This window comes from Roseateles sp. GW821-FHT09G03 (assembly GCF_059416045.1).
In genome coordinates, this window is record NZ_JBWKOK010000011.1 from 54,871 (window position 1) to 108,688 (window position 53,818).

Genomic DNA, 53,818 nt, shown 5'->3' on the forward strand with positions numbered 1-53,818 from the left:
ACCGGCGACCTCGATTTCGCCGGCGCGCAGCGGCGCGCCGACGAGTTGAACGGGGGCTGACCGGTGCTGGCCAAGCGGATCATCCCGTGCCTGGACGTGACCGGCGGTCGCGTCGTCAAGGGCGTCAATTTCCTCGAGCTGCGCGATGCCGGCGACCCGGTCGAGATCGCGGCCCGCTACAACGAGCAGGGCGCCGACGAACTGACCTTCCTCGACATCACGGCGACCAGCGACGGCCGCGACCTGATCCTGCCGATCATCGAACAGGTGGCTTCGCAGGTCTTCATTCCACTGACGGTCGGCGGGGGCGTTCGCGCGGTCGCCGACGTGCGGCGGCTCCTGAATGCGGGGGCTGACAAGGTCAGCTTCAACTCCGCGGCGGTGGCCGATCCGGAACTGATCCGCGCGGCTTCCGACAAGTACGGCGCGCAGTGCATCGTGGTCGCCATCGACGCGAAGCGGCGCCAGAACGACGATGGCAGCGTGGGCTGGGACGTGTACACGCACGGCGGCCGCAAGAACACGGGCCTGGACGTCGTCGAATGGGCGACGCGCATGGCGGCGTTCGGCGCGGGCGAGATCCTGCTGACCAGCATGGACCGTGACGGCACGAAGAGCGGTTTCGACCTGGCGCTGACGCGCGCGGTGTCGGACGCCGTGGGCGTGCCGGTGATCGCGTCGGGCGGCGTGGGGTCGCTGCAGGACCTGGCCGACGGCATCACGAAGGGCGGCGCCGATGCGGTGCTCGCCGCGAGCATCTTCCATTACGGCGAACACACCGTCGGCGAGGCCAAGGCGCTGATGGCGTCGCAGGGCATCCCGGTCCGCCAATGAGTGCTTCCAGTGGGCGGGGCAAGGGCCGGGAAGGCCGTGAGGGCCGAGGCGGTCGTGAACGCGATCAGTCCCCGGAGGTCGACGGCCTGCGTCGCTCTGGCAGGCCCGGTCCGCGGGTGACGGTGGGCGAGGGCGCGGTCAAGCCGCGTCCGCGCGACGCGGGGCCCGGCGAGGTCCGCATCGTCGGGGGTGTCTGGAAGCGATCGAAGCTGCCGGTGCCGTACGTGGCCGGGCTCCGTCCGACGCCCGACCGGGTGCGGGAGACGCTGTTCAACTGGCTCGGCCAGGATCTGGGCGGCTGGCGCGTGCTCGATGCATTCGCCGGGAGCGGCGCGCTTGGCTTCGAAGCCGCGTCGCGCGGCGCGGCCGGCGTGACCTTGCTGGAACGCGATGCGACGCTCGCGAACGCGCTGCGCGCCAACCTCAAGCGGCTCGACAAGGACGGCACCGTGCCGATGACGATCGCGAATGCCGACGCGCTCGCCTGGATGCGGCGCGGGGCGCCGGGCTCGTTCGACCTGGTGTTCCTGGATCCGCCGTTCGCGGAGGGCCTGTTCCTCGACGCGCTCGCCGCGGCCGCCCCGCTGCTGGCCGACAATGGCCTGATCTACCTGGAGTCGCCGGAGGCCATCGAAGCGCCGGCGGCGCTGGGCTTGTCCGTATGGAAGGAAGGGCGTGCCGGGGCGGTGCATTACCGCCTGCTGCGCCGCGGCGGATAATCCGCCCCATGACCTCCCAGATCCTGCTGACGGCCGTCTACCCCGGCACCTTCGACCCGATGACCCTCGGCCACGAGGATCTGGTGCGTCGCGCCAGCCGTCTGTTCGAGCGCCTGGTGCTGGCGGTCGCGGCGGGACATCACAAGAAGACGATGTTCAGCATCGACGAGCGCCTGGACATGGCGCGCCAGCTGGTCGCGCCCTATCCGAACGTCGAGGTGGTCGCCCTCGAGGGCTTGCTGAGCCATTTCGTGTTGGCGAACGGCGGCAAGGTCGTGGTGCGCGGCCTGCGCGCCGTCTCGGACTTCGAATACGAGTTCCAGATGGCCGGCATGAACCGGCAACTGATGCCCGAAGTCGAGACCGTGTTCCTGCCGCCGTCGGACAACTACCAGTTCGTCTCCTCGACCTTCGTGCGGGAGATTGCCAGCCTCGGCGGCGAGGTGGCCAAGTTCGTCTCGCCGCTGGTGCGCGAGCGGCTGGCGGACCGCGTCGCCAAGAATCGCATGGAGCAGTAAGCCATGGCCTTGATGATCACCGACGAATGCATCAACTGCGATGTGTGCGAGCCGGAGTGCCCCAACCACGCCATCTCAATGGGCGAGGAGTACTACCAGATCGAGCCCGGCAAGTGCACCGAGTGCGTCGGCCACTTCGACGAGCCGCAGTGCGCGATGTTGTGCCCGGTGGCCTGCATTCCGGTCAATCCGGAGCACGTCGAATCGCGCGAGACGCTGATGCAGAAGTACGTGCGGCTGACCCAGCAGACGGCTTGAGTCATCCGCCTACTTGAATGGGCAATTGAAGCGCCGGACGCCACGGCGCAAGATCACCGCCTTCTGATTCCGGAACTCGACAGAGCGTCGTGAGACGTGCCGGGATCGCTTCTAAGGAAGGACGGTGGTGATGGCGGATATCAATGACGTCGCAGACTATCTGATCGTGCAGTTGAGCGAAGCGGGCGAGATGCCCAGCGTTCACCGGCTTCACAAGCTGCTCTATTTCATCCAGGGCGGGCATTTGGCGGTGCATGACAGGCCGCTCTTCCCGGAGCCTTTCCAGGCTTGGGTCCATGGTCCGATCTGCCGGCAGCTCTTCGACCGCTTTGCGGCGAGCCGTTCGCTCTATGCGGGCGTTGGCCTGGAGGATGTACGCGACTGCTTCGCGGCCGACGCACTCACGGCTGAGGAGCGCAATCACATCGACAAGGTGATCGATGGATATGGCATCTATCCGACCTTCCAGCTCATGCGCATGTCGAGGGAAGACTCTCCCTGGCTGAAGGCCCGAGGGCGACTGCCCATTGAGGCCCGCTACGAGGCGGAGCTGGACGACGACGAGATGCGCAAGTGCTTCCGGGCACAGATGGAGGAGACCGATGAAGTTCAAGCCCGTCTGTCGGCCGCTTGAACGCGGCTACCGGCCGCCGGATGGTCGCGGGGAAGATGCCGAGACGACGCATCCGTCCATGCGGCGCACGCGCACGTCGAAGAATCCTCCTTGGTCCTTCGGCTTTCGGCTCTTCCGGGAGATTAAGTACTTCGGTTTCGAGTCTGCCGAGATCGACCGGCGTTGGCTCGTCTCGGTACTTCATCGACTGAGCGAGCTCTCCGGTCTCCGTGTCCTCGATGTGATGAACGATCGATCGCTGCGCGAAGGCACCCTGCGGATCCATGACATCGATTGGGCAGCCAAGAGTATCCCGATCCGTCCCGAGGATCTCGATTGGATCGATCAGGATCAACATCGACCAGGCAGCGAGTTCGTCCTATTGCAGATCGCGATATCCAAGGCGGTGGGACGCTTGATCGGCTTCTTCGACGCCGACGAGATATTCCAGATCGTGCTCTTCGATCCCCTGCACAACGCGCAGCCCAGCAAGTACAACGACTACAAGGTCCGCCTGTCCAAGCCGCTCGGCTGCGAGGTGACCGCGCTGCGGCATGAGGTCGCGCAGGTGATGGCGAAGAGCCGGGATCGTGCCTGTGGATGCGAGTCAGACCTCGCCGCGGCGCTGCAATGGCGCCGCGATCAGCGCGGCAGCGCGATCGTGATGCCGGTCGTCGACGGCACGGAGATCGAGGATGCCGACCAACTCATCGCCGAAGGCCGTGTCGGCAGCTACCGAGACATCTTTGCAGCCGGCCTCGTGGCCGTGTTGGAGAGACGTCTCGATAGCTGAGGATGAGGCTGTGGATGGACCCGCCGCGGACGTCGAAACTCAGAGTTCCCAGCGCTCCGAGTAGTCGGGCGGTCGTGGCCATTGATCGGCTCGAGGCGGTCGGTCGGGATGCTGCCGCGTCCACCGCCTCGCCAGCATCCAACCGCCGTGGCTGACGACCAGCGTGCCGCCCGACCACGCCGAGGCGCGTTCGAGCAGGGCCGTCAGCGACTCGCCGCCCTCCGGCGCGTAGCGCGCGAAGTCCGCCACCCAGGCGTCGATCTCGGGCTTCGGAATCTCCGTCCATGGCCGGCCATCCCAGGCACCGAAGTCGATCTCCGCGAGCGACGCATCGATGCGATGCCGCCAGCCCCATCGCTTCAGCCATCGTCCGACATCCGCGCAACGCCGCAGCGGCGAGGTCCACACCTCATGCGGCAGTCGATGTCGTTGCGCGTGAGCCTGGATGCGCCGCGCGAGCCGCTTGGCGCGGCGGCGCTCCACCGGCAGGTCGCAGCGCGCGCCGACGCACAAGCCCTTCGCGCCCTCGGGTCGCGGATGTCTCCAGACAGTGACCTGGATGCTGGCATTGATGCCAGCGCTGGCACCGGCACTGACGTGCATGCTCAATCCACCGGGAACAGCGGCGCCATCGCCAGGAACGCCAGCAGCGCGCCCAGCTCGACCACCTGCTGCGTCGCGCCCAGCGTGTCGCCGGTGTAGCCGTGCAGCCGACGCTCCAGCATCGATTGCATGTAGAAGGTCAGCCCGGCGGAGACCACGACCGCCGCCAGCATCTCCGGCACGTTCTCCGGTGTGATCCACGCGCCGGCGATCGTCGCGAGCACCACCAACGCCAGCGCGATGGCAAGACCTGGCCCGCTGATCTGCGTCGCCAGCGGCTTGGCTTTCGCGTGCTCGGCGTCGCCGGCGTAGGGCAGCGCGTGCAGCAGCCACACGGGCGCCGCGCGCGAGGCCACATGTGCCCACACGAGCGCGAGCATCGCCAGCGCTGGGTCGATGTCCGCAAGTCCCAGCAGCACCGTCGCCTTCAGTCCGAGCACGAGGATCAGTCCCAGCGCGCCGTAGCTGCCGATGCGCGAGTCCTTCATGATGGTCAGCGCCTTCTCGCGCGAGACTGCGCCTCCCAGCGCGTCGCAGCTGTCGGCCAGTCCGTCCTCATGGAACCCGCCGGTCAGCCACACGCTGGCCGCCATCGCGAGGCCCACGGCGACCGTGGCCGGGAACAGCTGCAGCGCGCCCCACAGCACCAGCGCCGAGACGCCGCCCACCACCGCGCCGACGAGCGGGAAGTAGCGCGCGCACTGCTGCAGCCACGCGGGCTCGAACCCGACCCAGCGCGGCACGGGCACGCGCGTGAAGAACTGCAGGGCGACGAAGAAGAGGCGGACTTGATGCATGGACGCGGAAGGGAAAACCGGCCGCGATGATACGAGCCGCCTGACACGGATCGCTGGGTCCGGAGTCAGCGAGCGCTGGTGGGGCCGGAATGGGGCTTGGGGTCCCTGGAGGGGCGCCCCATGCCCCATGGAGAGCCCGCGCCAGGCCTCACGCCGTCGGACGCTTCCGATCCCGCTCCAGCAGCCCCTCATACGCGATCGCGACATTGGCGCAGAAGATGTCGAGCATCTCGCGCCCTTCGTCGTCGAGCGGATCCGACAACACCATGTACAGAAGGCTCTCGTTGCCCGAATGCGTCCGGTAGTAGCCGATGAACCGCCCGTCCTCGAAGCTGCTCTGCCGCGACGACAGCGCGCGTTCCAGGGCGTCCCGCACGTCGGCGGGCAGGTCCGTGACCTGGGCGTCGGCGAGCAGCCCCTGGTATTCCGAGGTCGCGGCCAGCACCTGCAGCCGGCCCTCCGCGTGCGATGCGGCGTACATGCGGCTCGCGCACAGCCCTTGCGCCTGGTAGCCGAGCATGTGCCCGACCTGCTCCAGCAGCGCCGAGGCGAAGTGGCGCAGGTTGCTCGAGTCGTGGATCTGCGTGATCGCGTCGATCGAGCGCCGCAGCGCCGCGCGCGACTGCGACAGGATGACGATGTCGCGGTACGAGCGCAGCGCCGAGTAGAAGACCGTGATCAGCTTGCGCTTGGTCAGCTCGGTCTTCTCCTTGTAATCGTTGATGTCGTAGGTCTTGATGACGTGTTCTTCGGGCGCCTGGCCCGGCTGCCCGGTGCGCAGCACGATGCGCACCTGGGTGTTGCGCAGTTCCTCGCGGATGAAGCGCGCGACGTCCAGCCCCGCGTGCTCCGACTCCATCACCACGTCGAGCAGGATCAGCGCGATGTCCTGGCGGTCGCGCAGCAGGTCGCGCGCTTCGGCGCCGTTGTAGGCGTTGAGGAACTGCAGCTTGCGCCCTGCGAACTCGAAGTCCGCCATGACCAGCTGGGTCACCTGATGCACCGCCGGATCGTCGTCGACGATCATCACCAGCCACGGAGCGAGCGTGCGGGTCCGGGCATCCTCTCCGGGATCCGGCAGCTCGTCGGCGAACACCATGTCGGTCATCGGTTCCTCCCTGGCTGATTTTTGTCGCGGGCCATTATCAACAGCCGAGGTGACATGGGAAGCCCGACAGGGGGGCCGTGGCGGCCGCAGGTGTGACCCTCGCACGACAAGGGCGGGGAACCGGCGGGATCTCAGCAGGAAGGCTCCAGCGGCATGGGCCCCGTGCGGTCCCTGCCTTGCCGCGTACGCTTGGCCTCGTACATCCGCATGTCGGCGCATTCCATCAGCGCCGTCGCATCGCGCCAGTCCTCCGGACAGCGCGAGGCCCCCATGCTGGCCCGCAGTTGCAGCACGCGGTCCAGGTAGGCGAACGGTCCCTCGATCGCCGCGTGGATGCGTTGCAGCGTGGCCTCCAGCGTCGCCGGCGATCCCGCGTGGGTCAGCAGGATGGCGAACTCGTCGCCGCCCAGGCGGGCGACGGTGTCCGACTCCCGCGTGGTGCCCGCGAGCCGGCGGCTGAACTCGATCAGCGCCGCGTCGCCGGCCGCGTGGCCGAGCGTGTCGTTGATGTGCTTGAGCCCGTCCATGTCCAGCAGCACGATGGCGATGGGCGGATCGCCGCGTTCCACCTCCGCGGTGGCGTGGCGCAGCCGATCCATGAACAGCGAGCGGTTGGCCAGCCCGGTCATGTCGTCGTGGGTGGCGCGGTGGAACAGGTCGTCGCGGCCGTAGCGCGTGGCCCAGTACATCGCGGCGCCCAGCACCTTGGACATCAGGGTCAGCACCTCCACCTCGCGATTGCCGAAGTTGCGCACGCGGGACGAGAAGGCCTTGAGCACGCCGACCGGCGTGCCCTGGTGCGACAGCGGCAGCACGACCATCGAGCGCAGGCCCACGCGCCGGCAGGCCAGGAGGTCGACGCGGCTGTCGGTGTCGACGTCGTCGCAGATCAGCGGGATGCCCTGGCGCAGGCAGGTGCCGGAGAGGCTGCCGTCGCGTCGCACGCGCACGCCGAGCTGATGGCTGGCGGCGCCGGCGACGGCGCGGTAGACGAGGTCGTCGCCCTCGGCCAGCTCGATGGCGGCGCCGTCGGCGTCGACGAGCTCCAGCGTGCCGTGGACCGACAGCGACATCACGCCGGCCAGGTCCAGCCCGAGCTGGGCGACCTGGCTGTGGATCTCGATGATGCGGAGTAGTGCTTCCCGGCTCGGCATCGACCGCCCCGAAAGAACCGCTCCCTGGCCCGCGCCGGCTCCGCGCGCGCACTGGGTGCGTCGATGCGCGGGATGACCTGCCGTCGTGCCGCCAGTCTAGACCTGGCGCCCGGGCGATTCATCCCCTGTTTCCGGTGACGTTGCGGCGCGGCACCGATGGCCTCGGGGAATCTCCCGATGGGGGCCATGTCTTTACGCTGTGGATACCAGGCATGCGCAGAATCGCGACCCATGCCAGAAAACAATCCGACCCCGGCTGCCGACGCAGCCTCCGCAGGCGCCCAGCCCGCGAACCAAGCGACGGGCGCGCCGGCCGTGCCCGCGGCGATGGTGCCGTTCACCCCCTACCAGAAGCTCGCCGCGGGCCTGATGGCGCTGCTGCAGTTCTCCGTCGTCCTGGACTTCATGATCATGTCGCCGCTGGGCGTGATGATCATGCCGGCGCTGAAGATGAGCTCCGGCGAGTTCGGCCTGGCCGTCTCCGCCTATGCGTTCAGCGCCGGCATCGCCGGGCTGCTGACGGCGGGCTTCGCCGACCGCTTCGACCGCAAGCGGCTGCTGCTGTTCTTCTTCTGCGGCTTCCTGCTGGGCACGCTGTGGTGCGGGCTGGCGACGAGCTTCCCCTCGCTGCTGGCCGCGCGCATCGTCACCGGCCTGTTCGGCGGCGTCATCGGCTCCATCGTCATGGCGATCACCGCGGACCTCTTCCCGCCGGCGCAGCGCGGCCGCGTGATGGGCCTGCTGCAGGGCGGATTCGCGGCCAGCCAGGTGCTGGGGCTGCCGTTCTCGATCTTCCTGGCCTCGCGTTTCGACTGGCATGCGCCGTTCATCGCGATCGTGCTGTTCGGGCTGCTCGCGGCGCTGGTGATCGCCTTCAAGCTGCAGCCGGTGAACGCGCACCTGGGCGCGGCCGGCACCGGCCAGCACAGCGCGGCGCGGCACCTGCTGCAGACGGTGCGCATCCCTCGCCAGCAGCTGGCCTTCGCGCTGACCGCGCTGCTGACCACCGGCGGCTTCATGCTGATGCCCTTCGCCAGCGCCTTCGTCGTGCACAACGTCGGCATCCCGCTGGACCACCTGCCGATCATCTACCTGATCACCGGCATCTGCACGCTGGTGTTCTCGCCGCTGATCGGCCGCCTGTCCGACCGCATCGGCGCGATGCCCGTGTTCTACGCGGGCTGCGCGATCACCATCGCGACGGTCGCGTTCTACACGCACCTCGGCGCGTCGCCGCTGTGGGTGCTGATCGTGGTCAACGTCGTGATGTTCGTGGGCATCTTCTCGCGGATGATCCCGGCCCAGGTCACGCTCGCCGGGGTGCCCGCGCCGGAGCAGCGCGGTTCGTTCAACGCGATCAACTCGGCGCTGCAGCAGCTCGCCGGCGGACTGGCCTCGCTGGTGGCCGGGCACATCGTGCACATCGGGCCGGACGGCCACGTGAACGACTTCCCCTACGTGGGGTATGTCGTCATCGCGTCGACGCTGGTCGCGGCGCTGCTGATGCGCCAGCTCGTGCGGGGCCGGCCGGCAGGCGGCGTTCCCGCCGCGGTCAAGGCGGGCTGAGGCGGTTCGTCGATCCGTGAGGAAAGTCACGGACTGGCCCGCCTTCTTGCGGAACCGTCTAGAGTCGGCCCTCGAGCGGGGGGCATTGGTTACAAGTGTGGAACATCCGCTCCCTAGAATTCAGGGTTTTCACCGACCCGGAATTCGACCATGTCCTTCGCGATCCGGCGCCTGAGCGGCGCTCTCGTCCTGTCCGCCGTGGTGTTGACCGCGCTGTCGGCCCGCGCCGCCGGCCCCGCCGTCGACACGATGGCCCGCATCAAGGATTCCAAGACGATCACGCTGGGCGTGCGCGAGGCGTCGCGGCCGTTCTCGTTCGTCAACGAGCAGAAGCAGGGCCAGGGCTACTCGGTGGACCTGTGCCTGCAGGCCGTCGAAGAGATCAAGAAGGAACTGAAGCTCCCCGAGCTGAAGGTCAACTACGTGGTCGTGTCCGGCGCGGACCGGATCCCGAAGCTGCAGAAGGGCGACATCGACCTGGAGTGCGGCTCGACGACCAACACCAAGGCGCGCCAGGAGCAGGTCGACTTCAGCTACACGATCTTCGTCGCGGGCATGCGCGTGCTGATCCCGAGCGGTTCCAAGGTCGACACGATCAAGGACCTGGACGGCATGACGATCGCGCTGGCCAAGGGCACGACGTCGGAGAAGCTGTTCACGCAGCTGAACACGTCGGGCGAGGCCAAGATGCAGCTGGTCCAGTACCCCAACAACACCGATGCCTTCAAGGCGCTGCGCGAGGGCAAGGCCCGCGCGTTCGCGCAGGACGATGCGCTGCTGCTGGGCCTGGCGTCCAAGGACAAGGCGCTGGACAGCCTGAGCCTGGGCCAGATGGCGTTCTCGGTGGAACCCTACGGGATCATGATGCGCAAGGGCGACGCCAAGCTGGCGGCGGCCGTCGACCGCGCGCTGAGCCGCGTCTACAGCAGCGGCGAGATCGAGCAGCTCTACAACAAGTGGTTCCAGACCGCCGCGCTGTCGATCCCGATGAACCGCCTGACGCGCGACGGCTTCAAGCGTCCGAACCGCGAAGCCGGCGTGGCGATGCTGCTGGGCTACTCGATCTGATCGATCCCTCCGGATCCTGGTGAGCAAGCGGACCTTCGGGTCCGCTTTGCATTGGCGGGTCGGAAACGTGGGCCGGGGGCAAGACCTGGACCCGCGTGGCCCGGTCGGACTCCCTAGCCCTTGGGGGACGCATCGGAGCGCATCGCCGGGACACTGCGCGCTTCCCGTTTCTGCAGGAAGTCCATGCGCTCTCCCGACATCGTCCGACGTTGCTCATCATCCCTGGGTCGCGCGGCCATCGCCGCCGTGTTGTCGGCGCCGTTCGTGCCCGCGCTTGCGCTCGACGTCCCGTCCGGCTGGACGCAACGCGTGCATGAGGACGGTCTGCTGCTCCAGCCCGCCGATCTTCCGCCGGGCAAGGTGATGCAGCTCTGGGTCGCGCCGCCGGCGGACGCCGGGCGCGACGAGGGGCTCGCCGCGCTCGCGCGCATCAAGGATCCGATGCGCGGACTGGGCGCCGCGGGTCAGCCCGCGTGCAAGCCGCCGCAGCTGCTGCAGGCCGGCGTGGTGCTCCAGAACTGCGTGGCGACCGTGAACGGCGCGCCCATCGAGACGCAGGTCTACATGCGCCCGGCGCGCAACGGCCAGGTCGAATGGCTGCGCATCGCGTTCTCGCAGGACGAGGCGCTGCTGCAGCGCTACGGCGGCGGATTGAAGACGCTGTCGTCGAAGTCGAACGAGCTGTGGCCCGCATTGAAGGCCCTGGCCGGGGATGAACGTCGCCAACGGGAAGCCGCCGAGCGCGCGGCCACGCTGGAACGCCGCGCGGCCGCCGATCGCGCGATCCATGTCGCGCCGGGCAAGGGCGTCGCGGAGCGCGACATCGCCGTCATGCTCTGGACCTGGTACCAGCCCAGCGGCGAGAGCCTGGTGGAGAACCTGCACCTGCTGCTGAAGGATGGCACGGGCTATCGCAACCTCGACCTGCCGCCGGACGAGTTCGACATGGCGGCTGCGCGTCGCTTCCAGCCGGAGCGTGTGATCCAGTGGCGCCGCAACGGCGGCGACTGGCAGATCAAGGATCACGACGACAAGGACTGGCGCACGATCAGCGGCACACCGGCGACGCCGGCCTCGGCGGGCCAGAAGATCCAGGGCACGTTCACGCACTCCTGGTACTCGATCCTGGGCGGCGGCAGCTCGCAGAACCGCTTCCATTTCGAGTCGGACGGCAGCTTCGAGCAGACCGGCAAGTCTGTCTTCGGCACCGGCGCCATGGCCGCGGCCAACGGCGTTGCGGGGATGGCGACCAACACCTACTCGCGGGGCGGCAGCACGACGACCTCGTCGGTCAGCGCCGTCGGTGCCGGGGCGGGCGGCGCGCAGCGGCAACGTCGCAACGGCGGCGACTTCGTCGGCCGCTACCGGCTCGACCGCTGGGCCATGGTCGTCGAGCGCGAGAACGGCGAGCAGGAGCGGGTGCTCTTCGCATTCAATGGGGACAAGCAGCGGGCCGTGTTCATCAAGGACCAGGGCTACTCGAGATAGACCGCCGATGAGCGACGACGTCTTCGCGGGACTGCCGCCGACCGAGCCGGATCGGTGTCTGCGGTCGATGGGCCCGTTCGAGGACGAGCGGGGGAAACATTTCCGGCTCGCCGTCGACTGCACCTTGGCCCGATCGAGCTGGCGGGGGCGAAAGAAGCGCCTGTTGGCGGCGGTGGGAATGCGTCGCGCCGCGGAGCGGATCTCGCTGCACGCGCGCGTTGACATCGAGCTGTTCGCGATTCAGCCCATTCACGGCGACCTCCTCGATCGCGACGGCGTTCCTCGCGAGGGTCTCTTCGTCGCGAGGTCGCCACGCGTGCTCGATCTCCAACTGAACGTCACGCTCGGTCAGGGCATTCAGTACTACCTCCTCACGCTGGTCACCGATGTGGGGCGTGCGGAGTTTCCGTCGTTCGATGCCATCGTGCGGTGGCGCTACGGTCTGGCGAATAGCGACGAGAAGTCGCGCCCGCAACACCTGGCCCCGTGACAACAAGTTGATACTCGGTCGATGCCTTCACCCCTCGAATCTGCGGCGATCGTCGCCTTCTTTCTCCTCTACTTCGTCTGTCTGGTATTCGCGGTGGCAACACGAAAGCGTCTCTGGCGGATAGGGCTCTACGGATTGGGCATGATGCCGGCGGTCGTCTCTGTCATCCGCATCGGACTTGGAATGGACACGTTGTTGACGGCGGGCATCTTCGTCGCGCTGACCGCGCTCCTGCTCTATGCAGGGGCAAAGGAATGGGGTGACGGGTAACCCATGCTGGCGAAAAGGACCATGAAGCGATTTTTCGGTAGCAGATCTCTCCAGTTGGTAGTCCTGGCGACTGCGCTTTTTGCGGGGGGCGCTTGCACGCCGATGCAATCCATTGACTACGAGCAGGTCCTCGTCGGATTCAACGGCCCGCCCAGCGCAAGAAGCTACGTCTATCGAGACCGGGCGTCGTTGGAGCAGTCCTGGGTCAAGCGTTCAATTTCCAGCCAGGAATTCGATCGACCGATCTCGAAGGTGGACTTCCGAAATCAATCGGTGCTGGCCTTCGCGGTAGGTGAGAGGACCAGGATCAGCGGGGTCGTCACCATTGATCGCGTCAGTCTATACATGGGCGGAACGACGCCGCCGCCGATGAATGTCTCGGTCAGTGTGGGCATCGTGGAGAGTGGATGCGGCCAAGCTGACGCTGTGTCGTATCCGTTCGCGGTGGCAGTGTTCAAGACCCCCGAGGACTTTGCGGCGAATGCCGGGATGGACCTGGGGAACTTCCTCGACGGTTGCAAGGTGCAGAAAACGGGAAAGCCAGCGGCTGAAACGTGATGGATCAGCCGATCGGTCATGCAACTGAGATGTGGATGGATCTTCTGCTGTTCTGCTTGGCGATATTGACGGCGTTGGTGGAGGGCGCGGTTCAGCATTTCTGGCTGCCTGCCTACTTCAAGTTCGGCGTGCCGATCTTCATCGCGCGCATCCCGGAGGGTCTGGACGATGCGAGCGGGCATTCCAGGCCCTTGACTCACCAGTCGGAGAGCGGCGGCAAGGTGCTGATCAGGCAGCGCCGGTATGGGATTTCCAGAGATGCCTGGTTCCACGGTGTTGCGACCCCCGTGGATGCCGCTGCAGGTGCTCCGCCGACATGCACCTTGTTTGTCGACTGGTACGTGCTCTTCTTTGGCGCCTTTCTTTCGTCTGTGTTCATCGGCGCCAGCGTCGCTTCCGTGATCGCGGGCGCGGTACTCGCCACGTTGATCTGCGCGATGGTGCTCAATGGGAGGCGCGACCAGATCCTCAAGGAGTGTGCAAGTGCGCTCACGTTCCCTTCGCGCAATCCCTGATCAACAGATCCACCAGCAGTTTCGCTTGCGTCGCATAGGTTCACTTGTCCGTCTTGAGTAGCGTCGCGATGGGCTGCGTGGCATCGATCGAGCGGTCGATCAACGCGATGTCATGGGTCTTCGTCGCGTTGTCGAAGACGACCTCCACGTCCATCGACCGCTTCAGTGTCACCGCCACGCGCCGCTTGTCCTTCCCGCTCCCTTGCTCGATCTCCAGCGCCACCCGTCGCTTAGCGCATAGCGCCAGCGCGGACCAGGCGAGTCGTGGCCGACGACGTTGAGCTCGGCGACGCGTTCCGCGTTGTTCATATCGAAGGGACTGACCTGCGGTCGGTCCTCGCCTTTGCATGTTCACTGGCCGACGCATTGCAGCGACAGCCGTCGGCACTCTGACTGGCGCGGTCAGCGCGCTCGTTCCAGGTGGCGGATACTCTGGTGAGCGCGGCGGCTTTGCAAACCGGAGGATTGGCTGGAGCCGGAGTCGGCCTGGGCCTCAATCTGGTGCTACCGGGTTCGAGGGGGGCTTGAAAGGCGCCGAGATCGTCGACCCTTCGTCTTGCGGGTGCAAACCGAATTGATCGAGTTCACTTTCCTGATCTTGAGTGTCCTTGTCGGTTGGCTAATGGGCCGCGCGATGAGGGCGCTGAGCCGCGCGCGATCCACCGGGCAGTCCGGCTTGAAGGAATGGATGGTCTACATCGGATCGCTCGCGTTCCTGATCTTGCTCGCCAATGTGTTGGGACGCGGATCCTTGCTAGACGAACTTCCGGAAGCCGTCGTGGCGATTGCCGGTGTCCTGGTGTTGGCCGTGGCGCTCCGGACCTCCAGAATCTTCCAGCGTCACGACTAGAGAATCCTGGTCAATTCATGGTTCAGGGATGCAAATTGATCAAGTGCAGCAGGCCTTTGCGCATCGAACAAGGCCGACGAAACTCTTCCATTCGACAGAACTGACTGAGGATGAGGCGGTCGGCATCGCCGCTGTTGGCGGATACAGGTGGCAAGACCTGACGCTCGATATGCTGGAACGGCATCCGGACGCGATCAATCTGATGTCGCCGGAGGCATTTCTCTACTACCTGCCTGGCGTCATCCTGGCCACTGTTGCGGAGGGTTCCGGAAATGCTGTTGCAGCAATGTCGGTGGTTTTCATGCTGGATCGAACGCCAGACCGGGAACTGTGGGACTCGCATTTCCTTGCGCGCTGGCCTCTCCTGACTTCGAACGAGGTGTCGGTCGTCGCGGACTGGATCGTCTGGCTGGAGAAATCAGGGGACTTCTCCTTGGATGAGACAAGCCTGATCAGAGCTTTTGAAAACCTCGACCTGCTCAAGGAACGTGCGGAGGCCCGGTAGGGTGCGGTATGGCATTGCCCGAATGGCAGTCTCGAATCAACAAATCCACCAGCAGGCTCCCCTGCGTCGCATAGGTCCACTTGTCCGTCTTGAGCAGCGTGGCGACGGGCTGCGTGGCATCGACCGACCGATCGATCAACGCCACGTCATAGGTCTTCGTCGCATCGTCGAAGACCACCTCCGCATCCATCGAGCGCTTGAGCGTCACCGCCACGCGCTGCTTGTCCTTTCCGCTCCCTTGCTCGACCTCCAGCGCGCACCCGTCGCGCAGCGCATAGCGCCAGCGCGGGCCGGGTGAGTCGCGGCCGACGACGTTGAGCTCGGCGACGCGTTCGGCGTTGTTCATATCGAAGGGACTGACCAGCGGTCGGTCCTCGCCGGGGTAGCCCTCCGAGCACGACACGAGCAGCGCCGCGAACGCGAGCACGAGCAACACGCGCGCGCCGTCAAGCCACGACATCGCCGACCTCCACGACCCGCGACGCCAGCACCTTGTCGATCGTCTTGCCGTCCATGTCGACGATCTCGAAGCGCCAGCCTTCCCACTCCACCGTGTCCGCCTCGCGCGGCAACCGGCCGGTGAGCAGCATCATCATCCCGCTCAGCGTGTGATACCGGCCGCGCTCCTCTTCCGGCACTTCATCGAGGCCCAGGCTGTCCTTCAGCTCCGGCACCGGGATGTGGCCGTCGAGCAGCCACGAGCCGTCCTCGCGCTTCACCGCCCACGCGGACGCCGGATCGCGCGGCTGGAACTCGCCGGTGATCGCCTCGACCAGGTCGTGCAGCGTGACCAGACCCTGCACTTCGCCGTATTCATCGATGACAAAGGCCATGTGCACCGCCGACAGGCGGAAGTTGGCCAGCAGCTCCATGCCGGTCAGCGTCTCCGGCACGTACAGCGCCGGCGCGAGGCGCTCATCCAGTCGCGGCTGGCGCTGTCGCAGCATCTCCGACAGCAGCTGGCGCGCGTTCACGACGCCGACGATGTCGTGCAGCCCGCCGCGCACGACCGGGAACAGCGCGTGGTCCGAGGCCTCGATGCGCGCGAGCGTCGTTTCCATCGGATCGTTCAGGTCCAGGCAGACCACGTCGCGGCGCGACACCATCAACGAGCCGATCTGGCGGTCGTCCAGGCGGAAGACGTTGCGCACCATCGCGTGCTCGTGCGACTCGATGACGCCGGCGCTGGTGCCTTCGGCGAGCACCGCGTGGATCTCCTCCTCGGTCACGTTGAACGTCGCCGACTGCTTCACCCCGAGCAGGCGCAGCAGCGCGTTCGTCGATCCCGACAGCAGGCGCACGAAGGGCTTGGTCGCCACGGCCAGCGCGGCGATCGGGCGCGCGACCAGGCGCGCGACGGCCTCGGGATTGGACTGGCCCAGGCGCTTGGGCACCAGCTCGCCCAGGACGATCGAGAAGTAGGTGATCAGCACGACGACCAGGCCGGTCGCGGCGCCGCTGGCGTATTCCGCCGGCACGCCGTGCGAGGTGATCCAGAGCGCCAGCGGCCCGGCGAGCGCGGCCTCGCCGACGATGCCGTTGAGCACGCCGATCGAGGTGATGCCGATCTGGATGGTCGACAGAAAGCGGGTGGGATCCTCGCCCAGCTTGACGGCCGCGGCAGCGGCGCTGTCGCCGTCGTCGATGAGCTTCTGCAGGCGCGCGCGGCGCGCGGTGACCAGTCCGATCTCGGACATGGCGAACAGGCCGTTGAGCAGGATGAGGAAGAAAAGTAAGGCGATTTCCATGATGGATGAGGAAAGAGCGGCGGCCCGCCGGACCTCGACGACGAGGCACGCGGCGGGGACGACGCCAGCGCACGCGAGCGCGGAATGCGCGGCGCGTGCCGGATGGGAGGGGCAGGGTGGTGGAGGCGGCGAAGCGCCTCGGCGCGGGCTACACGGGTGGCGTCAGGCGCGCGGCGGCCGCAACAGCGGCTGCGTGCAGCGCTGAGGCTCGTGCAGCTGGGGCGTGGGAAGCGGACCCGCCTGCGGCGGCGCGACGCGCATCGGGCGCGCGTCGGGCTTGCAGTGGTCGGACATGTCGTCCGAGGTGTCGCCGAGTTCGAAGAGCAGGGCGGCGATGTCGGCGGCCTGGTCGTCGTCGGCACTCGCCTGCGATGCGGCGATCACCGCGACAGCCGGATCGGCCGGTTGCCCGTCGACCAGCAGATGTTGCGCATGCGCGACACCCGCGGCGAACATCGTCACGCCGGCGGCGGCGATGCCGTACGCGGGAACGAGGATCGTCAGGACAAGGATGCGGAGCCAGCGGGTCACGGGCGGGATTCTATCGATCCGCCTCGTGACGCGCGGCGGCGCGGTCTCAGTTGTCCGGTCCCTGGACGAAGTAGACCGAAGGGACGAAGCCCCAGAAGGGCAGGCTGCCGCAGGTGTAGCCGTTCTCGTCGTAGTAGATCATCGCGTTCTTGCCCGTCAGCTTGGCGCTCAGCAAGGTCGCATAGACGGACTTGCAGGTGGCCGCGGAGGCCCGGCCTGCGCCACCGTTGAGGTTGCAGATCTTGTGGATGGGCGTGCTGGACAGGCTGACCGTGACATCGCCGCCCAGGTCGATGCCGAGGTAGGTGACCGCGCCGGTGCACGAATAGTTGGCGTGCGCGGTCGAGGCGACCAACGCCAGGGACGCGACGGCAGCCGTCGCGACGCGTTTCAGTTTCATCATGGGTTCCTCCCTCTGAACGCCGTTGGGCGACCGCAGCAACCCCATGTCCCTGGGTACGACTGCAACGGCGGGTCGGATGTTAGAGGCTCACGGCACGGACATCACTGTCAGATAGGCGGGCGGCACGGCATCGGTCAACCAGACCCCGTTCTCCGTCCTGAAGAACTGATGACCGTCCCGGTGCATCCGGCCGGCATCGACTTCCAGCAGCGCGACCTTGCCGTAGCGCGAGCCGACCTGCCGCGCCGTGTCGGGGTTCTCGCTGAGGTGCACATGGTGGCGTTGCCGCTTGTCGAGCCCCTCGGCGAGGATGGCATCGAGGAAACGCGTCGCGGTGCCGTGCAGCAGCGTATCGGGCGGAGTCGCGGGCGGCAGGTCGAGCACCACGTCAACGGAGTGCCCCTGGTTCGCGCGGATGTGCAGCCCGTCCTCGCTGAAGGCGAAGCGCTGCTTGTTGTTGGTCGCGACGATCTCGCGGAGCAGCGCCATGTCCAGCCGCTTGCCCGCGGCCTGCGCACCGGCGAGCAACGCGTCGACCGTCACCCAGCCGTTCTCGTCGAGCGTGAGACCCAGCGTCTCCGGCTTGTGCCGCAGCGTCAGGCTGAGCAGCTTGCTCAGCGAGGTCAGTGTCTTGTCGTTGTGCAAGTCGCTCATGGTTCGGTCGTCTCCTTGGCCGCCTTCAGCCGCGCGCGGACTTCCATCAACGCGAAGCCGAGCAGGTTCAGCCCATTCCACTGCGCAGGGTTGCGGGCGTCGGCATCGTTCGCCGCGAGCCCGATGCCCCAGACGGGATCGACGGGGCTGGCCTCGACCAGCACCTGGTCGCCGGTACCCAGCAGAAACCGTCGCAGCGGACCGTTGCCTCCGAACTTGCCCATGTTGGCGGCCACCACGATGTCGAAGCGGTGCTCGGCCCATCGACGTTCGTCGAAGCCAGCGACCTGGCGACCGAGTTGTTTCGCCAAGTCGGGGGTCTTGGCTTCCAGGATCTGCTGACGCAGCACGTGGTCGCCGAAGAGCATGGCCTTGGCCGCCATCATGAAGTGCTCCGCCGTACGGAAGGTCTCCGTGCCGACCTGGAACGACGCGTCGTACCACTGGCTGAAGCAGGAAGCGTTCACGCCGCGATCCTTCGGCGGGCGATGTCCCCAGAAAAGGATGTACTCGGCCGTATGGCCGGCCTGCAGGGATTCCACCAGGCTGCGGACGTCCCGAGCTGCGCTGGTTTGATTCATTCTTGTTCTCCCAAGGTCTGTCGAGTTGTATAGTGCAACTCATCGAAGGTTGCACAATACAACTCTCCGACTATCCAATCAAGCGACAACGACGATGACCACCGATGCTTCGCGCCGGAAACCACAGGCCGCGCCGGCGATGCCGCCCGCTCCGCCGCCTTTCCCGCTGCCGTTCACGACCGTCGACGTGGTGATCTTCTCTGTCGTCGAGGACCAGCTGCGGGTGTTGCTGGTGCAGCGGCCGTCGAAGGACGAGGAGCCTTTCCCCGGCCGTTGGGCGCTGCCGGGCGGCTTCGTGGATGTCGACCGCGACCGCGATCTGGAAGCCTGCGCGCGGCGCAAGCTGTCCGAGAAGACGGGCGTCGCCAGCCCGTATCTGGAACAGCTCGGCAGCTGGGGTGGCCGGGACCGCGACCCGCGCGGCTGGTCGGCGACCCACGTGTACTTCGCGCTGATGCCCGCCGACGGCGTGACGCTCGCCAAGGGAGCGAACGCCGCCGACGTCGGCTGGTTCGAGGTGGAGACGCTGCTCAAGCGCCCGCGCCTGGCCTTCGACCACGCGGCGATCCTGAAGACCGCCGTCGAGCGCCTGCGCGGCAAGGTGGAGTACACGTCGCTGCCCGCGTTCCTGTTGCCCGTGGCCTTCACGCTGCCGCAGCTGCAGCGGATGTACGAGGTCGTGCTGGGTCGGCCGGTCGACAAGAGCGGCTTCCGGACCCGGATGCTCGCCGCCGGATTCCTAGAAGAAGCGGGACCGATGGCCGGCGATGCCAATCGCGCGGCGATGGGCTATCGCCTGCGGGACCGCAAGAGCGCGGTGGTGTTCCCGCGGACCTTCAGCCCGCGACAGGGAGAGTGACGTGACGACATCGGAAGCCGCGCTCCGGCGCGATCGTGCACTCGGCGCCTTGCTGGGGCTGGCCTGCGGCGACGCCGTCGGCACCACGGTGGAGTTCGAGGCGCGTGGCAGCTTCGAGCCGGTCACCGACATGGTGGGCGGCGGCCCCTTCTCGCTGGCGCCCGGGCAATGGACTGACGACACGTCGATGGCGCTGTGCCTCGCGACCAGCCTGGTCCATCGCGACGGATTCGATCCGGTCGATCAGATGAACCGCTACGTCAACTGGTGGCAATGGGGCTATCTGAGCAGCACCGGCGAATGCTTCGACATCGGGATCACCACGGCGAAGGCCTTGCAGCGCTATCAGGTCTCGGGCGACCCGTACGCCGGCGATACCGATCCGCGCAGCGCCGGCAACGGCTCGTTGATGCGGCTCGCGCCGGTGGCGCTGCATTTCCTCTCGGATCGCGCGGCGCTGCGGCAGAACGCGCGCTTGAGCTCGATGACCACGCACGCCGCCGTCGAGGCGGTCGACGCGTGCGAGCTGTTCGCGGATCTGCTGGCCCGCGCCATCGACGGTGACGCGAAGGACTCGCTGTGGGCCACGTCGCGCGACGCGCACCTGAGCATGACCGTCCGCAACGCCGCCGACCCGTCGCTGCGCGACAAGGCCGTCGACCAGATCAGAAGTTCCGGCTACTGCATCGACTCGCTCGAAGCGGCGATGTGGTGCTTCGCGCGATCGTCTTCCTTCGAGGCAACGATCCTGACTGCCGCCAATCTCGGGGGCGATGCCGACACGGTCGCTGCGATCGCGGGGCAACTGGCAGGCGCACATTACGGCGCATCGGCGATTCCCCCGCAATGGCTGGAACGGCTCGCGATGCGAGGCGAGATCGAGCGCCTGGCCGATGCCTTGCTGACGACGGTTCCGGGCTGAACACAGACCGCCGCGCGCGGCCTCATCCTTGCAGGAACGGCTGGAGCCACCGTTCGAAGTCGTCCTGCCACTCCTGCTGCGCCGCCTCGAGGATCGCTTCCGGATCGTCGACCGGCGCGATCTGCAGCCGCTCCCGCAGCCACTCGAGGTAGGCGTCGAGTCCCTCGCTCTTCCGGTAGTGGTGCTCGCTGCGGAAGTAGTGGACACGATCGAAGTCGATGCGCGGCTCCGCGTCGCAGCTGCTGACGCGCAGCAACTCGCGCACGTCGCGCGCGACGATCCATTCGCCGCCTTCGTCGCCGAAGGCCACCACCGGCCAGCGGTCCGGCATGGTCGCCTGCGACGGGTCCGGATTCCACAGCGCATAGAACGACCCCGACGCGGTCGCCCGCGCGAACGGGATCAACCGCGCCAGGAAGGCGGGATCCTCTGACCAGCCGTATCGCAGGCCGTCGTGGTCATCGTCCTTCAGCGTCAGCGCGGCGGAGTAATTGCCGTAGCCGATCTCGTTCTGGAAGCGCAGCAGCGCCAGCAGGGACTCGGGAACGGGCAGGTCGCCGAAGGGCGCGGCGAAGTCGGTCGGGTCGATCATGGGAGGAGCGGGGAGTCGGTACAACGACCGGCTGGACCCGGTCAGCCCCGCCACTCTGGACAGCCGCGGAGCCGACGAGAATCTAGCGCCCATCGGCGTTGCCGCGACGTGACCTTCGTCCACTCCCGCGCCGATGTCCCTCAACCCGGCGTCGCACGCGGAATGTGCGTCAGCGCACCAACGCGGGCGCCGACCCGGTGCGCCTCACCAGGCCTGTGCGGCCGGCGTCCCCTGGTGATACCGCATCTGCCAGCCCTGCGCCGTCCTCAGCCAGAGCGAGGACCGCAGCGTGTGATGGACCAGCGAGCCGTCCTCCTGCCGATGCGCCGAGCGGTAGGTCAGCAGTGCCGCGTCGGGCGCGAGCGGCGCGATGCGGAACTCGTCCGGCACGACCTTCGGCGGCTCGTGGTCGTCGGCGAGCCAGCGGATGATGGTCTCGCGGTCGTACTGGCGGCCGGAGCGGCCGACCTCGTGGAAGTCCGGGTGCAGCAGCTGCGACAGGCGCTCGGCGCTGCAGCGCACACCGGGGTGGTGGAGCTCGACCTCCAGCGCGCGGAGCGTGTCGAGCAGCGACAGGTCGGTGTCGGACATGGCGGCGCTGTCGCTCACGAGGCGTCGCCCATCGCGGCTGAGTAGGCCGCGAACGCCACGGCGGAGAAGATGGACGCGTAGAACGCGACCGGCACGACGAGGAACCAGAATCGCGCCTTCCAGCGATGCAGCGTGAACACGGTCGTCGCCCCCGCGTAGCTGATCCAGCAACTCCAGAACACGGCCACCATGGCGATCCGGCCGCTCCACATGTCTTCCGAGTACCAGGACTCGAGATAGTTCGCGTACATGGCCGTCTGCATGACGGTCGCGACGAGGACCGGCAAGGTGTCCGTCAGACCCTGGTAGGCCCAGACCCTCCGGGCCAGCGCGGGATCCACATCGCCGCCGCCGCTCCATTCCAGGCGCGCCCGGAAGAACCAACCCGAGATCACCCAGGCGAAAGCCGCGGCCAGGAGGCCGGCGGCGAGTGCGAGTCCCCAGTAGACGCCCCAGGAGCCCATCACCAGGGACGTGAAGTCCTCCTTGGGCAGGTCCTGGCCCGTGATGGCGGACTTCACCAGTCGCTGGTCGATCCGGTCCATCACGCCGACCACGCCGACCAGATAGACCGTCAGCAGGAGTTCCGGCTGACGGAAGAGCCGTCCGGTGTCGCTGAAGAAGGCGCGAGGTTTGAAGAAGAGCTCGAACACGCTGCGCGGCGCGAGCGGAGACGGGGACGGCTCGCGCGTAGTCGAAGGCGACGACGCCGGCGAGGCGGGCAGATCGGAATGCATGCGGAGGTCCTCCCGAGACGGTTCTTGTAGGTGGCGGCGTGTCGCCGCGGAGCCGATTGTCGCCACTACGTCCCGACCCGGGCACGAGGACCTCCCGGAAGCGCTTCGCTATCGCCCTTCCGCTGATGCTTCGTCGCTCATACCGTACTGCTCATGCCTTGTCGCTCACGCCCGCCGAATCGAAGCTCGCCATCTCGCCGAGAACGCGGCAGGCCGACTCCAGCAGCGGCCAGGCCAGCGCCGCGCCGGAGCCTTCGCCCAGGCGCAGGCCCAGGTCCAGCAGCGGCTGCGCGTTCAGCGTGTCCAGCATCAGCCGGTGGCCCTGCTCGTTGGAGCGGTGCGCGAAGATGCAGCGCTCCAGCACCGCCGGCTGCAGCTTCGCGGCCACCAGCACCGCCGCGCCGGTGATGAAGCCGTCGACGACGATCACGCGGCGTTCCAGCGCCGCCTGCAGCACCGCGCCGACCATCATCGCGATCTCCAGCCCGCCCAGCGCGGCCAGCGCCGACAGCGGCTCGGTGGCGCGCGGGTGCTTCTCCAGCACGCGCGCCAGCACGCCCAGCTTGTGACGCAGCTGCGCGTCGTCCAGACCCGTGCCGCGCCCGACGCAGTCCGCCAGCGCATACCCGCCCAGGCGCGACAGCAGCAGCGCCGCCGACGAGGTGTTGCCGATGCCCATCTCGCCCAGCAGCAGCGCATTGCCCGGCCGCTTCTGCAGCAGCGTCTTGCCGGCGGCGATGGCGGTCGCGCATTCGTCGACGGTCATCGCGGGACCCTCCAGCATGTCGCGGCTGCCCATCGCGATCTTCGCGATCAGCAGGCCAGGCCGCGGCTCGAAGGTGTGGCGCACGCCGGCATCGACGACGCTCAGCTGCAGTCCGTGCTGGCGCGCCAGCACGGACACCGCCGCACCGCCCGCCAGGAAGTTCTCGACCATCTGCCAGGTCACGTCCGACGGGAAGGCCGACACGCCGTGCGCGGCCACGCCGTGGTCGGCGGCGAAGACCATCATCTGCGGCTCCACCAGCTTGGGCTGCTCCGTGCCCTGGATCAGCCCCAGACGCAGCATCAGGCCCTCCAGCCGGCCCAGCGACCCCAAGGGCTTGGTCTTGCGGTCGATGCGGTGCTGCAGTGCCGAGGCCAGCGCCGCGTCGTGCAGCGAGGGGATCGAGGGAATCAGGTCTTGCTTGGTCATGGGGACTTCTCGGGACATCGAGGGAAAGAGGGGAGGCGGCGACAGCGGTGCGGTCGACGCCCGCGATGACGATGGGGGGCCTACGGCGACGGCGATGAAGACGGCGACAGCAGGCCCATCAGCACGCCGGGCGCGAAATGGCGGTCGATGTAGTCCGCCAGTTCGTCGAAGACCTGCTCGAGTGGACGAGCGGGGCGGTCGAACAACGCTGCCAGCACGCGGTCGTCCTCGAACAGGCCGTGCAGGTAGTGGCCGAGCGCGGGGCCGTGCTGCCAGCCGAGCGGCTCGCCAAGGCCGTCGAACAAGACCGGCCGCGCCGCAGGCAGGCCGGGGTGCTGCGCGGTGCGGCCGTGGTGGATCTCGTAGCCCCGCGCGATCTGGCCATCCAGCGACGACCATGGCGCGTCCAGCGACGGCGCGAAGCGGCACTCGGCCTCGCGCAGCAGCTTCTCGCGCTCGAAGAGCGTCACCAGCGGCAGCAGGCCCAGGCCCGGCGCGTTGCCGTCGAGGCCGTGAGGATCGACCAGCGCCTCGCCCAGCATCTGCAGGCCGCCGCAGATGCCCAGCACGCGCCGGCCGGCGGCGGCATGCGCCGCGACCGCGACATCGAGCCGCTGCGCGCGCAGCCACGCGAGATCCGCCGCCACTGCCTTGGAGCCCGGCAGGATGATCCAGTCGACACCGTCGAGCTCGGCCGGCGTGCGGGCCCAGCTCAGGCGCACATCGGGCAGGTTGCGCAGCGGTTGGAACTCGTCGAGGTTGGACAGGCGCGGATAGGCGATCACGGCGACGCGGATCACGCCGCGTCCGTCACCACCGGCACCGTTCGCGCCGAAGCCCCCGGTCGTCCGGTCGTCGAAGACGCCGTCCTCCTCGGGCAGGCCGTGGCCGCGCCACATCGGCAGCGTCGCGAGCGTGGGCACGCCGGTCATCTGCGCCAGCATCTCCGGACCCGGCGACAGCAGCGCCGCGTCGCCGCGGAAGCGGTTCAGCACGAAGCCGCGGATCAGCGCGCGTTCGTCCGCCGGCAGCAGCGCGTGCGTGCCGTACAGGTGGGCGAAGGCGCCGCCGCGGTCGATGTCGGTGACCAGCAGGCAGGCCGCGCCGGCCTCGCGCGCGGTGCGCATGTTCACGTAGTCGGAGCTGTGCAGGTTGATCTCGGCGGGCGAGCCGGCGCCCTCGATGACGACGACGTCGTTCTCCTCCAGCAGCTCATGCAGCGCACCGCGTGCGCGCGTCCACAGCGCCTCGCTGCGCTCGCGCCACGGCGCGCGGCTGAGCGCCTCGTCGACCTCGCCCAGCACGACGACCTGCGAGGCCGTGTCCTTCTCCGGCTTCAGCAGCACCGGGTTCATGCGCACCTCGGGCCGCGCGCGGGCGGCCAGCGCCTGGAAGTACTGGGCCGATCCGATCTCGCCCTGCCGGCCGTCAAGACCTGGCACCACGCGCGCGTTGTTGCTCATGTTCTGCGCCTTGTACGGCGCGACGCGCAGGCCCTGGCGCGCGTACCAGCGGCACAGCGCCGTGGTGAGGAAACTCTTGCCCGCGCCGCTGGTGGTGCCCAGCACCATGACGGCCCGCCCGCTCACAGCGTCTCTCCAAACGGATGGGTGGTGTCGAACGCGCCATGGCGCGACGGCGGCGACGGCAGCGGCGTGTGGCCGCCGAAGGTGAACATCGCCGTGGCCAGCGCCTCGACGGCTTCCGGCGATTGCACCGACACGCGGACCAGCCCCGGCAGGCCGAAGGAGGTCGCGTCCCGCAGCTTGATGCCGAGCGCGCGCAGGCCTTCGAGCAGCGGCTCCGGCACGCCGTGCCACGGCGAGGGCAGCGCGGCCAGCCAGAAGTTGGCGACGCCGCCGTCGATCTGGTCGAAGCCCATCGCCTCCATGCGTGCCCATTGCGATGCGCGCCACTCGCGCAGCAACGGGAGCGAAGCTTCCAGCTCATTGCGGATGGACGGCGTCGTCCAGGCCTCGAGCAAGGCCTGACCCTCGGAGGACAGCACCCAACTGGGCGCGAGCTCCGCGACCCGGTCGATCCAGAGGCCGTCGCGCGGGCCGATCAGGTAGGCGCCGCGCACGCCGGTCAGCCCGAAGGCCTTGTTGGGGCAGAGAAGCCGCCACGCGCCGTCGGCGATTGCCTGCGGCAGCGCGCAACTGCCGGCCAGGCGCAGCGCGTCGTAGGCCTGGTCGACGACGAGCTGCGAGCCGCTCTGCCCGAGCGCGAGCGCCACGGCCGTCCACTCGGCGGGGCCGAAGCTCGCGCCGGTGGGGTTGTTGGGATCGCAGACCCAGACCAGCGAGGGCAGATTGAGCGAGTCGGCGAGCTCGAAGGCGTCGTCGTAGCCGGTCACCTGCAGGCCGAGCGCGTGCGCGGCCGCCGCGTAGTCGCCGAAGCCGGGCTGCGGCACGCAGACGCGCGTGACGCCGGAGAGCATCGCGGCGAGCGTCAGCCGGCGGATGGCCTCCGAGCCGCCGGAGGCCGGCAGCACGCGGTCGGGCTCGACGCCGTGCCAGTCGCCCAGACGGGCGCGCAGCGCGGCGTAGGCGGGATCGGGATAACGCAGCCGGTCGGCGCGCAGCACCGCGTCGAGCGCGGCCGGCGGCGGGCCGAGCGGATGGGCGTTGGTCGAGAAGTCGTGGCGCACCGGCGGGCCGGCGTCGGTGCCACCGTGCATGAGCGGCGGGAAGCGGTTCATCGCGCGAAGCCCCCGCGCAGCGTCGCGGCACCGAGCGCCAGCAGCGCCGCCAGGCCCAGCATCGCGCCGGCAGCGAGCCGCCGGGCGGTGACCATGTCCCCAGCGACGACCTCGCTGCCAGTCGGGTTGAGCCGGTAGTGCCCAGGCTTGCTCAGCACACGGCCCAGCCGCAGTGCCATCGCGCCCATGGGCCAGCCGCCGTTGGGCGAGGGCGTGCGCGTGGCTTCGCGCAGCAGCGGCGCGAGCAGCGCCGGCCGCAGCGCGATGAGCGCCAGTCCCGTCAACCGCGCCGGGATCCACGACAGCACGTCGTCGGCGCGCGCGGCCCACTTGCCGGCCCATTCCCAGCGTCCGCGGTAGCCCCACATCGCGTCGGCGGTGTTGGCGAAACGGTAGACCGCCGCGCCCGGCAGGCCGGCGACCATGAACCAGAACAACGGCGCGATGACGGAGTCGTTGAGGTTCTCCGCGAGCGTCTCGATGGCGGTCTCGCGGACCTCGAGCGCGGAGAGTTGAGTCGTGTCGCGGCTGACAAGGCGCGACAGCTGCGCGCGGCCCTCGTCGAGCGAGCGCGACAGCGCGGTCTCCACGGCGGCGACCTCGTCGCGCAGCATGCGCCACGCAAGCATCGGCTTCAGCGCGAGTCCCAGCAGCAGCGCGCCGACGGCGAGTCGCCACCCGCCGAACCAGGGTTCCAGTCCCGCGATGACCGCGTGCTCGATCGCCCAAGCGGTGAGGGCGGAGATCGCGATGCCCGCGGTCCAGACGAGCGCGCCGCCGATGAACGCCGCCTTCGGCGACATCCCGCACAGCCGGTCCCCGAAGAGCCCGAGGAAACGGCCCATGCCGACGACCGGATGCACGGCGGCGGGCGGCTCGCCGAAGCATCGGTCGAGCAGCAGCGCGATCGGGATCGCGAGGGCGAGCAGCCAGGACATCGGACTCATGGGACGGGTGGCAAGAAGCGTCGTGAGGCGTCGGGAAACGCCCAGGGACGGGGACGGCGAGGATGAAATCTGGCGCGCAGCTTAGCGGCCCGGACGCCCTCGGAGGGAAGTCAATCCTCAATTCCGCGTTGAGCCGGCACTCCTGCCTTGAAGTGGTGTTTCACCATTGTCATTTCCGTCACCGTGTCTGCCAGATCCATCAATTCCTGCGGCGCATTGCGCCCGGTCAGGCAGACGTGGACATGCGACGGCCGCGTGCGCAGCGTCTCCAGCACCGGCTCCAGCTGCAGCCAGCCGTAACGCAGCGGATACATGATCTCGTCCAGCACGACGAGGAAGTGCTCGCCGTCCAGGATCGTGGCCTTCGCGCGTTCCCAGCCGTCGCGCGCGAGCTGCGCCGAATGGTCCAGGTCCTTGCTCTTCCACGAGAAGCCGTCGCCGAGCCCCTCGATGGGCACGCCGATCTGCTCGAACAGGCGGTGCTCGCCGAAGCGCGCGCTTGGCACCTTCATGAACTGGTAGATGTGGACCTTGCGCCCGCGTCCGTGCGCGCGGAGCGCCAGTCCGAAGGCAGCGGTGCTCTTGCCCTTGCCGTTGCCTGTGTGGACGATCACGAGCCCGCGGCGTTCGCCGTCGGGAATGATGCGCACGCGGTCGACGGGCGGTTTTTCGATTTCCATGTCAGTGCCTTTCTTTCTCACTCTCCCGCTTGCGGGAGAGGGCAGGGGTGAGGGCCGCCGGCGGTGGCAGTACGGAAGCCTCTTCAGATCCGCGCGCGCAGGCTCAGTCGGAAAGTGCGCGGCTCCATCGGATGCACGAGGCGCCCGTTGATGCCTTCGCCGTTGTTGCAGCCCGCGCCTTCCGCGCGCGTGCAGGCGGCGCCCCAGTACTCGATGTCGTTGGCCTTGGTGTCGAAGAGGTTCAGCACGTCGAGTCCGAGCTGCCAGCGGTCGCTGAGCTGGTAGCCCAAACGCCAGTTGGCCGTGAACACGGCCTTGGACTTCTGCGTGCCGGTTTCCTCCAGCGCATACGCACCCAGGTAGCGCAGCTTGAACCCGCTGGACCACGGTCCCGCGGGCGCCCAGTTGGCCGACATCGACGCCGACCACGGCACCGCGTTGGGTACGCGCTTCCCGCTGCCGAACTCGGTCTCGGTCGCCTCGACGAAACGCGCACGCGACCAGGCCACGTCCGCATCGATCAACCAGTCGCGCCCGAACTGCACGTCGTTGGACCATTCCAGCCCCACGCGCTTGGACGCGCCGCGCGCCTCGGTCACGCCCTCGTCGCCGACGAAGACCAGCTCCGATGCCAGGTTGGCCTGCCACAGCGCCAGGCTGGTGGTCCAGCCCTTCGCGGGCTTGGTGCGCAGGCCCAGCTCGGTGCTCTTGGTGCGCGCCAGGAGTGGCAGCGTGTCGGTCGGGCTGCCGTCGGCGGGATTGATCGTGGTCGTCGCCCCGCGCGCATCGTTCGAGCGGAACGCGCGCGCCCAATGCAGGTAGGCCTCGGTGTCCGCCGCGACGCGCGCGATCAGGCCCAACTTCGGGCTGAACTGCGACTGGCTGGCCTTGCCGCCGTTGTCCATGTTGAACTCGCCGCCGGTGGGCGACACCGTCGCGCGCATCGTGTCCCAGCGCGCGCCCACGGTGCTGCGCAGCCAGTCGGTCCAGCGGCTGCCGAGCTCGACGAACAGGCCGGCGCTGTCCTGGCTGACGCGGTCCTCGCGGACCGTGTGCGTGCGCACGCGATCGACGGTGTCGTACAGCCCGAGCGTGCCGATCTTGTCGTGTCGCCACTGCAGGCCCCAGGTCACCTGCTGATCGGCCGGGAGCCACGCGGCGGGCAACTGATGCTTCAGCGAACCGCCCCAGAGCTTGCGATGGTCGGCCTGCTCATGCTGGTCGCCATCGGGACCGTTGATGTAGCCGGACGGCGCGGAGAACAGGTTCAGCGCGTAGTCAACCGCCCAGGCGTCGGCGGTCCACTGGCCGCTGCCCTGGTTGTAGGCGAAGCCGCCGCTCAGGCTGTGGCGATGCGTGCGGCCGCCGTCGTTGGCCACCAGCGTGCCGTAGCGGCCGATCTCGCCGCTGTCGATGGCGCGCTCGGGCACGTGCTCGCTGGCGCGCCAGGCGGCGCTGTAGCTCAGCAGGTCGACGTGCGCGCCGTTGCGTTCGTCACCGCGCGTCAGACGCAGCACCGCGTTGCGGCGGTGCAGGTCTTCCGCTTGGTCCCACGGGCCGTCGTAGACGCTGCCCTCGGCCGCGCCCAGCAGCGTCCAGCCACCGCCGAGCTTCGTGCTGCCCGCCGTCAACGCGCGGCGGTAGCCGTAGGGGCCGGCCGTCACTTGCGCGAAGGGGCGATCGATCTCGCTCATGTAGCCGATGCGCGCGGCGCCGGTCGTGGCGAAGTCGCCGTCCTCCGCATTGAACGCGCCCTTGCGATACCGCAGGCTGTCGACCAGCTCCGGGATCAGGAAGTTCAGGTCCATGTAGCCCTGGCCGTGCGCGTGGCTGGCCATGTTCACCGGCATGCCGAGCACGAAGGTCGCGAAGTCGCTGCCGTGGTCGAGGTTGTAGCCGCGCAGGAAATACTGGTTGGCCTTGCCGTCGCCGCTGTGCTGCGTGACGGTCATGCCGGGCATCGCCTCGAGCAGCTCGGCGGGGCGCAGCAGCGGGCGCAGCGCCAGGCGCTCGACGCCGACTTCGCCTTCGGAGGCGCTCTCGGCCTCACCCAGCTGCGCGCGGCTGCTGATGCGGACGGTGTCGAGCGTGCGCGAAGGCGAGGCCTCGGCGGCAGGATTCTGAGCCGCCCCCTGCTGCGCGCTCTGCGCCTGCGCGGCGCACGCGAGCAGGCAGATCGCGCTCGCAATCGCCGTGGCGGTGACCGTGGGCGGCAACGCCCGGGTCGAGTTCTTCTTCGAGTTCATGCGCTTCCCTGGGGGATCAAGTTGTTGTCGTTCTGGAAGAGGGCAGGGCCGCCGTGCGGATCGCTGGAGGAGCGCGAGGCGTTCGCTCGCCGCGATTGCCACATCGCGCCGCCGCACATCAGCAGCGCCATCGCGATCCACGCGAGCGCCTGTTCGAGGCGCTGCGCGGTCGGCGCGGCGGGCGTCGGCTTCGGCGGCTCCGGCACGCGCTGCAGCGCAAGACCGCGCACGGTGGGCACGGGCGGCACTGCGGGCGTTGCGCGCTGTTCCGGAGGCTTCGATCTGGCGGGAGGCTGTGCTGCAGCAGGCGTGGCAGCCTGGATGGCCGGCACGTCCTGCGGCAATTGATCAGCGGTCCAGCGACGCACCGCCGCCAGCTCGTTGTTCAACGGCGCCGCCTTCGTCAGATCGCGGTAGAGCGAGGCGATCTCCTGCTTCGTCTGCGCGTCCGGCTTCCAGTAGCCCATGCGGTCGGCCTGCACCAGACGCTCCAGCGCCTGCGCGTAGGCCTGCGGGTTCTGCTTGAGCCACTCCGGCAAGCCGAGCTTGTGCTTGTCCTTGACCAGCACGTCGTAGAAGCTCTGCCAGTGGTCCGCCCGCACGGTGCCCGGCGCGATGCTCTGCCAGCCGAAGCTGTACTGCACCGCCTTGAGCACCTGCAGCGCGCCGGACCAGCCCTCGGCCTGCTGCGCCTTCAGCCAGCCGGGATGCAGGTAGCGGGTCTGCATCTCCAGCGCGATCGCCTGCGCGGCGGTCTCGGTGTGCTGCTCGGCGGCGTCCTGCAGTTGACTCACGTGCAGCGCGATGTCCTTCGTGCTGCCGGCGACCTTCGCCGCCGCGGCCAGTCCGCCGAGGTACTGGAACGGGTCGTCGCTGCTGACCATGGCGTAGAGATGGCTGCTGCGCGACATCAGCGCCGCATCGGTGTGGCGCAGGTGCGCGCCGAGCGCCTGCTGCGCCTGCGCGGGCGGCACGCTGAGCGGCTCGCCGTCGACGTAGGGCTGGCTCATCGTCGACAGGAACAGCTGGCCCAGACGCGGATCGGTCCGACCGTCCTTGCCCTTCAGCCCGTTGTCCTGCACCGCGTCGGCGATACCCGTGCCGTAGTCGCCGGCCGGATTGCCGAACACCCGCGCCTGCGCCAACGCTTGCGCTTGAGCGGGCTTCAGCCCGGCCTTGCGGAGCTCACCGGCGATCGCGCGGTTGTTGCTGGCGATGGCGTTGTCGGATTCGGCTTCACCGGCCGCGGCCACCGCCTGGTCGATCAGCTTCATCAGCGCCGGGAACTGGTCGCGGTAAGAGCCGGTGATCGACAGCAGCACGTCCACGCGCGGACGGCCGAGCTCCTTGGGGCTGAGCAGCTTGATCGAGGTCGGCCGGCCGGTCGCGTCCCACACGGGTGTGGCGCCAAGCGCCACCAGCGCCTGCGCTTCCATGATCCCCTGGTGACGGAGCGTCTCGCCGGCCCACAGCGAGAGGGCCAGGCGTTGCGGTGCGGTGCCGGCCTTGGCCTGCTCCTCGTACCAGCGCTTGAACAGCGCCTGCGCGGCCTCGAAGGCCTGCTTCGTCGGCAGCCGCTTGGGGTCGAGGCCCGTCAGGTTGCGGCCGGTCGGCAGGCTCTCCGGATTGCGGAGCAGGTCGCCGCCGTAGGCCGCGGGGATGAAGCGGCCGTCGAGCGCGCGCAGCAGGCCGGGCATCTCGCCTTCGGTCGAGAGCCGCGTCGCCATCTCCTGCGCCCGCAGCGCGAGCTGGTACAGCGCGGCCTGGTCGATCGGCTTGCGCGCGGCGCGGTTGGGGACGAAGCCGTCGCCGCAGGTGACCATCGGAGCGCTCGAAGCGGCGCCCGGCGCGGAGGCCGCATGCTTGAGCTCCGCCGCCACCGCGGAGGCCGCCGAAGCTGCCGCCGCCGTGCCGGCCGCGATGCAGGCCGAAGGCCGCAGGTCGAGGTGGCTTGCCGCCTCCGCATCCTTCAGCGCGAGGTCCAGCCAGCGCGCCGGCCGTGCCGTCGCCACGCCTTCATGGTTGATGAGGAAGGCCTCGTCGATGTCCTCGCCGAGCGCCTCGATCAACGGCACGCGCAGCAGCTGCAGGATCGATCCGCGGCGCTGGTCCTCGTCGGGCACGACGCCGAACACCGCCAGCCCCTTGGGCTGCGAGCTCTGCGCGAGCCGGTCCAGATACGGATGCAGCAGCTCCAGATACCCGCTGAAGTTCGCGGCGATCTGCTCGGCGCTCCATCCCAGGTCGCGATGCAGGTTGTGCTCGACGAACTGCTGGATCATCTGCCGCTCCAGCCCTTGTCGCGTCGGACCGGGATCGACGGTTTCCCACTCGTGCATCAGCTCATGCATGTGGGCCATCTGCGCGTTGAACCCGGCTGGCGCGAAGCTCGGCGTGCGGTGGCTCACCATCAGCGCGCGGCCGCGGCGCTTGGCGGTGAGCGCCTCGCCGAGGTTGTCGACGATGTACGGATAGATCACCGGCGTGTCGCCGAGCGGCAGCCACACGGGGTCCATCACATCGGGCCCGCGGATCTTGCCCGGCGCCCATTCCTGCGTGCCGTGGGTGCCGAAGTGGATGATGGCGTCGGCCTGCCGCGCCCACAGGTAGGTGGCGAGGTAGTGGTGCGACAGCGGCGTCTTGCTGCGATGCATGAACGGGTCCTGCCCGTTGCGCAGCGTTTCCTCGCGCGGCGGCTGCGGCAGCACGGTGAGCGCGCCCAGCTTCAGCCGCGGGATGACGAAGACGGACTCGCCGCGCACGCGCAGCACGTAGCGGCTGCTGGCCGGCGTGCCCCAGCGCGCGACGATGGGATCGCGCACGGCCTTGGGCAGCGCGTCGAACCAGGCGGTGTAGCGGGCGAGCGGGAAGGCCTCGGCCTCGTCGGCATCGAGCAGCGCCTGCAGATCCGTGCCCGGGTAATACGCCGACAGCATCGGTTTCAGTCCGGAGATCCAGTCGGCCTCGGCCATCGGCGTCACGCCGTAGCCCGCGTCCTTCAGGCCGGTGCTGACGCGCGCGAGGCTGCGTGGCACGTTGAGGAACGAGGCGCCGAAGTTGCTCCCGCCCGGCGGGTAGTTGTAGACGAAGGCGACGAGGCGCTTGTCGGCGTTCGCCTTGGTCTGGAGCGCGACCCAGCGCGCGGCCTTGCCGGCGACGCTGGCGGCCTGACGCTCGATGAGCTCTGGCTCGCCGCGCTTCGGATGCGCGACGACGACGACCGGGTCGATGAGTCCGGCCGCCTCCGGCTGCGCGAAGTAGAACGGGATGTCGGCCTGCGCCAGACCGGTCTCGCTGCCTTCCCACACCGAGGCTTGATCCTGGCGATAGGGCTGCGTCTGCAGCACCGGTACGCCCCAGCGCTCGAAGGTCGGTTGCAGCGTTGCGCCTTGCGGCAGCAGGCTGTGATTGACGATCACGCGTGCCTGCACCTGGCCGTCGCGCTCGAGCAATTCCGACAGCGGCTTGTCGCTGAGCAGCCCACTGAACGCGGCGTACGCGAGCAGCCCCTGCTTGCGGAACATCGCGAGCCAGCGGTCCAGCCACTCGGTGTTGCCTTGGACGAAGTGATAGCGGTGGAGCAGGATCGCGACGGGCTCGCCGCGCAGTCCTTGTTGCGCGGCCCAGGCGCGGAACTCCGCCGCGTCGGCGAAGAGCTTCGGAGCGCCGGGGTAGTGGATGCCGCGCTGAGGGATCAGCTGCGGAGGGCCGAGGTCCGGCGCGTGCTTCCCATCGAGTTGCGCCCGTGCGATCGCGAACGCCGCGCGCGTGTTGACCGGACCGCCGGCCTGCAGATAACCGCGCAGGCTGCGATCGCTCGCCGCGGGCTCGCCCGCGGGAATCCACAGCACGCGCTGGGCGGGCAGGGCGGCGCGCTGCAGCGCGGCGTCGACGATCTGATGCAAGCGTGCTTCCGCCGTCGCATGCGGGATGTCGATCCAGACGAGGTCCGCCTCGCGCAACGCGCGATCCAGCGCCGGATCCTTGTCGACCGGCGCGCCGCGCAGCGGGTACTCGATCTGGCGCACGTCGAAGCCGACGGCCTTGCCCTCGCGCTCCAGCAGCGCATGCTTGGCGGCGGGCGTGATGTCGACGCTGAGGAACAGCACGCGCGATGCCGTGTTGGCCTTGTTCACCGCATTCGCGGCGGTCGCGGTCGTCGCGGCGATCGCCACGAGCGGCGCGCACAGCGCCAGGGCCGCGACCGTCAGGCCGCGAACCATCAGGGACGCGATCCTCATGGCTTGGGCGCTTCCCCGGCCTCGGGCACGTAGATGATGGAGCCGTCCTTCATCTTGTACGCGACGCCGGCGCGTTCGCCCTGGCCTTCGGCGTTGCCGCCGTTGCCGCGGTACTTGATCTCCTGGCCGTCCTTGCGCACGATGATCTCCATGCCCGGCTGGCCGGGATTGCGGATCACCGTCTCGTCCGCGTGCGACTGCTGCTGCAACGCGACCGCCGTCAGCAGCGCGACGACCAGCACAAGGAACACGTCCACCAGGTTCACGGCGGACAGCATCGGATCGTCATCCTCCTCGGCGAGGATGGAGAGGCGGCGGCCGGCGCTCATGCCCAGCCCTGTTCGGTCTTGATGGCGAGCAGTTCCGCCAGCAGCCAGCGACGGCGGATCGAATACACGACCAGCGCGATCGCCGCCGCGGCCAGAGCGAGCACCACGCCCGAGAACGCCGAGCTGAAGACCGCCAGCGCGGCCTGGCCCTGGCCGGCGGCGACGCTCTGCAGCGCCGGGCCGAGCGGCACCATCGTGGCGATCAGCCCCAGCAGCGGCGCGACACGGCCCAGCAGGCGCGGCGCCTCCAGGCTGCGGACGATCTGGAGCTCCAGCGTCTCCAGGTTGCTGGTCGCGTGCACCTTCAACTGGCGATAGCCCGGCTGACGCCGCTGCACGGCCTCCATCACCGTGGCGCCCGCCGTCCACAACGAATAGACGAAGCCGAGGGCAACAAGGATCAGCACCGGCCACAACAGGGCCTGCGCGATGTGGGCGAATCCGGATTCGAGGAACATGGTCGTGGGGCTCAGGGCTTGGAAGAAGAATCGGTGCCGCCGAAGAACGCCGAGATGGCGTCCGGGTTCGACGGGAAGTAGTGGTGGACGTAGCTCGCGCGCAGCGAGCCGAAGGCATAGAGACGCTCGGCGGCGCGGCCGGCGTTCGGATTGGTGGCCGTGGCGATCGGAGACAGCGGCGTCTCCATCGCGGAGTAGTGGAAGGTGTGGCCTCGGAGCTCGCCCTCAGGCCAGGCGATCGTCTGCAGCCCCAGCGCGGCCAGCCGCTTCTGCATGGCCGCGCGGCCCGGCATCTGCGCCGCCATCGCATGCGCCACGCCGTCGGCATCGCTCAGCTCGTCGAGCAGCACCAGCATGCCGCCGCATTCGGCGAGCAGCGGCTTCGCAGCTTCCAGGTGCGACGCCAGCGCACCGAAGAAGCGCGGATGTTCTAGGAGCGTCTCGGCATGCAGCTCCGGATAACCGCCAGGCAGCCACAAGGCGTCGCACTCGGGAAGATCCTCGCCCGCGATCGGACTGAACTCGCGCACATCCGCGCCCAGGTCGCGCAGCAGGTCGAGATTCGCCGGGTAGATGAAGGAGAAACACGCGTCGTTCGCGACCGCGATCCGCTTGCCTTTCAGCGACGGACCCTGCGGGAGACCGAGCCCGAGACGGGAGGCCGGGGGCCCCTTTTCTCCATCTCCCTCCTTTGCTTGCCTGCCGGCAAGCAAATTCCCTCCTTGAGTTACGAAAAGGGGCCCCCGGCCTCCCGTCTCCGATCCGCTCTGGAAGAAGTCATTGACCGAGCCAGCCTCCCACGCATCCGCCCAGGCATCCAGCTGCTGGTCGATCTCCGGTAGCTCAAGAGCCTGCACCAGTCCCAAGTGCCGTTCAGGGAGTGAAAGCGCCACGTCACGCTTCAACGCGGCAATCAATGGAAGATCGTCCGGCAGCCCTTCGGCCACCATGCGCGCGTGCGCATCACTGCCCACACGATTGGCAATCACGCCAGCCACTTGAATGTCATCGCGGAATCGCGCCAGCCCCGTCGCCAACGCCGCAAAGGTCTGCGCCATCGCCGATGCATCCAGCACCACGATCACCGGCAGCCCGAAGGTCGCGGCCAGATCCGCACTGCTCGGCTTGCCGTCGAAGAGCCCCATCACGCCTTCGACCAAGATCAGGTCCGCGTTCTCCGCCGCCCTCGCAAGCAGTTGCCTGCAGTGCGCCTCGCCCCCCATGAACAGGTCGAGCTGGTAGACGGTGTGACCGCTCGCGCGCTCCAGCACCATCGGGTCGAGATAGTCCGGACCGGTCTTGAAGACACGCACGCGCAGCCCGCGTCGGCGCGCCGCACGCGCCATCGCGGCGGTCACGCTCGTCTTGCCCTGGCCGGAAGCCGGAGCGCTGATCAGGAAGGCAGGGCAGGCAGTCATCGTGAGAGGAGCAGGATCAATCGGGCGTTGGTGATGGTGGTGGTGACGCCGACGGCGTCGACATGCATGTCGGCGGCGCTCATTCGTTGAGCGCGATCCAGCGGCCCCGCACCTGCAGGATCAGCAGTCGCCCGTGGAAGACGCGTTGCAGCGCGTCGTGCGTCGCCGGCTCGTGCGGCGCGCCTTCGTGGACGATGCGGCCGCCGTCCATCACGACGAGCGTGTCCGCCTGCAGCGCGACGTTGAGCTCATGAAGGACGCTGACGACCGCTCCGCCCGCGGCGACGCGCTCGCGCACGATGCGCGCCCAATCGCTCTGATGCGGTGGATCCAGGTGAGCCAGGGGCTCGTCCATCAGCAGCACGCCGGCACGCACGGCCAAGGCGCGTGCCAGCAGAACGCGCTGCCGCTCGCCGCCGGACAAGCTGCCCAGCGCGCGGTCCTTCCATTCCCAGCTCTGCGTCTGGCGCATCGCATGCTCGACCGCCGAGTGATCGGCGGCGCTCGCCGGCGCCAGCCACGGCTGATGCGGCAGGCGGCCCAGCATGGCGATGTCGTAGGCGGTGAGGTCCTCCGAGGCCGCTTCGTTCTGACCGAGCCAGGCAATCTGTCGCGCGCGGTGCTTCGCTGGCCACGCGGTCCACGGCTTGTCGTCGAGGGTCAAGGTGCCGTCGAAGGGCAGCAGCCCTGCGATCGCGCGCAGCAGCGTCGACTTGCCAGCGCCGTTCGGCCCGACGATCGCCGTCCATGCGCGCGGCGCGAGCGCCAGCGTCAAGGCGTGCAGCACCGGCCGATGGCTCAAGGACAGCGACTTCAGATCGATGCGCAGCGACGGCACGTGGCCGAGATCGACGTGACGCGTGCCGATGTCTCCGCCGTCGAGGTCGCCGTCGACCTGGCCATCCACCGCCGAGCGGCCGGCTTCATCGAATCGGGCGGCGCTCATCGCGAACCTCCCATGCCGCCGAAATGCGCCTTGCGTCTATGCATCAGCCAGAGCAGGTAGCTGCCGCCGAGCAGCGCGGTGATGATGCCCACCGGCAGTTCCTGCGGCGCGATGACCCAGCGCGCGGCGATGTCGGCGGCAAGCAGCAGCGCACCGCCGGTGAGCGCCGAGAGCAGCAGCAGCGCGCCATGGGTCGTCGGTCCCCAGCTGCGCACGAGGTGCGGCGCGACCAGTCCGACGAAGGCGATGAGGCCGCATTGCGCGACCGCCGCGCCGGTCGCGAGCGAGAGCGCGGCGATGAGCAGCAGGCGGATCAGCGTGAGCCGCTGTCCGAGCGAGCGCGCGGTGTCCTCGCCCAGCGTCAGCGCATCGAGCGTGCGGCTGCAGCCCAGCGCGACCAGCAGGCACAGCGCCATCGCGACGACCATGACCTGCACCGCGCTCCAGCCGACGTAGCCGGTGCTGCCGAGCATGAAGGCCTGCATCGCCCGCAGGATGTCGGGGTTCATCAGCGTCAGCAGCGCGGAGCCGGAGCCCAGCACGACGCCGACGACGACGCCCGCGAGCAGCAGGCGCAGGCTCTGCGTGACGCCGCGCGCGAGCACGAGCGTGAGCAGCACTGCACCGATCGCGCCGGCGAAGGCCGCACCGGTCATGCCGACGCGCAGCGCGAGTGCCGCCGCCGCCGGCGAGACGCCCATGACGAAGAGCAGCGCCGCGACGCCGAGCGAAGCGCCCGCGGAGCAGCCCAGCAGATAGGGATCGGCGAGCGGATTGCGGAAGAGGCCCTGCGCGATGGCGCCGGCCAGCGCCAGCAGCGCGCCCGCGAGCCACGCGCCGATGGAGCGCGGCGCGCGGATGTCCCAGAGGATCATGCGCATCGTGTCGCCGCCCTCGGTCCACGGGCTCCAGCCCATGCTGCCGATGGCCAGGCCCAGTGCCAGCAGCACGGCGCCGAGCAGCAGCAGCGCCGTCAGCTGCGCCGCGGTCTTGGCGGAGAGCAGGGAGGACGCGCGCATCAGCGCATGCCCCCCGGCGGCGCGTTGAAGGGGACCGTGGGCAGCGGCACGGGACCGGCGGCCGCTTCGCGCAGGCAGCGCGCCATCAGCGCGGCCGCTTCCGACATGCGCGGTCCGGGCCGCACGAGCACGTCGGACTCCGACGGGATCCAGACGCAGAGGCGCTGGTTCTTCACCGCGCGGATCGCGGGCCAGCCCGGGCGCTGCGGTAGTCCCGCGGCGTTGCGCTGGCCGACCATGATGACCTGCGGGTCGGCGCGGACGATGAATTCAGGGTTGAGCTTGGGGAAGGGGCCGAGCTCGGCCGGGATGATGTTCTTCGCGCCGAGCCGCGTCAGGATCTCGCCCATGAAGGACGCGGTGCCCGCGCCGTAGGGGCCGGCGTCGACCTCGTAGTAGACGCTGAGGCCGCGGGCGCCGGGCGGCAGTGTGGCGGCGCTCTGCGCGATGTGGCCGTCGATGCGGTTCCACAGCCGGCGCGCGTCGTCCTCCTTGCCGAGGATCTGCCCCATCTTGCCCAGCACGCGCTGGACGTCGTTCATGCTCTTGGGCTCCAGCGCGACGACCTTCAGGCCCAGGCCTTCGAGCCGGTCGATGACGCGCGCGGAGACGCCCAGGACGACGACGTCCGGCTTGAGCGCCACCAGCGCCTCGATGCTGGTGTCGTCGAGACCGCCCAGGCGCGGCAGCTTCTGCACGCTCACCGGGAAGTTGGAGAAACGGTCGACGCCGACGACCTTCGCGCAGTCGCCGAGCTCGCAGATGGTCTCGGTCAGCGAGGGCAGCAGGCTGACGATGCGCCGCGGCACCTCGGGCAGCGTCACGGTGTGGCCGCGGTCGTCCTTCAGCGTGATCGGCGCGGCGACCGCGTTCATCGCGTGCGTCGCGATCATTCCCAGCAGCACGCCGCCCACGGCGGCCTGTCGCGTGAGTCCGATCGCGCCTCGCATCCAGCGTCCCATCGACTTCATCCGTTGCTCTCCTCGTTCGCTTCGTTCGCTTCGTTCGCGCCATGGGCGCTGTGGCTCGCGCCGTCCAGGTCCTCGACCGGTCGTGTCCATGGCTGTCCCGCCACCATCAGGGTGAGCTGGGCGCACTGCCGCGCGACGAGCTGGTTGAGCCAGCCGAGTTCATCCACGTAGGCGCGCACCTCGCGCCCCATCGGCATCACGCCCCAGCCGACCTCGTTGGACACGAAGACCACCGGCGACGCCAGTTGCGGCAGCAGGCGCTGGAGGTCGGCGCATTCGGTGCGCCAGTCCTCGAGTCGCGGTGCGCCGTCCATCGGCATCAGCCAGTTCGTCAACCACAGGGTCAGGCAATCGACGACGACCAGGCGCTGCGGCGACGACGCGGCCCGCAAGGCCTCGCACAGATGCAGCGGTGCCTCGAGGGTGTCGAAGCCCGCCGGCCGGTCGGCGCGATGGCGGGCGATGCGGTCGCGCATCTCGTCGTCATGGGCCTCGGCGGTCGCGACGACGGTGACGCGGTGCCCCGGCGTGCGCGCCCAGCGCAGCGCGAGGCGCTCCGCGTGGCGCGACTTGCCGCTGCGCTGGCCGCCGACGATCAGGTGATGAGCGGACATCCGGAACCTCCAGTGAAAGCCGGGCAGAGAGGGCCCGGCATCGAATGCTGAAGTGCAGACCTTACCGCCAGGGCCTGCAGCCTCGGATCACAGCGACGGGGAATAACGCAGCGTGACGAACCAGGTGCGCGGTGCCTGCTGGTAGAAATTCGCCGTCTGGTAATCGCGGTTGAAGGCGTTGTCGACATTCAACTGCAGACGCCAGTCCTTCGCGAAGGCGTACTGCGCGTCCAGGTTGAGCAGGCCGTAGCCGCCCAGCCGGATCTTGTTGGCCGCGTCGTCGAAGCGTTGGCCGGAGCCGACCACGCTGGCGCCCAGCGTCCAGGCCTGCACCGAGGTTTCCGCGCGCAGCGTGCCGAAACGCTTGGCGCGGCGCTGCAGTTGGCGGCCGCTGTTGGCGTCGGTGGGATCCAGGAAGTCCGCCGTGGCGCTCAGGTTCACGGGTCCCAGCTGCGCGCCGCCCTTGAGGCTGGTGCCCTTGAGCAGCGCCCGGGCGACGTTGCTGTAGCAGCCGGTCGTCGAGCGGCAGCTGCCGGCCGCGCCGAAGGCGATCAGGTCGGTGACGCGGTTGTGGAAGGTCGTGACCGCGAAGTCGAAGTCGCCTTGGCCCCAGGCCAGGCCGGCTTCGCGGTTCTGCGCGCGCTCGGGCCGCAGTTCCTCGAATCCCTTGCTGGTGTCGGGACCGTAGACGCTGCCGCGCTGGTACAGCGTGGGCGCGCGGAAGGCGTTGCCGGCCGAGGCCGTGACGCGCCAGCCGCCGCCGAGCTTGAAGCCCGCCGCGAGGCTGCCGGTGTCGATGCCGCCAAATTCGCTGTCGTCGTCATGCCGGCCGTGGGCCTGCAGGCTGAAGGCGCCCAACGTGCCGAGGTAGCTCAGGCCGACCGCGTTCTGGTCGCGGGTGCCCTTGCCGCCGCCGACGAGGTCGGTGTTGACCAGGCGATCCTCGCGGCGCTCCAGCAGGCCGTTGAGCTGGTGCTGCTCGTTGATCCGGTAGAAGCCCTGCAGCGAGGCGCTGCGGATGCGGGTCTTCGTGAGGTAGGGCGAGCTGGGCTTGGTCTCGTAGTTCTCTTCGGACTGGCCCGCCGAGAGCTGGGTGGACAGCGCGGAGGACCAGGTGGAATTCAGGCTCAGCTTGCCCGCCAGCGTCTCGGTGACGCCGCGGTCGTCGGCGTTCTTGCCGGCGTCGTAGCCGGCGTTGCTGCGGCTCTTCAGGCCGAGGAACTCCAGGCGCTGGCCTTCGGCCACGCGGCCGCCCAGGCGCAGGCTGCCGCTGTAGTTGCGCCAGCCGTCGGCGTCGGGGTTGTAGCTCTTGGCCGTCGTGTTCAGGTAGGCGTTGAAGCCGGTGCCACGGTCGAGCGCGAGCGAGCCGGCGTAGTCGAAGTCCGCCGTGCCGCCGCTGATGCCGACGTCGGCCTTCACCTGGCCGAGGTTGCCGCCGCCGATGCCGAGGTCCAGCTGCGTGCGGCCCGCCCCCTTGCGCGTGAAGATCTGCACCACGCCGCCGATGGCGTCGGAACCGTACAGGGCGCTGGCCGGGCCCTTGAGGACCTCGATGCGCTCGATCTGCGAGACCGGGAGGTTCTGCCAGCTGGCGCCGCCGGAGGACTGGCCGTCCACGCGCACGCCGTCGATGAGGACCACGGTGTGGCGGGTCTCGGCACCGCGCACGAAGACGGAGGTCGTGTTGCCCGGTCCGCCGTTGCTGGTCATCTGCAGGCCCGCCACGTTGCGCAGCAGCGTGGCGATGTTGCCGAAGCCCTGGCGCTCGATGGTGTCGCGGTTGATGACGGTGAGGTCGGCGGCGACGTCGGACAGCTTCATCGGGCTGCGCGTGCCGGTGACGGTGACTTCGTCGAGCCGGCTCGCGGGGGAGCCTGCGGGGGAAGCAGAAGAAGATGCGGGGGAAGGGGCAGGGGAGGACTGCGCGGACGCGGCCGGGGAGAAGGCCAGGAGCGTCAGGAGCTGCGATGAGGCGAGCGCCATCGGGGTGAGGACGGACAGCGAGCGGGCACCAGCGCGCGCGCGCGAAACGAACGGAAGCATGAGGAACGGACCAACGACGGAGTTCAGACGCCTGCTCACCCGCAGGGCCTCTGAGAAACGGCATCGCCCGCTCGTCGTCGAGTCGTCCTGGTGAATGCTCACGAAGGACGCGTCGCGCGATCGGCTGGAGACGCCACCTGTTGGCCGGTATCCGGGCTGGTGGCCGCTGCCTGTGTCCTTCCCAGCGCGGACGCGCCAGTGGACGTGGGGACAGGCAGTGCCGGCTGCCGCCCGGTGTTCCTTCGTCAGGATCCCGGGCGCGCGGCCGGCGGCCACTTACCGTTGCGGGGACAGCTCAGGTTGGTTCGCGCATCGGGGATGCGACCGCTTCCTGATTCCCGTTTAACTGCACGGACGCAATGTCCGCGCGAGCACCAACGGCGCGCATTCTAACGAGGTGTGGGCGTCGTGGCGTCGGCGCCCGTCGTGGGCCTGGGCTGCAATGCGCCGTCAGGCGACGTGGGCACCTTGGGCTTCTTCTTCGGCGGCTTCTTGGGATCCTTGGGCTTGGGCTTCTTCGGATCCGCGGGTTTCGCTGGTTTCGTCGCGCGCTGCCCCGGCAGGCGGCCGTCGATGCCGGCGGCCTTGGGCGGCGTCTTGGCGGCCTGGCGTTCGCGCTCCCGCTCGCGTGCGGCCAGGTCGCGCGTCTCGGCGGCCGTGCGCTTGCGCGCGGCATCGGTCTCCTTGGGATCGACCTGGTCCTTCGGCACCTCGGCCGTGCGGCCTTGCCCGTCAGGGCAGGGGGTGCTGCGCAAGTCCTGACCCTCCGGGCCGCAGCGGTAGAAGCCGAAGGTCTTTTCCTGCTGCGGGGGCGCCTTGGGGACCTCCTGCGCGTTCGCCGCGCCAAGCTTGAGGACCAGAACAGCAGTCGTCAGGATCAGGGCGGCGCGCGCGGGCATGTCAGTCTCCGGGGATAGGGGGTGGGGCAGTGGGAACAGCAGGGGCAGGGGTGGCCGCGAGTGCCGTCGCGGGGGTCGCGGCAGTTCCGGTGGCGGCAAGCGGGGCGCCAGCCGTCGGCACGGCGCCTGCGGCGCCGGGCTTGGGTGGCAGGTTGGCGGGTCTGGGCGGCTTGGGACGCGGCGGCTTGGCGTGCAGCAACGCCACGGCCTTGGCCATGTCGCCGCCGGTCATCAGCTTGAAGGCCTCGAGCGACTTGCCGATGCTGTCCTCGACCGCCTGGCGCTCCGCCAGTGGCGGCTTGCGCAGCACGTAGCCGGCGACCTCGTCGCGGTGGCCCGGATGGCCGATGCCCAGGCGCAGGCGCCAGAAGTTCCCGCTGCCCAGTTGGGCCTGCATGTCCTTCAGGCCGTTGTGGCCGGCATTGCCGCCGCCCTGCTTGAGCTTGTGCTCGCCGGGTGCGATCTCGAGCTCGTCGTGGATGGCGAGGATCTCTTCCGGCGCGATCTTGAAGAAGCGCGCCAGCGCCGCCACCGACTTGCCCGAGAGGTTCATGTAGGTCATCGGCTGCAGCAGCCAGATCGGACCCGAGGCGCCCGGTGCGTCGTTGACGCGCGCGACCAGGCCGGAGTACTTGACGTCGAGTTGCGGCGTGACCTTCAGGCCGCGCGCCAGCGCATCGATCCACCAGAACCCGGCGTTGTGGCGGGTGTCCTCGTATTCAGGGCCGGGATTGCCCAGGCCGACAAAGAGACGAATCATGGGGCGCGATTATCAGTGTCGAGCTGAAAAGCAGAAGGCCCCGCAAGCGGGGCCTTCTTTGGGGGGAGATGCCACCCCGGAAGGGGCATCCCACGCTACGGACGCGCTCCTCGTCAGGCGCACGTCCGGAGACGAAGAAATTACTTCTTCTTCTTCTTCTTGTCGTCGGCCGGGGCAGCTGCCACGACGATGACTTCTTCCGCCGCGGCCGGGACCGGGGTGGCGACCACCGGGTTCGGCTTGCCGTGCGTGACGATCTTGATGTGATCGGCCAGCTTCAGGTCGTTCACGTGGATCGAGTGACCCATCGTCAGACCGCTCAGGTCGACTTCGATGAACTCCGGCAGCTGTTGCGCCAGGCAGGTGATTTCCAGCTGGGTCAGCACGTGGTTCACGGTGCCCTTGTCGGTCTTGACGGCCGGCGACTCGGCTTCACCGACGAAGTGCAGCGGCACCTTCTTGGTGATCTTGGTCGTGGCGTCGACGCGCTGGAAGTCCACGTGCAGCACTTGCTGCTTGTACGGGTGCATCTGGAAGTCACGCAGCAGCACTTGCGTGGTCTTGCCGTCCACTTCCATGTCGAGGATGGAGCTGTGGAAAGCTTCCTTCTTCATGGCATGGAACAGCGCGTTGTGATCCAGCTCGATGACGGCCGGCTCGCCAGCACCGTAAACGATGCCCGGAACCTTGCCAGCGTGACGCAGGCGGCGGCTCGCTCCGGTCCCCTGCAGCTTGCGCTCAAAAGCGACGAATTTCATATCAATCTCCAAGATGGACGGAGCGCCAGGATTGACGCTCCGGATGAAGGCCCCGCGACCAGGCGCCTTCGCGAAACAGCCGCTGTCCTTGCGGGCAGCGGCCGGAACTCAGGACGCGATCAGAAGTTGTTGTTCTGCTCGCTAAAGAGGGAGGTCACCGATTCACCGTCCGAAATGCGGCGGATGGTCTCGGCGAACAGGAACGCCACCGACAGCTGGCGGATCTTGCCGCAGGCCTTGGCGGTTTCCGACAGCGGAATCGTGTTGGTGATGACGACTTCGTCCAGCATGGAGCCGGCGATGCGCTCGATCGCCGGGCCCGACAGGATGGGGTGCGTGCAGTAGGCGAAGACGCTCTTGGCGCCGCGTTCCTTCAGCACTTCCGCCGCCTTCACCAGCGTGCCGGCGGTGTCGATCATGTCGTCCATGATCACGCAGTTGCGGCCGTCGATCTCGCCGATGACGTGCATCACCTCGGAGACGTTGGCCGACGGACGGCGCTTGTCGATGATCGCCAGGTCGCAGCCCAGTTGCTTGGCCAGCGCACGGGCGCGGACCACGCCGCCTACGTCGGGGCTGACCACCACCAGGTCCGCGTAGTTGCGGGCCTTCAGGTCCGACAGCAGCACGGGCGAGGCGTAGATGTTGTCGACCGGGATGTCGAAGAAGCCCTGGATCTGGTCCGCGTGCAGGTCCATCGTCAGGACGCGCTCGACGCCGACGGTCTCCAGCAGGTTGGCCACGACCTTGGCCGAGATCGGCACGCGCGTCGAACGCGGGCGGCGATCCTGGCGCGCATAACCGAAGTAGGGGATCACGGCGGTGATGCGGCGCGCGCTGGCGCGCTTCATCGCATCGACCATGATCAGCAGTTCCATCAGGTTCTCGTTCGTCGGCGCGCAGGTGGGCTGGACGATGAACACGTCGCGGGCGCGGACGTTCTGCTGGATTTCAACAGCCACCTCGCCATCGGAAAACCGACCGACCACGGCTTTTCCGAGCTCGAGGCCCAGATGCGTGGCGATTTCTTTGGAGAGGGTCGGGTTTGCGTTACCCGTGAAGAGGACGGTATTGAGCAGCACAGCGGGCCATCCTTAGACTTATGGCCCGGTGGCCAACCCAGCGGGTCCCGGATTGAAACTGAAAATTTGGCAGGGGAGGAAGGACTCGAACCCTCGCATGTCGGAATCAAAATCCGATGCCTTGACCAACTTGGCGACTCCCCTACACCGGACACTGTTCGTGGAACAGCACCCTACAACCTTCAATCTTCGGCCCAGCCCCGCAAAGGGTGAACCGACAGACTGCGACACATTTTTCCGACCCAACCATCCGGGAGTTTTTCGAACTCACCTTCCGGTGTCGCCTTGAGATTGCTCTCAGAGCCGGAAACTGCATCTATCTTTTCCGCTGCTGTCTGCATTGCATTCAGCGAGGGTCGAACTATAGCAAAAACTGCACTGCCTGAACCCGTCATACGAGAATTTTCGTAGCGGGTCTGCAACCATTCAAGCGCCTTGGATACTTCGTGACTCGCAGCTTCCGCGGGAGGTTGCAGATCATTTCTGCCCCATCCTTCAAACAACTGCTCGACGAGTATTTCCGACGTTTGGTGATCGCCGGCAATATTGCCTTTGCGTCCACCCCAGCTATTGACTTCGTTACTCTGGGAATCCGTTTCGGGAACCCCTTCGCTTCGTCTGCCGTTCGCTGCAGGAAAGCCCGCTACTATAGCCACGCTTTCTGACCTTTGCAACAGCGGGCTGGAAAAAATGTCCTTGGTGGCGATGCTCGCCCCAGGCTTGACCACCGCGAGCCGCAGCTCCGGGACCTCCAGCGGGGTCAGCACTTCGCCGATGCCTTCGACGAAGGCGTTGCGACCGCCAACGAAGAACGGAACGTCCGCGCCCAAGGCCAGCGCGATCGGCAGCAGGCGCTCGCGCGACCAGTTCAAGCCCCACAACCGGTTCAGCGCCAGCAACGTGCTGGCCGCGTCCGACGAGCCCCCGCCCATGCCCGCGCCGGAAGGCAGGCGCTTCTCGATGTGGATGTCCGCGCCGAAGGCGCACCCGCTGGCCTGCTGCAGCGCGCGCGCGGCGCGCAGGCACAGGTCGTCGGGCGGCAGCGTGTCGCCCTGGTCGTGGCGGTGCAGGGCGCCGTCGTCGCGGCGCTCGAAGTGCAGCGTGTCGGCCCAGTCGATCAGCACGAACAGCGACTGCAGCAGGTGATAGCCGTCCGGCCGCTTGCCCACCACGTGCAGGAAGAGGTTGAGCTTGGCCGGCGCCGGCACGTCGTAAAGCGCCTTGAGCGGCGCTGCGGAAGGAGAGGAGGTCATGGACGTCGTGGACGTGGGGGCGATGGGCCAGGGAAGAATCAGGGCGAGGTCGGCGCGTCGAGTTTCAGTCGCAGCGTGGCCAGCGGTTCCGCGCCATTCGGATTGAGGCGCTGGGCGGAGATCAACTGATTGTCGAAGCGCCGCAGGTCGACCTGCCAGCCGAGCTGCTGGAAGCCTGATTCCCCGGAGGCCTGGGACGGCGCCTGCGGCCAGGGCCGCCCACGCAGCCAGTCGAACAGCGCCTGCAGCGGCAGCGTCTCGCCGAGCAGTTCCTGCGTCAGCGCGTCGATGTCGTCGTAGGCGCGGTCGCCGTCGGGCGTCTTGACCCAGGCCGACCCGGGCTGCCACGACACGCGCGCCACGAGGTTGCCCATCGAGGTGCTCATTTCGAGCTGACCGCGGCGCGGATCGCCGAGCAGCTCGAAGTTGGCGTTGACGTTCTGTCCGCGTGGCTGACCGCCGGGACCGGCCGGCACGATGAGCCCGAACTTGCCGGTGAGCCGGGGCGCATCGGCCAGCGCCGCGGCGTCCGCCCCGGTCGCTTTCGGCAGGGAACTGCAACCCGCGAGCGCCACCCCGGCGAGTGCCGCCATGGCGCCCGCGCTGAACTGCCGCCGCCGCATCAGGGGCGGACCTGCAGGCGTTGCATCGCCGATTGCAGCGCCTCGTTGCGCGGATCGCGGCGGGCGGCGTCGGCAAACACGCGGCGTGCCTCGTCCTGCTGACCGGCGGCCCAGAGCACCTCGCCCAGATGGGCCGCGATCTCCGCGTCGGGACGCGAGCCGTAGGCCTGGCGCAGCAGCCGTTCGGCTTCGCCGAGCCGGCCCAGTCTGAACTCCACCCAGCCCATGCTGTCGACGATGAAGGGCTCGCCCGGCGCGAAGCTCAGCGCCTTGGAGATCAGGTCGCGCGCCTCCTGCAGCCGCTCGTTGCGATCGGCCAGCGAGTAACCCAGCGCGTTGTACGCGTGGTAGTGCTGCGGCTTGAGCTGGATCACCTTCTGCAGCAGCGCTTCCATCTCCTGCGCGCGGCCGAGCTTCTCGGCCATCATCGATTGCTCGTAGAGCAGGTCGGCGTCCTCGGGCGCCTGCGCGATCGCGGTGCCGAGCAGGTCATAGGCGGCCTGCCACTGCTTGTTGTCGCGCAGCAGCTGGGACTCGGCCAGCGTGCGGGCGCGGCGGTCCTGCTCGCGGTCGGCGGGCAGCTGGTGCAGCAGCTTGCGGCCTTCTTCGAGCTTGCCCTGGCGCGCCAGCAGCGAGGCGCGTCGGTAGGCGATGTCGAGGTTGCCCGGCGCCGCCTCGATCGCGGCCAGGCGCTTCTCGGCGGTCTTGAAGTCGCCGCGCATCTCGGCGGCCTGGGCGAGCAACAACTGACCCTGCTGGTTCGCCTCCCGGTCCGCCTTGTCCAGGCCGGCGGCGGCGATCGCGCGCTCGGCCAACGACGAGACGGCCGGCTTCTCGACCAGTTTCATGTAGCGCTGCAACGCGTCTTCGGCGGCGTCGGGATGCTGCAGGTCCAGCTCCAGCGAGCCCAGCGCCAGCCAGTGGCCGGGCTCGTCGGGCGACTGCTGCGTCAGCGTGCGGAACTCGCGCGCCGCGTCGCCGGGACGCTGCGCGCGGGCCAGCGCGCGGGCGTAGGCCAGGCGCAGCGACTGCTTGTCGGGCTTGGCCTGCAGCTCGGCGGTGATCAGCGCCTCGGCCTCGGGGCGGCGCGGCAGCAGCTCCAGCGCCATCAGCAGCGGCTCCTCGCGGTCCGGGAAGTCCTTGGCGGCGGCGCGGACGTGGATCAGCGCGGTCTCGTAGCGGTCGGCCTTCTTGGCGAATTCCGCCAGCACCAGCAGCGAGGCGAAACGGGTCTCCGGCTTCGCGGCGGTCTCGCGCAGCATCGGTTCGAAAGCTTCCAGCACACGCACCGGTTCCGGCGCGCGCTGGAACAGCGCGGGCAACGCGGCGATCAGCGGACCGCGGCCGTCGGCCGGCGACATCGCGAGCAGCGAACGCAGCACCGGCGGGATCTCGGCCGGGCGGTTCAGCAGCGCGAGCAGCTGGATCTGGGTGCGGTGCGCCTCGACCGAGGTCGGGATCGCCTCGCGCCAGGCGCGGGCGGCGATGACGGCCTGGTCGCCGGCGCGCGACTGCAGCGCGATCTGGACGACGCGGCGGAAGAGTTCCTCGTCGCCGCTGCGCCGGGCGGCGTCCAGCAGCACCTGGTAGGCGACGCCGGGTTCGCCGCCCTGGAGTTCCATCTCGCCGATCAGCAGCTGATAGAACATCGGCGCGTCGAGGTCGGAATTGACCACGGGCGCGGACGCCGCGGAGGCGGGCGCGTCGGCGGCCTCCGGGGCGGGCGGGGCATCGGTCTGGGGGGACTGGGCGTGGGCGGCGCAGCTCAGGGCGAGGGCGGCGGAGAGCCACCAGCGGTGGCGCACAAGGGCGGGCATGACGTGACTCCTGAACTGGGCGGGAAGGCGCTCCGGGCAAACCGGGGGCCTCGGACCATTCTAGGGATGTCGGAACGAGGCCGCGCCTATGATCCCGGGATGCCCGAGTTACCGGAAGTTGAAGTTACACGACGAAGTTTTGCGCCGGCCATCGCCGGAGCGCGCGTGCTGGACGTGCGGCTGGGAAAGCCGCTGCGCTGGCCGCTGGGCGTCGCGGCCGAACGGCTGATCGGACGGCGCGTCGGCGAGACGACGCGGCGCGGCAAGTACCTGTGGCTGCCGCTGGTGCCGACGGACGAGCAGCCGGGCCATCCGGACGAGGACGGCGGCGGGCTGCTGATGCACCTGGGGATGTCGGGATCGCTGGCATTCCGCGAGCAGCCGCCGCCGGCCGGGCCGCACGACCACTTCGAACTGGTCACCGACCGCGGCGTGCTGCGGCTGACCGATCCGAGACGTTTCGGCGCTGTCGTGTGGTCGGACGGGCTGGACGTGGAGCCGGCCGCGAAGCTGCTCGCCCGCATCGGGCTGGAGCCCTTCGACATCGAGTTCCACGGCCCCTATCTGCATGAAGGCTTCCGCGGCCGGCGCGTCGCGGTGAAGCAGGCGATCCTGGCCGGCGACGTGGTCGTCGGCGCGGGCAACATCTATGCGTGCGAGGCGCTGTTCATGGCGGGCGTCGATCCGCGCGCCCCGGCGGGCAAGCTCAGCAAGCCGCGCGCGGAGAAGCTGGCGGGCGCGCTGCGGCAGGTGCTGGGCGAGGCGCTCGAAGCCGGCGGCAGCACGCTGCGCGACTTCAAGGACGCGCACGGCGTGGCGGGGAGTTTCCAGATGCAGGCGCGCGTCTACGGACGCGAGGGCGAGCCGTGCCGCGTGTGTGGCACGAAGATCCGGCGCATCGTGCAGGGGCAGCGGTCGACGTTCTTCTGTCCAAGCTGCCAGAAGCGATGAGCCCTGTGAAGCGAGCCGAGCTGCCAGCCTTGAAAGACCTGACCCTTCCGCCGACCTCTCCGCCGACCTCTCCGATGACCGACGACGAACTGGACGCCCGTGTCGAGGCGCTGCGCGGCGATTTCGCACCCCGTCTGCTGGCCTGGCAGCGCCGCGACGGCCGGCATGACCTGCCCTGGCAGAACACGCGCGATCCGTACCGCGTGTGGCTGTCCGAAATCATGCTGCAGCAGACGCAGGTGACGACGGTGCTGGGTTACTACCGGCGCTTCCTGGAGCGTTTCCCCGACGTGGCCGCGTTGGCCGCCGCGCCCAACGACGAGGTGATGGCCGCGTGGGCGGGGCTCGGCTACTACAGCCGGGCGCGCAACCTGCACAAGTGCGCGCAGGCCGTGGTCGAGCGTCACGGCGGCGCATTCCCGCGCAGCGCGGCGGTGCTGGCGGAACTGCCCGGCATCGGCCGCTCGACGGCGGCGGCGATCTCGTCGTTCTGCTTCGACGAGCGCGTGGCGATCCTGGACGGCAACGTCAAGCGCGTGCTGGGCCGGCTGCTGGCCTTCGACGGCGACCTCGCGTCGGCGGCGCAGGAGAAGCGGCTGTGGCGCCAGGCGGAGGCGCTGCTGCCGGCCTCGCCCGCGGACATGCCGGCCTACACGCAGGGAATGATGGACCTGGGCGCGAGCCTGTGCGCGACGCGCAGCCCGCAGTGCCTGCTGTGCCCGGTGGCCTCGCTGTGCGCGGGGCTTGCGGAGGGCGATCCCACGCGTTACCCGATCAAGACGAAGAAGCTCAAGCGCGGCCAGCGGGAGAACTGGTGGCTGTGGCTGGAGCACGAGGGCCGCATCTGGCTGCAGCAGCGGCCGGCCGAGGGCGTCTGGGGCGGCCTGTGGACGCTGCCCCTGTTCGACGACGAGGCCGCGCTGACGGCCCAGAGCGCGGCGCTGGGCGTCGCGGCGCCGGAGACGCTGCCGCGGGTGAAGCACGTGCTGACGCACTTCGACTGGCTGCTGCATCCGCGCCGCGCGGTGTTGCCGAGCGAGACGCGGCCCGCGGGCGAGGGCGTGTGGGTCGCGCGCGAGCGGCTGGCGGACTACGCGCTGCCGGCGCCGTTGAAGAAGCTGCTGGACTAGGCGGGTTCAGCCGGGGTTCCGCCGGTGGGCGCCGGGCCCGGCTCCCGGTATGCTCGCGCGATCGCGAAGACGGGCCCGCAGCGGCCCGCGCAGTCTCAACCGCACGCAGGACACCATGTCGAACGACGTCAAGCCGGGCCGGGCCGCGGCCATCAAGAGCGCACTGGAATCGGCCTTCATCGCACTGCTCGCCAGCGGCGTGTGCCTGTGGTTCCTGATCAGCGAGACCCAGGTGCCCGGCGAGGGCGACCCGGCCAAGCTGACGATGCTCGGGATCGGGATCTTCGGCGGGCTGTGCGCGCACTTCGCCTACATGGGCATCGCGGTCAAGCGCGCGGAGCGCAGCCTGGTGCTGTGGATGATCCTGATGCTGGTGCTGATGCCGTTCGCGTCGGTGGTGCTGGGCATCCTGCTGTTCAACCAGGTGCAGGAGATCGAGCACCAGGCGGTCGAACAGACCTGAGCGAGGCGTTCGGGCGCTGCTGCGCCCGCACGGCGGCGGCGATGCGCGCGTCGCGTCGATCCACGAGCTGCCGTGTCCGGGTCCGGAGGTCCTCCAGCCGGGCGTCGAACGCCATCAACTGCCGGATGTCGGTCCGATGCCGGTTCGGGAAGCTGATGGCGTCGCTGATCTCCTTCGCCAGCGTCCGGAACATGCGGAGGAGTTGCCCGTCCGACGGCAGTTCGAACGACTTCCACTGCTTCTCGAAATCCCGCGCGGCGTAGTGCAGCCGGTAGAGCGCGCCCGGGTTGATGGCGAGGTCGAAGCGGGCCCGTTCCAGCCATTCCTGGGCCTGTGCGGCGGACGGGAAACCGCGGAGATCCCGGCCACCCGCGCGCGCCCCGCGTTCCAGGTCCTCCAGGTGACGTTCCACATCACGGCGCAGGCGTCGGCCGGCGACGGTCCCGGCGGTGCGCGGGTCGGGCAGCGCGGCGAGCACGGCCCGCAGTTCCGGCTCGAGGTCGGCCGGGCGGTGGCTCGGGGGCGAGGGTGGGGCGCTCAGGCAGTCGAGCGGCAGGAGGGAGAACGGGAGAGCGCAAAGGGGCATGCTGACCGTGTCGGGCGAAAAACGCTCTGTGGTCAGGCGGTACCTTCGGGCTCCCCGTGAAAACCAGCGCCGGGTAGCGCCCTGGCCTCATGCCCTGGCCTCATGCCCGGACCGCATGCCAAGGCCCATGCCGCTCAGCGCGCGTCGAGTTCCCGATGCCGCTTCAGCACCTGGCCGTGGAAGGCGAACTGCTTGGCCAGCGTCTCGACGAGGTACACCGAGCGGTGCTGCCCGCCGGTGCAGCCGATGGCGACGGTCAGGTAGCTGCGCTGGTCCTGCGCGAAGTTCGGCAGCCACTGCGCGATGAAGGCGCCGATCTGGCTGAGCATCAGCCGGACCTCGGGCTGGCTTTCCAGATACGCCGCGACCGGTTCGTCGCGGCCGGTGAGCGGGCGCAGTTCGCGGTCGTAATACGGGTTGGGCAGCACGCGGACGTCGAAGACGAAATCCGCGTCGCTGGGCACGCCGTGCTTGAACGCGAAGGACTCGAAGACCAGCGTCAGCGAGGAACCGCTGACATGCACCAGGTCGCGCAGCCAGCCGCGCAGCTGCGCGGGGCGGAGCTGGCTGCTGTCGATGACGGTGGACTCCATGCGCAGCGGCGTCAGCAGCTCGCGCTCCAGCGCGATCGCCTCCTGCAGCGCGCGGTGCGTGTCGCCGTCGTCGCGGGCGTCGTAACGGGCGCGCAGCGGGTGCGGGCGGCGCGTCTCGGAGAACCGGCGCAGCAGCGTGTCGTCGTCCGCGTCGAGGAAGATCGCGCGCAGCGAGACGCCTTCCTGGCGCATTTCCTTGATGTGCAGCAGCAGTTGCGGCAGCGAGCCGGCGCTGCGCACGTCGACTGCGATCGCGACACGGCGCCAGCCGCGCTGGCGTTCGAGGTCGAGGAACTGCGGCAGCAGCTCGGGCGGTAGGTTGTCGACGCAGAAGAAGCCGGCATCCTCGAGCGCGTGCATCGCGATCGACTTGCCGCCGCCGGACATGCCGGTGACGAGGACGACTTCGCCGCGCGGTGAGGTGGCGGTGGGCGTGGCGAGGGTGGGGGGCACCGGAGCGGTGTTGGGCGCGCTCACGGCTTCACCTTTCTGTTGGGGGACGCGTTGGAGGCAGAGTTCGGGGACTTGCCTGCCTTGTCTGCCGGACTGCCCTTGGCGGACAGCTCCAGCATCTCTTGCGCATGCGCGAGCGAGGTCGATGACAGCCGCTCACCGCCGAGCATGCGGGCGATCTCGGCGGTGCGGGCTTCGCCGGCGATGGGGCGGACGTCGGAGTTGGTCTTGCCGTCCTTGAGCGCCTTGGCGACGAGGAAGTGGTGATCCGCGCAGGCGGCGACCTGCGGCAGGTGCGTGACGGCGAGGACCTGCGC

At 68.9% G+C, this 53,818-nt stretch carries 60 protein-coding genes, 1 tRNA gene and 1 riboswitch (2 of these 62 running past the window's edge); of the genes, 21 read left to right on the top strand and 40 right to left on the bottom strand.

What is annotated here, in order from left to right; translation table 11 throughout:
- From hisA to AC07OZ_RS27970, 7 genes are all read left to right on the top strand, one after another.
- On the top strand, nt 1-60 hold the final stretch of the coding sequence (gene hisA, locus AC07OZ_RS27940) for a 1-(5-phosphoribosyl)-5-[(5-phosphoribosylamino)methylideneamino]imidazole-4-carboxamide isomerase (protein ID WP_279760942.1). 684 nt of this gene lie to the left of the window's left edge; 60 of the gene's 744 nt are visible here — the last part of the coding sequence; the start codon falls outside the window, past its left edge; it ends in the stop codon at nt 58-60.
- Between the two features lie 3 nt (nt 61-63).
- Nucleotides 64-834 carry an imidazole glycerol phosphate synthase subunit HisF gene (hisF, locus tag AC07OZ_RS27945; RefSeq protein WP_495470283.1) on the top strand — a complete coding sequence of 257 codons (771 nt, stop codon included), beginning with the start codon at nt 64-66 and terminating at the stop codon, nt 832-834.
- A 116-nt stretch (nt 835-950) separates the two neighbouring features.
- A complete protein-coding gene (gene rsmD / locus AC07OZ_RS27950) occupies nt 951-1,553 on the top strand; it encodes a 16S rRNA (guanine(966)-N(2))-methyltransferase RsmD (protein ID WP_495470284.1) in 603 nt (200 codons plus the stop codon).
- Nucleotides 1,554-1,561: 8 nt separating this feature from the next.
- Nucleotides 1,562-2,071, top strand: coding sequence for a pantetheine-phosphate adenylyltransferase (coaD, locus tag AC07OZ_RS27955; RefSeq protein ID WP_495470285.1), 510 nt, complete (start codon nt 1,562-1,564; stop codon nt 2,069-2,071).
- Between the two features lie 3 nt (nt 2,072-2,074).
- Entirely contained in the window at nt 2,075-2,329 is a 255-nt protein-coding gene (locus AC07OZ_RS27960) for a YfhL family 4Fe-4S dicluster ferredoxin (protein ID WP_495470286.1), read from the top strand.
- A gap of 130 nt (nt 2,330-2,459) precedes the next feature.
- Complete coding sequence (locus AC07OZ_RS27965; protein WP_495470287.1) at nt 2,460-2,963, top strand: Panacea domain-containing protein; 504 nt, start codon at nt 2,460-2,462, stop codon at nt 2,961-2,963.
- Nucleotides 2,932-3,735: a hypothetical protein gene (locus AC07OZ_RS27970; RefSeq protein ID WP_495470288.1), complete on the top strand. Its 804-nt coding sequence runs from the start codon at nt 2,932-2,934 to the stop codon at nt 3,733-3,735. The genes AC07OZ_RS27965 and AC07OZ_RS27970 overlap by 32 nt, the downstream gene beginning before the upstream one ends.
- 39 nt (nt 3,736-3,774) lie before the next feature.
- On the opposite strand, the gene AC07OZ_RS27975 is transcribed toward AC07OZ_RS27970, so the two are convergent.
- From AC07OZ_RS27975 to AC07OZ_RS27990, 4 genes are all read right to left on the bottom strand, one after another.
- A complete protein-coding gene (locus AC07OZ_RS27975) occupies nt 3,775-4,338 on the bottom strand; it encodes a histidine phosphatase family protein (RefSeq protein WP_495470289.1) in 564 nt (187 codons plus the stop codon).
- A 2-nt stretch (nt 4,339-4,340) separates the two neighbouring features.
- On the bottom strand, nt 4,341-5,135 hold the full coding sequence (locus tag AC07OZ_RS27980; protein ID WP_495470290.1) for an adenosylcobinamide-GDP ribazoletransferase: 795 nt from the start codon (nt 5,133-5,135) through the stop codon (nt 4,341-4,343).
- 148 nt (nt 5,136-5,283) lie between these two features.
- Entirely contained in the window at nt 5,284-6,243 is a 960-nt protein-coding gene (locus AC07OZ_RS27985; RefSeq protein ID WP_495470291.1) for a DUF3369 domain-containing protein, read from the bottom strand.
- Between the two features lie 131 nt (nt 6,244-6,374).
- Nucleotides 6,375-7,397, bottom strand: a complete 1,023-nt coding sequence (locus AC07OZ_RS27990) for a diguanylate cyclase domain-containing protein (RefSeq protein ID WP_495470292.1) — start codon at nt 7,395-7,397, stop codon at nt 6,375-6,377.
- A gap of 231 nt (nt 7,398-7,628) precedes the next feature.
- Here AC07OZ_RS27990 and AC07OZ_RS27995 point away from each other — a divergent pair, with 231 nt between their 5' ends.
- From AC07OZ_RS27995 to AC07OZ_RS28025, 7 genes are all read left to right on the top strand, one after another.
- Nucleotides 7,629-8,963, top strand: a complete 1,335-nt coding sequence (locus AC07OZ_RS27995) for an MFS transporter (RefSeq protein WP_495470293.1) — start codon at nt 7,629-7,631, stop codon at nt 8,961-8,963.
- A 150-nt stretch (nt 8,964-9,113) separates the two neighbouring features.
- Entirely contained in the window at nt 9,114-10,031 is a 918-nt protein-coding gene (locus AC07OZ_RS28000; protein WP_495470294.1) for an amino acid ABC transporter substrate-binding protein, read from the top strand.
- A 183-nt stretch (nt 10,032-10,214) separates the two neighbouring features.
- Nucleotides 10,215-11,519, top strand: coding sequence for a hypothetical protein (locus AC07OZ_RS28005; RefSeq protein ID WP_495470295.1), 1,305 nt, complete (start codon nt 10,215-10,217; stop codon nt 11,517-11,519).
- Nucleotides 11,520-11,526: 7 nt separating this feature from the next.
- A complete protein-coding gene (locus tag AC07OZ_RS28010) occupies nt 11,527-12,009 on the top strand; it encodes a hypothetical protein (protein WP_495470296.1) in 483 nt (160 codons plus the stop codon).
- 21 nt (nt 12,010-12,030) lie between these two features.
- Nucleotides 12,031-12,279, top strand: coding sequence for a hypothetical protein (locus AC07OZ_RS28015; protein WP_495470297.1), 249 nt, complete (start codon nt 12,031-12,033; stop codon nt 12,277-12,279).
- Nucleotides 12,280-12,300: 21 nt separating this feature from the next.
- Nucleotides 12,301-12,837, top strand: a complete 537-nt coding sequence (locus AC07OZ_RS28020; RefSeq protein ID WP_495470298.1) for a hypothetical protein — start codon at nt 12,301-12,303, stop codon at nt 12,835-12,837.
- Nucleotides 12,837-13,352 carry a hypothetical protein gene (locus tag AC07OZ_RS28025; RefSeq protein ID WP_495470299.1) on the top strand — a complete coding sequence of 172 codons (516 nt, stop codon included), beginning with the start codon at nt 12,837-12,839 and terminating at the stop codon, nt 13,350-13,352. Before AC07OZ_RS28020 ends, AC07OZ_RS28025 begins: the two co-directional genes overlap by 1 nt.
- 40 nt (nt 13,353-13,392) lie before the next feature.
- Here AC07OZ_RS28025 and AC07OZ_RS28030 read toward each other — a convergent pair whose 3' ends face one another.
- Entirely contained in the window at nt 13,393-13,530 is a 138-nt protein-coding gene (locus AC07OZ_RS28030) for a hypothetical protein (protein ID WP_495470300.1), read from the bottom strand.
- A gap of 396 nt (nt 13,531-13,926) precedes the next feature.
- Here AC07OZ_RS28030 and AC07OZ_RS28035 point away from each other — a divergent pair, with 396 nt between their 5' ends.
- Both AC07OZ_RS28035 and AC07OZ_RS28040 read left to right on the top strand, forming a co-directional pair.
- Nucleotides 13,927-14,202, top strand: a complete 276-nt coding sequence (locus tag AC07OZ_RS28035; protein ID WP_495470301.1) for a hypothetical protein — start codon at nt 13,927-13,929, stop codon at nt 14,200-14,202.
- A gap of 28 nt (nt 14,203-14,230) precedes the next feature.
- Nucleotides 14,231-14,707: a DUF6714 family protein gene (locus AC07OZ_RS28040; RefSeq protein WP_495470302.1), complete on the top strand. Its 477-nt coding sequence runs from the start codon at nt 14,231-14,233 to the stop codon at nt 14,705-14,707.
- Here the strand turns inward: AC07OZ_RS28040 and AC07OZ_RS28045 are convergent.
- The 6 genes from AC07OZ_RS28045 to ybiA form a co-directional block, all read right to left on the bottom strand.
- Nucleotides 14,682-15,167: a hypothetical protein gene (locus AC07OZ_RS28045; protein ID WP_495470303.1), complete on the bottom strand. Its 486-nt coding sequence runs from the start codon at nt 15,165-15,167 to the stop codon at nt 14,682-14,684. The genes AC07OZ_RS28040 and AC07OZ_RS28045 overlap by 26 nt on opposite strands.
- Nucleotides 15,154-16,455, bottom strand: a complete 1,302-nt coding sequence (locus tag AC07OZ_RS28050; protein WP_495470304.1) for a hemolysin family protein — start codon at nt 16,453-16,455, stop codon at nt 15,154-15,156. The genes AC07OZ_RS28045 and AC07OZ_RS28050 overlap by 14 nt, the downstream gene beginning before the upstream one ends.
- A 162-nt stretch (nt 16,456-16,617) precedes the next feature.
- Complete coding sequence (locus AC07OZ_RS28055) at nt 16,618-16,986, bottom strand: hypothetical protein (RefSeq protein ID WP_495470305.1); 369 nt, start codon at nt 16,984-16,986, stop codon at nt 16,618-16,620.
- A gap of 46 nt (nt 16,987-17,032) precedes the next feature.
- Nucleotides 17,033-17,386: a hypothetical protein gene (locus AC07OZ_RS28060; RefSeq protein ID WP_495470306.1), complete on the bottom strand. Its 354-nt coding sequence runs from the start codon at nt 17,384-17,386 to the stop codon at nt 17,033-17,035.
- 90 nt (nt 17,387-17,476) lie between these two features.
- Nucleotides 17,477-18,043, bottom strand: a complete 567-nt coding sequence (locus AC07OZ_RS28065) for an RNA 2'-phosphotransferase (RefSeq protein WP_495470307.1) — start codon at nt 18,041-18,043, stop codon at nt 17,477-17,479.
- Nucleotides 18,040-18,624 carry a riboflavin biosynthesis intermediates N-glycosidase gene (gene ybiA / locus AC07OZ_RS28070; protein ID WP_495470308.1) on the bottom strand — a complete coding sequence of 195 codons (585 nt, stop codon included), beginning with the start codon at nt 18,622-18,624 and terminating at the stop codon, nt 18,040-18,042. Before ybiA ends, AC07OZ_RS28065 begins: the two co-directional genes overlap by 4 nt.
- 139 nt (nt 18,625-18,763) lie before the next feature.
- Between ybiA and AC07OZ_RS28075 the strand changes: the two genes are divergently transcribed.
- Together AC07OZ_RS28075 and AC07OZ_RS28080 are read left to right on the top strand one after the other, a co-directional pair.
- Nucleotides 18,764-19,483, top strand: coding sequence for an NUDIX hydrolase (locus AC07OZ_RS28075; protein WP_495470367.1), 720 nt, complete (start codon nt 18,764-18,766; stop codon nt 19,481-19,483).
- Nucleotide 19,484: 1 nt separating this feature from the next.
- Nucleotides 19,485-20,405 (top strand): ADP-ribosylglycohydrolase family protein, encoded by a 921-nt coding sequence (locus tag AC07OZ_RS28080; RefSeq protein WP_495470309.1) that lies wholly within the window; start codon nt 19,485-19,487, stop codon nt 20,403-20,405.
- A gap of 22 nt (nt 20,406-20,427) precedes the next feature.
- Here AC07OZ_RS28080 and AC07OZ_RS28085 read toward each other — a convergent pair whose 3' ends face one another.
- From AC07OZ_RS28085 to AC07OZ_RS28210, 26 genes are all read right to left on the bottom strand, one after another.
- Nucleotides 20,428-20,997: a hypothetical protein gene (locus AC07OZ_RS28085; protein WP_495470310.1), complete on the bottom strand. Its 570-nt coding sequence runs from the start codon at nt 20,995-20,997 to the stop codon at nt 20,428-20,430.
- Nucleotides 20,998-21,201: 204 nt separating this feature from the next.
- Nucleotides 21,202-21,588, bottom strand: a complete 387-nt coding sequence (locus tag AC07OZ_RS28090; protein WP_495470311.1) for a nuclear transport factor 2 family protein — start codon at nt 21,586-21,588, stop codon at nt 21,202-21,204.
- A gap of 14 nt (nt 21,589-21,602) precedes the next feature.
- On the bottom strand, nt 21,603-22,325 hold the full coding sequence (locus tag AC07OZ_RS28095; protein WP_495470312.1) for a YIP1 family protein: 723 nt from the start codon (nt 22,323-22,325) through the stop codon (nt 21,603-21,605).
- A gap of 151 nt (nt 22,326-22,476) precedes the next feature.
- A complete protein-coding gene (gene cobT, locus AC07OZ_RS28100; RefSeq protein ID WP_495470313.1) occupies nt 22,477-23,520 on the bottom strand; it encodes a nicotinate-nucleotide--dimethylbenzimidazole phosphoribosyltransferase in 1,044 nt (347 codons plus the stop codon).
- 80 nt (nt 23,521-23,600) lie between these two features.
- Nucleotides 23,601-25,091: a cobyric acid synthase gene (locus tag AC07OZ_RS28105; RefSeq protein ID WP_495470368.1), complete on the bottom strand. Its 1,491-nt coding sequence runs from the start codon at nt 25,089-25,091 to the stop codon at nt 23,601-23,603.
- A gap of 14 nt (nt 25,092-25,105) precedes the next feature.
- Nucleotides 25,106-26,221, bottom strand: a complete 1,116-nt coding sequence (locus AC07OZ_RS28110; RefSeq protein WP_495470314.1) for a pyridoxal phosphate-dependent aminotransferase — start codon at nt 26,219-26,221, stop codon at nt 25,106-25,108.
- On the bottom strand, nt 26,218-27,159 hold the full coding sequence (gene cbiB / locus AC07OZ_RS28115; protein ID WP_495470369.1) for an adenosylcobinamide-phosphate synthase CbiB: 942 nt from the start codon (nt 27,157-27,159) through the stop codon (nt 26,218-26,220). The genes AC07OZ_RS28110 and cbiB overlap by 4 nt, the downstream gene beginning before the upstream one ends.
- 119 nt (nt 27,160-27,278) lie before the next feature.
- Nucleotides 27,279-27,848: a cob(I)yrinic acid a,c-diamide adenosyltransferase gene (gene cobO, locus AC07OZ_RS28120; RefSeq protein WP_495470315.1), complete on the bottom strand. Its 570-nt coding sequence runs from the start codon at nt 27,846-27,848 to the stop codon at nt 27,279-27,281.
- Between the two features lie 83 nt (nt 27,849-27,931).
- The gene (locus AC07OZ_RS28125) at nt 27,932-30,094 is read right to left on the bottom strand and encodes a TonB-dependent receptor (RefSeq protein ID WP_495470316.1); all 2,163 of its coding nucleotides are present in this window, start codon (nt 30,092-30,094) and stop codon (nt 27,932-27,934) included.
- On the bottom strand, nt 30,091-34,335 hold the full coding sequence (cobN, locus tag AC07OZ_RS28130) for a cobaltochelatase subunit CobN (RefSeq protein ID WP_495470317.1): 4,245 nt from the start codon (nt 34,333-34,335) through the stop codon (nt 30,091-30,093). Before cobN ends, AC07OZ_RS28125 begins: the two co-directional genes overlap by 4 nt.
- Complete coding sequence (locus tag AC07OZ_RS28135) at nt 34,332-34,664, bottom strand: DUF2149 domain-containing protein (RefSeq protein ID WP_331616690.1); 333 nt, start codon at nt 34,662-34,664, stop codon at nt 34,332-34,334. Before AC07OZ_RS28135 ends, cobN begins: the two co-directional genes overlap by 4 nt.
- On the bottom strand, nt 34,661-35,122 hold the full coding sequence (locus tag AC07OZ_RS28140) for a hypothetical protein (protein ID WP_431287637.1): 462 nt from the start codon (nt 35,120-35,122) through the stop codon (nt 34,661-34,663). The genes AC07OZ_RS28135 and AC07OZ_RS28140 overlap by 4 nt, the downstream gene beginning before the upstream one ends.
- An 11-nt stretch (nt 35,123-35,133) precedes the next feature.
- The gene (locus tag AC07OZ_RS28145) at nt 35,134-36,540 is read right to left on the bottom strand and encodes a cobyrinic acid a,c-diamide synthase CobB (protein WP_495470318.1); all 1,407 of its coding nucleotides are present in this window, start codon (nt 36,538-36,540) and stop codon (nt 35,134-35,136) included.
- A 79-nt stretch (nt 36,541-36,619) separates the two neighbouring features.
- Nucleotides 36,620-37,486 (bottom strand): ABC transporter ATP-binding protein, encoded by an 867-nt coding sequence (locus tag AC07OZ_RS28150; RefSeq protein WP_495470319.1) that lies wholly within the window; start codon nt 37,484-37,486, stop codon nt 36,620-36,622.
- Nucleotides 37,483-38,505 carry a FecCD family ABC transporter permease gene (locus AC07OZ_RS28155; protein WP_495470320.1) on the bottom strand — a complete coding sequence of 341 codons (1,023 nt, stop codon included), beginning with the start codon at nt 38,503-38,505 and terminating at the stop codon, nt 37,483-37,485. The genes AC07OZ_RS28150 and AC07OZ_RS28155 overlap by 4 nt, the downstream gene beginning before the upstream one ends.
- Nucleotides 38,505-39,467, bottom strand: coding sequence for an ABC transporter substrate-binding protein (locus tag AC07OZ_RS28160; protein ID WP_495470370.1), 963 nt, complete (start codon nt 39,465-39,467; stop codon nt 38,505-38,507). Before AC07OZ_RS28160 ends, AC07OZ_RS28155 begins: the two co-directional genes overlap by 1 nt.
- A 5-nt stretch (nt 39,468-39,472) precedes the next feature.
- On the bottom strand, nt 39,473-40,090 hold the full coding sequence (gene cobU, locus AC07OZ_RS28165; protein WP_495470321.1) for a bifunctional adenosylcobinamide kinase/adenosylcobinamide-phosphate guanylyltransferase: 618 nt from the start codon (nt 40,088-40,090) through the stop codon (nt 39,473-39,475).
- Nucleotides 40,091-40,177: 87 nt separating this feature from the next.
- Nucleotides 40,178-42,133, bottom strand: coding sequence for a TonB-dependent receptor domain-containing protein (locus tag AC07OZ_RS28170; RefSeq protein ID WP_495470322.1), 1,956 nt, complete (start codon nt 42,131-42,133; stop codon nt 40,178-40,180).
- 125 nt (nt 42,134-42,258) lie between these two features.
- Nucleotides 42,259-42,527: riboswitch (cobalamin riboswitch) on the bottom strand.
- Nucleotides 42,523-43,032 (bottom strand): hypothetical protein, encoded by a 510-nt coding sequence (locus AC07OZ_RS28175; protein ID WP_495470323.1) that lies wholly within the window; start codon nt 43,030-43,032, stop codon nt 42,523-42,525. It overlaps the preceding riboswitch by 5 nt.
- 1 nt (nt 43,033) lies before the next feature.
- Nucleotides 43,034-43,792, bottom strand: coding sequence for an aminoacyl-tRNA hydrolase (gene pth / locus AC07OZ_RS28180; RefSeq protein ID WP_495470324.1), 759 nt, complete (start codon nt 43,790-43,792; stop codon nt 43,034-43,036).
- 140 nt (nt 43,793-43,932) lie between these two features.
- A complete protein-coding gene (locus AC07OZ_RS28185) occupies nt 43,933-44,550 on the bottom strand; it encodes a 50S ribosomal protein L25/general stress protein Ctc (protein ID WP_495470325.1) in 618 nt (205 codons plus the stop codon).
- Nucleotides 44,551-44,669: 119 nt separating this feature from the next.
- Nucleotides 44,670-45,632 (bottom strand): ribose-phosphate pyrophosphokinase, encoded by a 963-nt coding sequence (locus tag AC07OZ_RS28190; RefSeq protein WP_495470326.1) that lies wholly within the window; start codon nt 45,630-45,632, stop codon nt 44,670-44,672.
- A gap of 67 nt (nt 45,633-45,699) precedes the next feature.
- Nucleotides 45,700-45,776: transfer RNA gene (locus tag AC07OZ_RS28195), tRNA-Gln, on the bottom strand.
- Between the two features lie 38 nt (nt 45,777-45,814).
- Nucleotides 45,815-46,885 carry a 4-(cytidine 5'-diphospho)-2-C-methyl-D-erythritol kinase gene (gene ispE, locus AC07OZ_RS28200; protein ID WP_495470327.1) on the bottom strand — a complete coding sequence of 357 codons (1,071 nt, stop codon included), beginning with the start codon at nt 46,883-46,885 and terminating at the stop codon, nt 45,815-45,817.
- Nucleotides 46,886-46,923: 38 nt separating this feature from the next.
- On the bottom strand, nt 46,924-47,478 hold the full coding sequence (locus AC07OZ_RS28205; protein WP_495470328.1) for an outer membrane lipoprotein LolB: 555 nt from the start codon (nt 47,476-47,478) through the stop codon (nt 46,924-46,926).
- A gap of 29 nt (nt 47,479-47,507) precedes the next feature.
- Complete coding sequence (locus AC07OZ_RS28210) at nt 47,508-49,325, bottom strand: tetratricopeptide repeat protein (protein WP_495470329.1); 1,818 nt, start codon at nt 49,323-49,325, stop codon at nt 47,508-47,510.
- Nucleotides 49,326-49,424: 99 nt separating this feature from the next.
- On the opposite strand from AC07OZ_RS28210, the gene mutM reads away from it, so the two are divergent.
- The 3 genes from mutM to AC07OZ_RS28225 all read left to right on the top strand — a co-directional run bounded on the left by mutM (nt 49,425) and on the right by AC07OZ_RS28225 (nt 51,869).
- Nucleotides 49,425-50,276, top strand: coding sequence for a bifunctional DNA-formamidopyrimidine glycosylase/DNA-(apurinic or apyrimidinic site) lyase (mutM, locus tag AC07OZ_RS28215; RefSeq protein WP_495470330.1), 852 nt, complete (start codon nt 49,425-49,427; stop codon nt 50,274-50,276).
- 74 nt (nt 50,277-50,350) lie between these two features.
- Nucleotides 50,351-51,406, top strand: coding sequence for an A/G-specific adenine glycosylase (gene mutY / locus AC07OZ_RS28220; RefSeq protein ID WP_495470331.1), 1,056 nt, complete (start codon nt 50,351-50,353; stop codon nt 51,404-51,406).
- A gap of 115 nt (nt 51,407-51,521) precedes the next feature.
- Nucleotides 51,522-51,869, top strand: a complete 348-nt coding sequence (locus tag AC07OZ_RS28225; protein WP_495470332.1) for a hypothetical protein — start codon at nt 51,522-51,524, stop codon at nt 51,867-51,869.
- On the opposite strand, the gene AC07OZ_RS28230 is transcribed toward AC07OZ_RS28225, so the two are convergent.
- From AC07OZ_RS28230 to recN, 3 genes are all read right to left on the bottom strand, one after another.
- The gene (locus tag AC07OZ_RS28230; RefSeq protein WP_495470333.1) at nt 51,823-52,347 is read right to left on the bottom strand and encodes a hypothetical protein; all 525 of its coding nucleotides are present in this window, start codon (nt 52,345-52,347) and stop codon (nt 51,823-51,825) included. The genes AC07OZ_RS28225 and AC07OZ_RS28230 overlap by 47 nt on opposite strands.
- A 242-nt stretch (nt 52,348-52,589) precedes the next feature.
- On the bottom strand, nt 52,590-53,501 hold the full coding sequence (gene rapZ / locus AC07OZ_RS28235) for an RNase adapter RapZ (RefSeq protein ID WP_495470371.1): 912 nt from the start codon (nt 53,499-53,501) through the stop codon (nt 52,590-52,592).
- 20 nt (nt 53,502-53,521) lie between these two features.
- Nucleotides 53,522-53,818, bottom strand: partial view of a DNA repair protein RecN gene (recN, locus tag AC07OZ_RS28240; RefSeq protein ID WP_495470334.1) — the final stretch only. 1,434 nt of this gene lie beyond the right edge of the window; 297 of the gene's 1,731 nt are visible here — the last part of the coding sequence; its start codon lies off the right edge, out of view; its stop codon occupies nt 53,522-53,524.

Excerpts from the sequence above, each read along its gene's own strand:
- AC07OZ_RS28125 (WP_495470316.1), bottom strand. The coding sequence starts at position 30,094 with ATGAACTCGAAGAAGAACTCGACCCGGGCGTTGCCGCCCACGGTCACC.
- AC07OZ_RS27960 (WP_495470286.1), top strand. The coding sequence starts at position 2,075 with ATGGCCTTGATGATCACCGACGAATGCATCAACTGCGATGTGTGCGAG.
- AC07OZ_RS28110 (WP_495470314.1), bottom strand. The coding sequence starts at position 26,221 with ATGAACCGCTTCCCGCCGCTCATGCACGGTGGCACCGACGCCGGCCCG.
- cobO (WP_495470315.1), bottom strand. The coding sequence starts at position 27,848 with ATGGAAATCGAAAAACCGCCCGTCGACCGCGTGCGCATCATTCCCGAC.
- AC07OZ_RS27975 (WP_495470289.1), bottom strand. The coding sequence starts at position 4,338 with ATGCACGTCAGTGCCGGTGCCAGCGCTGGCATCAATGCCAGCATCCAG.
- AC07OZ_RS28085 (WP_495470310.1), bottom strand. The coding sequence starts at position 20,997 with ATGATCGACCCGACCGACTTCGCCGCGCCCTTCGGCGACCTGCCCGTT.
- AC07OZ_RS28155 (WP_495470320.1), bottom strand. The coding sequence starts at position 38,505 with ATGCGCGCGTCCTCCCTGCTCTCCGCCAAGACCGCGGCGCAGCTGACG.
- AC07OZ_RS28025 (WP_495470299.1), top strand. The coding sequence starts at position 12,837 with ATGGATCAGCCGATCGGTCATGCAACTGAGATGTGGATGGATCTTCTG.
- AC07OZ_RS28065 (WP_495470307.1), bottom strand. The coding sequence starts at position 18,043 with ATGAGCGACTTGCACAACGACAAGACACTGACCTCGCTGAGCAAGCTG.
- AC07OZ_RS28145 (WP_495470318.1), bottom strand. The coding sequence starts at position 36,540 with ATGACTGCCTGCCCTGCCTTCCTGATCAGCGCTCCGGCTTCCGGCCAG.
- AC07OZ_RS27980 (WP_495470290.1), bottom strand. The coding sequence starts at position 5,135 with ATGCATCAAGTCCGCCTCTTCTTCGTCGCCCTGCAGTTCTTCACGCGC.
- AC07OZ_RS28000 (WP_495470294.1), top strand. The coding sequence starts at position 9,114 with ATGTCCTTCGCGATCCGGCGCCTGAGCGGCGCTCTCGTCCTGTCCGCC.
- AC07OZ_RS27995 (WP_495470293.1), top strand. The coding sequence starts at position 7,629 with ATGCCAGAAAACAATCCGACCCCGGCTGCCGACGCAGCCTCCGCAGGC.
- ispE (WP_495470327.1), bottom strand. The coding sequence starts at position 46,885 with ATGACCTCCTCTCCTTCCGCAGCGCCGCTCAAGGCGCTTTACGACGTG.
- AC07OZ_RS28205 (WP_495470328.1), bottom strand. The coding sequence starts at position 47,478 with ATGGCGGCACTCGCCGGGGTGGCGCTCGCGGGTTGCAGTTCCCTGCCG.
- AC07OZ_RS28105 (WP_495470368.1), bottom strand. The coding sequence starts at position 25,091 with ATGGTGCTGGGCACCACCAGCGGCGCGGGCAAGAGTTTCCTCACCACG.
- mutY (WP_495470331.1), top strand. The coding sequence starts at position 50,351 with ATGACCGACGACGAACTGGACGCCCGTGTCGAGGCGCTGCGCGGCGAT.
- AC07OZ_RS28150 (WP_495470319.1), bottom strand. The coding sequence starts at position 37,486 with ATGAGCGCCGCCCGATTCGATGAAGCCGGCCGCTCGGCGGTGGATGGC.
- AC07OZ_RS28140 (WP_431287637.1), bottom strand. The coding sequence starts at position 35,122 with ATGTTCCTCGAATCCGGATTCGCCCACATCGCGCAGGCCCTGTTGTGG.
- AC07OZ_RS28015 (WP_495470297.1), top strand. The coding sequence starts at position 12,031 with ATGCCTTCACCCCTCGAATCTGCGGCGATCGTCGCCTTCTTTCTCCTC.
- ybiA (WP_495470308.1), bottom strand. The coding sequence starts at position 18,624 with ATGAATCAAACCAGCGCAGCTCGGGACGTCCGCAGCCTGGTGGAATCC.
- cobU (WP_495470321.1), bottom strand. The coding sequence starts at position 40,090 with ATGTCCGCTCATCACCTGATCGTCGGCGGCCAGCGCAGCGGCAAGTCG.
- cobN (WP_495470317.1), bottom strand. The coding sequence starts at position 34,335 with ATGAGGATCGCGTCCCTGATGGTTCGCGGCCTGACGGTCGCGGCCCTG.
- coaD (WP_495470285.1), top strand. The coding sequence starts at position 1,562 with ATGACCTCCCAGATCCTGCTGACGGCCGTCTACCCCGGCACCTTCGAC.
- mutM (WP_495470330.1), top strand. The coding sequence starts at position 49,425 with ATGCCCGAGTTACCGGAAGTTGAAGTTACACGACGAAGTTTTGCGCCG.
- pth (WP_495470324.1), bottom strand. The coding sequence starts at position 43,792 with ATGATTCGTCTCTTTGTCGGCCTGGGCAATCCCGGCCCTGAATACGAG.
- AC07OZ_RS28010 (WP_495470296.1), top strand. The coding sequence starts at position 11,527 with ATGAGCGACGACGTCTTCGCGGGACTGCCGCCGACCGAGCCGGATCGG.
- AC07OZ_RS28020 (WP_495470298.1), top strand. The coding sequence starts at position 12,301 with ATGAAGCGATTTTTCGGTAGCAGATCTCTCCAGTTGGTAGTCCTGGCG.
- AC07OZ_RS28090 (WP_495470311.1), bottom strand. The coding sequence starts at position 21,588 with ATGTCCGACACCGACCTGTCGCTGCTCGACACGCTCCGCGCGCTGGAG.
- cbiB (WP_495470369.1), bottom strand. The coding sequence starts at position 27,159 with ATGTCCTGGCTGCTCGCCCTCGCGATCCCGATCGCGCTGCTGCTCGAC.
- AC07OZ_RS28005 (WP_495470295.1), top strand. The coding sequence starts at position 10,215 with ATGCGCTCTCCCGACATCGTCCGACGTTGCTCATCATCCCTGGGTCGC.
- AC07OZ_RS28185 (WP_495470325.1), bottom strand. The coding sequence starts at position 44,550 with ATGAAATTCGTCGCTTTTGAGCGCAAGCTGCAGGGGACCGGAGCGAGC.
- AC07OZ_RS27985 (WP_495470291.1), bottom strand. The coding sequence starts at position 6,243 with ATGACCGACATGGTGTTCGCCGACGAGCTGCCGGATCCCGGAGAGGAT.
- AC07OZ_RS27965 (WP_495470287.1), top strand. The coding sequence starts at position 2,460 with ATGGCGGATATCAATGACGTCGCAGACTATCTGATCGTGCAGTTGAGC.
- AC07OZ_RS28095 (WP_495470312.1), bottom strand. The coding sequence starts at position 22,325 with ATGCATTCCGATCTGCCCGCCTCGCCGGCGTCGTCGCCTTCGACTACG.
- AC07OZ_RS28135 (WP_331616690.1), bottom strand. The coding sequence starts at position 34,664 with ATGAGCGCCGGCCGCCGCCTCTCCATCCTCGCCGAGGAGGATGACGAT.
- AC07OZ_RS28045 (WP_495470303.1), bottom strand. The coding sequence starts at position 15,167 with ATGTCGTGGCTTGACGGCGCGCGCGTGTTGCTCGTGCTCGCGTTCGCG.
- AC07OZ_RS28040 (WP_495470302.1), top strand. The coding sequence starts at position 14,231 with ATGCAAATTGATCAAGTGCAGCAGGCCTTTGCGCATCGAACAAGGCCG.
- AC07OZ_RS27970 (WP_495470288.1), top strand. The coding sequence starts at position 2,932 with ATGAAGTTCAAGCCCGTCTGTCGGCCGCTTGAACGCGGCTACCGGCCG.
- AC07OZ_RS28160 (WP_495470370.1), bottom strand. The coding sequence starts at position 39,467 with ATGGGACGCTGGATGCGAGGCGCGATCGGACTCACGCGACAGGCCGCC.
- AC07OZ_RS28050 (WP_495470304.1), bottom strand. The coding sequence starts at position 16,455 with ATGGAAATCGCCTTACTTTTCTTCCTCATCCTGCTCAACGGCCTGTTC.
- AC07OZ_RS28175 (WP_495470323.1), bottom strand. The coding sequence starts at position 43,032 with ATGCCCGCGCGCGCCGCCCTGATCCTGACGACTGCTGTTCTGGTCCTC.
- AC07OZ_RS28060 (WP_495470306.1), bottom strand. The coding sequence starts at position 17,386 with ATGAAACTGAAACGCGTCGCGACGGCTGCCGTCGCGTCCCTGGCGTTG.
- cobT (WP_495470313.1), bottom strand. The coding sequence starts at position 23,520 with ATGACCAAGCAAGACCTGATTCCCTCGATCCCCTCGCTGCACGACGCG.
- AC07OZ_RS28225 (WP_495470332.1), top strand. The coding sequence starts at position 51,522 with ATGTCGAACGACGTCAAGCCGGGCCGGGCCGCGGCCATCAAGAGCGCA.
- AC07OZ_RS28210 (WP_495470329.1), bottom strand. The coding sequence starts at position 49,325 with ATGCCCGCCCTTGTGCGCCACCGCTGGTGGCTCTCCGCCGCCCTCGCC.
- AC07OZ_RS28170 (WP_495470322.1), bottom strand. The coding sequence starts at position 42,133 with ATGCTTCCGTTCGTTTCGCGCGCGCGCGCTGGTGCCCGCTCGCTGTCC.
- AC07OZ_RS28075 (WP_495470367.1), top strand. The coding sequence starts at position 18,764 with ATGCCGCCCGCTCCGCCGCCTTTCCCGCTGCCGTTCACGACCGTCGAC.
- AC07OZ_RS27990 (WP_495470292.1), bottom strand. The coding sequence starts at position 7,397 with ATGCCGAGCCGGGAAGCACTACTCCGCATCATCGAGATCCACAGCCAG.